The sequence below is a fragment of the Kribbella sp. NPDC051586 genome (genome assembly GCF_044453965.1).
Lineage (GTDB): Bacteria > Actinomycetota > Actinomycetes > Propionibacteriales > Kribbellaceae > Kribbella.
The window spans coordinates 1,154,654-1,209,881 of the sequence record NZ_JBITDF010000004.1 but is presented as its reverse complement, the minus strand read 5'-3'; the positions used below and the strand labels follow the sequence as shown (position 1 = coordinate 1,209,881).

At 68.5% G+C, this 55,228-nt stretch carries 56 protein-coding genes and 2 pseudogenes (1 of these 58 only partly in view); 29 read left to right on the top strand and 29 right to left on the bottom strand.

Going from position 1 to position 55,228, the window contains the following annotated elements:
- The 3 genes from ACIA58_RS32660 to ACIA58_RS32650 form a co-directional block, all read right to left on the bottom strand.
- Positions 1-418: the 5' portion of a bifunctional nuclease family protein gene (locus ACIA58_RS32660; protein ID WP_166679510.1), read on the bottom strand. The gene continues 47 nt to the left of window position 1, outside the view; only the first 418 of its 465 coding nucleotides appear in the window; its start codon is at positions 416-418; its stop codon lies beyond the left edge, outside the window.
- 162 nt (positions 419-580) lie between these two features.
- Positions 581-1,459: an NUDIX domain-containing protein gene (locus tag ACIA58_RS32655; protein ID WP_396407657.1), complete on the bottom strand. Its 879-nt coding sequence runs from the start codon at positions 1,457-1,459 to the stop codon at positions 581-583.
- A gap of 17 nt (positions 1,460-1,476) precedes the next feature.
- Positions 1,477-3,636, bottom strand: a complete 2,160-nt coding sequence (locus tag ACIA58_RS32650; RefSeq protein ID WP_396407656.1) for an RNA degradosome polyphosphate kinase — start codon at positions 3,634-3,636, stop codon at positions 1,477-1,479.
- Between the two features lie 107 nt (positions 3,637-3,743).
- On the opposite strand from ACIA58_RS32650, the gene ACIA58_RS32645 reads away from it, so the two are divergent.
- A complete protein-coding gene (locus ACIA58_RS32645) occupies positions 3,744-4,889 on the top strand; it encodes an alpha/beta hydrolase (RefSeq protein WP_396407655.1) in 1,146 nt (381 codons plus the stop codon).
- 271 nt (positions 4,890-5,160) lie between these two features.
- Here the strand turns inward: ACIA58_RS32645 and ACIA58_RS32640 are convergent, their stop codons facing one another.
- From ACIA58_RS32640 to mshD, 3 genes are all read right to left on the bottom strand, one after another.
- Positions 5,161-5,568, bottom strand: a complete 408-nt coding sequence (locus ACIA58_RS32640) for a PKD domain-containing protein (RefSeq protein ID WP_396407654.1) — start codon at positions 5,566-5,568, stop codon at positions 5,161-5,163.
- Positions 5,569-6,053: 485 nt separating this feature from the next.
- Entirely contained in the window at positions 6,054-6,695 is a 642-nt protein-coding gene (locus tag ACIA58_RS32635) for a DUF6318 family protein (protein WP_396407653.1), read from the bottom strand.
- 232 nt (positions 6,696-6,927) lie between these two features.
- On the bottom strand, positions 6,928-7,836 hold the full coding sequence (mshD, locus tag ACIA58_RS32630) for a mycothiol synthase (protein WP_396407652.1): 909 nt from the start codon (positions 7,834-7,836) through the stop codon (positions 6,928-6,930).
- 107 nt (positions 7,837-7,943) lie between these two features.
- On the opposite strand from mshD, the gene ACIA58_RS32625 reads away from it, so the two are divergent.
- Positions 7,944-9,758 (top strand): bifunctional metallophosphatase/5'-nucleotidase, encoded by a 1,815-nt coding sequence (locus ACIA58_RS32625; RefSeq protein ID WP_396407651.1) that lies wholly within the window; start codon positions 7,944-7,946, stop codon positions 9,756-9,758.
- Positions 9,759-9,879: 121 nt separating this feature from the next.
- On the top strand, positions 9,880-10,188 hold the full coding sequence (locus ACIA58_RS32620; RefSeq protein ID WP_396407650.1) for a hypothetical protein: 309 nt from the start codon (positions 9,880-9,882) through the stop codon (positions 10,186-10,188).
- Between the two features lie 7 nt (positions 10,189-10,195).
- Here the strand turns inward: ACIA58_RS32620 and ACIA58_RS32615 are convergent, their stop codons facing one another.
- On the bottom strand, positions 10,196-10,909 hold the full coding sequence (locus ACIA58_RS32615; protein WP_396407649.1) for a winged helix-turn-helix domain-containing protein: 714 nt from the start codon (positions 10,907-10,909) through the stop codon (positions 10,196-10,198).
- Between the two features lie 161 nt (positions 10,910-11,070).
- Here ACIA58_RS32615 and ACIA58_RS32610 point away from each other — a divergent pair, with 161 nt between their 5' ends.
- Together ACIA58_RS32610 and ACIA58_RS32605 are read left to right on the top strand one after the other, a co-directional pair.
- Entirely contained in the window at positions 11,071-11,310 is a 240-nt protein-coding gene (locus ACIA58_RS32610; RefSeq protein WP_396407648.1) for a MoaD/ThiS family protein, read from the top strand.
- Between the two features lie 135 nt (positions 11,311-11,445).
- Positions 11,446-12,810: a hypothetical protein gene (locus tag ACIA58_RS32605; RefSeq protein ID WP_396407843.1), complete on the top strand. Its 1,365-nt coding sequence runs from the start codon at positions 11,446-11,448 to the stop codon at positions 12,808-12,810.
- On the opposite strand, the gene ACIA58_RS32600 is transcribed toward ACIA58_RS32605, so the two are convergent.
- From ACIA58_RS32600 to arfB, 4 genes are read right to left on the bottom strand one after another with little or no spacing between them, the layout of a single operon-like run.
- Positions 12,773-13,384, bottom strand: coding sequence for a hypothetical protein (locus ACIA58_RS32600; protein ID WP_396407647.1), 612 nt, complete (start codon positions 13,382-13,384; stop codon positions 12,773-12,775). The two genes, ACIA58_RS32605 and ACIA58_RS32600, sit on opposite strands and share 38 nt — an antisense overlap.
- On the bottom strand, positions 13,381-13,941 hold the full coding sequence (locus ACIA58_RS32595) for a hypothetical protein (RefSeq protein ID WP_396407646.1): 561 nt from the start codon (positions 13,939-13,941) through the stop codon (positions 13,381-13,383). The genes ACIA58_RS32600 and ACIA58_RS32595 overlap by 4 nt, the downstream gene beginning before the upstream one ends.
- On the bottom strand, positions 13,938-14,597 hold the full coding sequence (locus tag ACIA58_RS32590; protein WP_396407645.1) for a hypothetical protein: 660 nt from the start codon (positions 14,595-14,597) through the stop codon (positions 13,938-13,940). Before ACIA58_RS32590 ends, ACIA58_RS32595 begins: the two co-directional genes overlap by 4 nt.
- A gap of 31 nt (positions 14,598-14,628) precedes the next feature.
- Complete coding sequence (arfB, locus tag ACIA58_RS32585) at positions 14,629-15,054, bottom strand: alternative ribosome rescue aminoacyl-tRNA hydrolase ArfB (protein WP_396407644.1); 426 nt, start codon at positions 15,052-15,054, stop codon at positions 14,629-14,631.
- Between the two features lie 148 nt (positions 15,055-15,202).
- Between arfB and ACIA58_RS32580 the strand changes: the two genes are divergently transcribed.
- From ACIA58_RS32580 to ACIA58_RS32555, 6 genes are all read left to right on the top strand, one after another.
- Positions 15,203-15,634, top strand: a complete 432-nt coding sequence (locus ACIA58_RS32580) for a TlpA family protein disulfide reductase (protein ID WP_396407643.1) — start codon at positions 15,203-15,205, stop codon at positions 15,632-15,634.
- Between the two features lie 61 nt (positions 15,635-15,695).
- Entirely contained in the window at positions 15,696-16,619 is a 924-nt protein-coding gene (locus ACIA58_RS32575; protein WP_396407642.1) for an RDD family protein, read from the top strand.
- 273 nt (positions 16,620-16,892) lie between these two features.
- Positions 16,893-17,339 (top strand): DUF4395 domain-containing protein, encoded by a 447-nt coding sequence (locus tag ACIA58_RS32570; protein ID WP_396407641.1) that lies wholly within the window; start codon positions 16,893-16,895, stop codon positions 17,337-17,339.
- A 12-nt stretch (positions 17,340-17,351) separates the two neighbouring features.
- Positions 17,352-18,200 carry a sulfurtransferase gene (locus ACIA58_RS32565; protein ID WP_396407640.1) on the top strand — a complete coding sequence of 283 codons (849 nt, stop codon included), beginning with the start codon at positions 17,352-17,354 and terminating at the stop codon, positions 18,198-18,200.
- A 3-nt stretch (positions 18,201-18,203) separates the two neighbouring features.
- Positions 18,204-18,500 carry a DUF1416 domain-containing protein gene (locus ACIA58_RS32560; protein ID WP_396407639.1) on the top strand — a complete coding sequence of 99 codons (297 nt, stop codon included), beginning with the start codon at positions 18,204-18,206 and terminating at the stop codon, positions 18,498-18,500.
- A gap of 303 nt (positions 18,501-18,803) precedes the next feature.
- Positions 18,804-20,030, top strand: a complete 1,227-nt coding sequence (locus ACIA58_RS32555; protein WP_396407638.1) for a choice-of-anchor P family protein — start codon at positions 18,804-18,806, stop codon at positions 20,028-20,030.
- An 87-nt stretch (positions 20,031-20,117) separates the two neighbouring features.
- On the opposite strand, the gene dtd is transcribed toward ACIA58_RS32555, so the two are convergent.
- The gene (gene dtd / locus ACIA58_RS32550) at positions 20,118-20,543 is read right to left on the bottom strand and encodes a D-aminoacyl-tRNA deacylase (RefSeq protein ID WP_396407637.1); all 426 of its coding nucleotides are present in this window, start codon (positions 20,541-20,543) and stop codon (positions 20,118-20,120) included.
- Positions 20,544-20,635: 92 nt separating this feature from the next.
- Here dtd and ACIA58_RS32545 point away from each other — a divergent pair, with 92 nt between their 5' ends.
- On the top strand, positions 20,636-21,460 hold the full coding sequence (locus ACIA58_RS32545) for a 3-keto-5-aminohexanoate cleavage protein (RefSeq protein ID WP_396407636.1): 825 nt from the start codon (positions 20,636-20,638) through the stop codon (positions 21,458-21,460).
- Positions 21,461-21,844: 384 nt separating this feature from the next.
- Here ACIA58_RS32545 and ACIA58_RS32540 read toward each other — a convergent pair whose 3' ends face one another.
- Positions 21,845-22,996, bottom strand: a complete 1,152-nt coding sequence (locus ACIA58_RS32540; RefSeq protein ID WP_396407635.1) for a molybdopterin-dependent oxidoreductase — start codon at positions 22,994-22,996, stop codon at positions 21,845-21,847.
- Positions 22,997-23,237: 241 nt separating this feature from the next.
- On the opposite strand from ACIA58_RS32540, the gene ACIA58_RS32535 reads away from it, so the two are divergent.
- Entirely contained in the window at positions 23,238-23,795 is a 558-nt protein-coding gene (locus ACIA58_RS32535; protein WP_396407634.1) for a hypothetical protein, read from the top strand.
- Positions 23,795-25,606, top strand: a complete 1,812-nt coding sequence (locus ACIA58_RS32530) for a hypothetical protein (RefSeq protein WP_396407633.1) — start codon at positions 23,795-23,797, stop codon at positions 25,604-25,606. Before ACIA58_RS32535 ends, ACIA58_RS32530 begins: the two co-directional genes overlap by 1 nt.
- Before the next feature lie 1,104 nt (positions 25,607-26,710).
- On the opposite strand, the gene ACIA58_RS32525 is transcribed toward ACIA58_RS32530, so the two are convergent.
- The gene (locus tag ACIA58_RS32525; RefSeq protein ID WP_396407632.1) at positions 26,711-27,073 is read right to left on the bottom strand and encodes a DsrE family protein; all 363 of its coding nucleotides are present in this window, start codon (positions 27,071-27,073) and stop codon (positions 26,711-26,713) included.
- Positions 27,074-27,841: 768 nt separating this feature from the next.
- Here ACIA58_RS32525 and ACIA58_RS32520 point away from each other — a divergent pair.
- Positions 27,842-28,336 carry an FABP family protein gene (locus tag ACIA58_RS32520; protein ID WP_396407631.1) on the top strand — a complete coding sequence of 165 codons (495 nt, stop codon included), beginning with the start codon at positions 27,842-27,844 and terminating at the stop codon, positions 28,334-28,336.
- Between the two features lie 81 nt (positions 28,337-28,417).
- On the opposite strand, the gene ACIA58_RS32515 is transcribed toward ACIA58_RS32520, so the two are convergent.
- The 4 genes from ACIA58_RS32515 to ACIA58_RS32500 all read right to left on the bottom strand — a co-directional run bounded on the left by ACIA58_RS32515 (position 28,418) and on the right by ACIA58_RS32500 (position 32,156).
- Positions 28,418-29,506, bottom strand: a complete 1,089-nt coding sequence (locus ACIA58_RS32515) for a CU044_5270 family protein (RefSeq protein WP_396407630.1) — start codon at positions 29,504-29,506, stop codon at positions 28,418-28,420.
- Positions 29,503-30,009, bottom strand: a complete 507-nt coding sequence (locus tag ACIA58_RS32510; protein WP_396407629.1) for an RNA polymerase sigma factor — start codon at positions 30,007-30,009, stop codon at positions 29,503-29,505. Before ACIA58_RS32510 ends, ACIA58_RS32515 begins: the two co-directional genes overlap by 4 nt.
- Before the next feature lie 220 nt (positions 30,010-30,229).
- A complete protein-coding gene (locus tag ACIA58_RS32505) occupies positions 30,230-30,907 on the bottom strand; it encodes a response regulator (protein WP_396407628.1) in 678 nt (225 codons plus the stop codon).
- On the bottom strand, positions 30,900-32,156 hold the full coding sequence (locus ACIA58_RS32500; RefSeq protein ID WP_396407627.1) for a sensor histidine kinase: 1,257 nt from the start codon (positions 32,154-32,156) through the stop codon (positions 30,900-30,902). Before ACIA58_RS32500 ends, ACIA58_RS32505 begins: the two co-directional genes overlap by 8 nt.
- 130 nt (positions 32,157-32,286) lie before the next feature.
- Here ACIA58_RS32500 and ACIA58_RS32495 point away from each other — a divergent pair, with 130 nt between their 5' ends.
- Entirely contained in the window at positions 32,287-33,711 is a 1,425-nt protein-coding gene (locus tag ACIA58_RS32495) for a cation:dicarboxylate symporter family transporter (RefSeq protein WP_396407626.1), read from the top strand.
- Positions 33,712-33,866: 155 nt separating this feature from the next.
- Here ACIA58_RS32495 and ACIA58_RS32490 read toward each other — a convergent pair whose 3' ends face one another.
- Positions 33,867-34,688 (bottom strand): LLM class flavin-dependent oxidoreductase, encoded by an 822-nt coding sequence (locus ACIA58_RS32490; RefSeq protein WP_396407625.1) that lies wholly within the window; start codon positions 34,686-34,688, stop codon positions 33,867-33,869.
- A 109-nt stretch (positions 34,689-34,797) separates the two neighbouring features.
- On the opposite strand from ACIA58_RS32490, the gene ACIA58_RS32485 reads away from it, so the two are divergent.
- Entirely contained in the window at positions 34,798-35,790 is a 993-nt protein-coding gene (locus ACIA58_RS32485) for a YgfZ/GcvT domain-containing protein (protein WP_396407624.1), read from the top strand.
- A 46-nt stretch (positions 35,791-35,836) separates the two neighbouring features.
- Positions 35,837-36,793, top strand: coding sequence for an asparaginase (locus ACIA58_RS32480; RefSeq protein ID WP_396407623.1), 957 nt, complete (start codon positions 35,837-35,839; stop codon positions 36,791-36,793).
- Here ACIA58_RS32480 and ACIA58_RS32475 read toward each other — a convergent pair.
- Positions 36,786-38,039 (bottom strand): erythromycin esterase family protein, encoded by a 1,254-nt coding sequence (locus tag ACIA58_RS32475; protein ID WP_396407622.1) that lies wholly within the window; start codon positions 38,037-38,039, stop codon positions 36,786-36,788. The two genes, ACIA58_RS32480 and ACIA58_RS32475, sit on opposite strands and share 8 nt — an antisense overlap.
- A gap of 111 nt (positions 38,040-38,150) precedes the next feature.
- Between ACIA58_RS32475 and ACIA58_RS32470 the strand changes: the two are divergent.
- The 3 genes and pseudogenes from ACIA58_RS32470 to ACIA58_RS32460 form a co-directional block, all read left to right on the top strand.
- A pseudogene (locus tag ACIA58_RS32470) lies at positions 38,151-38,759 on the top strand (FAD-dependent monooxygenase); the annotation flags it as partial.
- 230 nt (positions 38,760-38,989) lie between these two features.
- Positions 38,990-39,079: pseudogene (locus ACIA58_RS32465) on the top strand (hypothetical protein); the annotation flags it as partial.
- Positions 39,080-39,130: 51 nt separating this feature from the next.
- Positions 39,131-39,289, top strand: coding sequence for a hypothetical protein (locus ACIA58_RS32460; protein WP_396407847.1), 159 nt, complete (start codon positions 39,131-39,133; stop codon positions 39,287-39,289).
- On the opposite strand, the gene ACIA58_RS32455 is transcribed toward ACIA58_RS32460, so the two are convergent.
- Positions 39,275-39,910: a TetR/AcrR family transcriptional regulator gene (locus ACIA58_RS32455; RefSeq protein WP_396407621.1), complete on the bottom strand. Its 636-nt coding sequence runs from the start codon at positions 39,908-39,910 to the stop codon at positions 39,275-39,277. The genes ACIA58_RS32460 and ACIA58_RS32455 overlap by 15 nt on opposite strands.
- Before the next feature lie 266 nt (positions 39,911-40,176).
- Between ACIA58_RS32455 and typA the strand changes: the two genes are divergently transcribed.
- From typA to ACIA58_RS32440, 3 genes are all read left to right on the top strand, one after another.
- Entirely contained in the window at positions 40,177-42,039 is a 1,863-nt protein-coding gene (gene typA, locus ACIA58_RS32450) for a translational GTPase TypA (protein WP_396407620.1), read from the top strand.
- On the top strand, positions 42,039-43,691 hold the full coding sequence (locus tag ACIA58_RS32445; protein WP_396407619.1) for a glutamate--tRNA ligase: 1,653 nt from the start codon (positions 42,039-42,041) through the stop codon (positions 43,689-43,691). Before typA ends, ACIA58_RS32445 begins: the two co-directional genes overlap by 1 nt.
- A 216-nt stretch (positions 43,692-43,907) precedes the next feature.
- Positions 43,908-44,495 carry a L,D-transpeptidase family protein gene (locus tag ACIA58_RS32440; RefSeq protein WP_396407618.1) on the top strand — a complete coding sequence of 196 codons (588 nt, stop codon included), beginning with the start codon at positions 43,908-43,910 and terminating at the stop codon, positions 44,493-44,495.
- 27 nt (positions 44,496-44,522) lie between these two features.
- Here the strand turns inward: ACIA58_RS32440 and ACIA58_RS32435 are convergent, their stop codons facing one another.
- Both ACIA58_RS32435 and ACIA58_RS32430 read right to left on the bottom strand, forming a co-directional pair.
- Entirely contained in the window at positions 44,523-45,026 is a 504-nt protein-coding gene (locus ACIA58_RS32435; protein ID WP_396407617.1) for an O-acetyl-ADP-ribose deacetylase, read from the bottom strand.
- A gap of 14 nt (positions 45,027-45,040) precedes the next feature.
- On the bottom strand, positions 45,041-45,898 hold the full coding sequence (locus ACIA58_RS32430) for a haloalkane dehalogenase (protein WP_396407616.1): 858 nt from the start codon (positions 45,896-45,898) through the stop codon (positions 45,041-45,043).
- A 93-nt stretch (positions 45,899-45,991) separates the two neighbouring features.
- On the opposite strand from ACIA58_RS32430, the gene ACIA58_RS32425 reads away from it, so the two are divergent.
- Positions 45,992-46,783 carry a L,D-transpeptidase family protein gene (locus ACIA58_RS32425; protein ID WP_396407615.1) on the top strand — a complete coding sequence of 264 codons (792 nt, stop codon included), beginning with the start codon at positions 45,992-45,994 and terminating at the stop codon, positions 46,781-46,783.
- A 194-nt stretch (positions 46,784-46,977) separates the two neighbouring features.
- Here ACIA58_RS32425 and ACIA58_RS32420 read toward each other — a convergent pair whose 3' ends face one another.
- The 6 genes from ACIA58_RS32420 to ACIA58_RS32395 all read right to left on the bottom strand — a co-directional run bounded on the left by ACIA58_RS32420 (position 46,978) and on the right by ACIA58_RS32395 (position 51,161).
- On the bottom strand, positions 46,978-47,322 hold the full coding sequence (locus ACIA58_RS32420; RefSeq protein ID WP_329005576.1) for a DUF2516 family protein: 345 nt from the start codon (positions 47,320-47,322) through the stop codon (positions 46,978-46,980).
- 114 nt (positions 47,323-47,436) lie between these two features.
- Positions 47,437-47,970 carry a hypothetical protein gene (locus tag ACIA58_RS32415; RefSeq protein WP_396407614.1) on the bottom strand — a complete coding sequence of 178 codons (534 nt, stop codon included), beginning with the start codon at positions 47,968-47,970 and terminating at the stop codon, positions 47,437-47,439.
- Positions 47,971-48,002: 32 nt separating this feature from the next.
- Positions 48,003-48,440: a helix-turn-helix domain-containing protein gene (locus tag ACIA58_RS32410; protein ID WP_396407613.1), complete on the bottom strand. Its 438-nt coding sequence runs from the start codon at positions 48,438-48,440 to the stop codon at positions 48,003-48,005.
- Between the two features lie 81 nt (positions 48,441-48,521).
- Positions 48,522-49,268 (bottom strand): SDR family oxidoreductase, encoded by a 747-nt coding sequence (locus ACIA58_RS32405; protein ID WP_396407612.1) that lies wholly within the window; start codon positions 49,266-49,268, stop codon positions 48,522-48,524.
- Between the two features lie 43 nt (positions 49,269-49,311).
- Positions 49,312-50,310: a hypothetical protein gene (locus tag ACIA58_RS32400; protein WP_396407611.1), complete on the bottom strand. Its 999-nt coding sequence runs from the start codon at positions 50,308-50,310 to the stop codon at positions 49,312-49,314.
- A 107-nt stretch (positions 50,311-50,417) separates the two neighbouring features.
- On the bottom strand, positions 50,418-51,161 hold the full coding sequence (locus tag ACIA58_RS32395; RefSeq protein WP_396407610.1) for an SDR family oxidoreductase: 744 nt from the start codon (positions 51,159-51,161) through the stop codon (positions 50,418-50,420).
- Between the two features lie 126 nt (positions 51,162-51,287).
- Between ACIA58_RS32395 and ACIA58_RS32390 the strand changes: the two genes are divergently transcribed.
- From ACIA58_RS32390 to ACIA58_RS32375, 4 genes are all read left to right on the top strand, one after another.
- Entirely contained in the window at positions 51,288-52,166 is an 879-nt protein-coding gene (locus ACIA58_RS32390; RefSeq protein ID WP_396407609.1) for a helix-turn-helix transcriptional regulator, read from the top strand.
- 123 nt (positions 52,167-52,289) lie between these two features.
- Positions 52,290-53,567: a D-inositol-3-phosphate glycosyltransferase gene (gene mshA, locus ACIA58_RS32385; RefSeq protein WP_396407608.1), complete on the top strand. Its 1,278-nt coding sequence runs from the start codon at positions 52,290-52,292 to the stop codon at positions 53,565-53,567.
- On the top strand, positions 53,564-54,052 hold the full coding sequence (locus ACIA58_RS32380) for a YbjN domain-containing protein (protein WP_396407607.1): 489 nt from the start codon (positions 53,564-53,566) through the stop codon (positions 54,050-54,052). The genes mshA and ACIA58_RS32380 overlap by 4 nt, the downstream gene beginning before the upstream one ends.
- Before the next feature lie 10 nt (positions 54,053-54,062).
- Positions 54,063-54,809, top strand: coding sequence for a phosphoglyceromutase (locus tag ACIA58_RS32375; RefSeq protein WP_396407606.1), 747 nt, complete (start codon positions 54,063-54,065; stop codon positions 54,807-54,809).
- Positions 54,810-55,228 lie beyond the last annotated feature (419 nt).

Genomic DNA, 55,228 nt, shown 5'->3' with positions numbered 1-55,228 from the left:
AGCGTTCGAGCTCGGCCTGTTCTTCCTCGGGGGTGGCGATGCCGGCTTCGCGAAGCACCTGTTCCGTGCAGCGGATCGGCGTACCAAGGCGGACGGCGAGCGCGACCGAGTCGCTCGGTCTGGCCGACACCCGGGCTCCGTTGGCCAGGACGAGTTCGGCGTAGAAGACCGCGTCGCGCAGTTCGACGATCTCGACGGCCTCGATGTGCACGCCGAACGCCTCGATCAGGTCGCGCATCAGGTCATGGGTGAGCGGCCGCGACGGACGCAGGCCCTGCTCCTCGTAGGCGATGGCGGTCGCCTCGACCGAGCCGATCGAGATCGGCAGGTAGCGGTAGCCCTCGGTCTCGCGCAGCATCATCACCGGGGCCCGGTTGGGCGATTCCATCCGGATCCCGATCAGTGTCAGTTCTCGCATCATCGTCATGGTGCGCCCCGAACCTCTCCTCAGACCGGCACCCGGTGGGGCGCCGGTTCCTCGGGTAGGAACATACCCGTCAGCTCCAGTGTCACCCGGGCGCCCCGTCGGCTGTGCCTGGATCGTCACCGAGCCGTGTCGCAGAGTGCCCAGAATGCATTCTCAGGGAGCGCCGAAGCGCTCGTGGACGAGGCGGCCGTCGGCCAGCCGGTGCGCGACCAGGAACGCCCCGGTGGAGAACTTGCCCACCTTCAGGCCCAGCTCCCGCGACAGAGCCGGCAGCACCGGCCGGTGCGAGCAGACGACGGTCACCTTGCCCGACCGCCACACCCGCTCCGCCAGACCGCGCAGTCCGTCCGGATCAGCGTCGTACCCCCGCTCGGAGATCTCCGGCCAGAGGTGGATATGCCGCTCGATGGAGGCGGCGTACGGCGTGACTGTCGCAGCACACCGCTCCGCGTCGCTGCTGATGAGGCGATTCGCGCCCAGAGCAGCCAGTACGTCGACCAGCCGCTCGGCAACCGCCGTACCTGTGCCGGTGAGCGGGCGGACCGTGTCCTTGCCGTCCCAGTCCTTCCGTTTCACCGCCTCCGCATGCCGGACCACCACCACAGTGGCCACCACTGGCACGGCGTGCTCCAGCGCATCGAGGATGTCCACGTCGCGGGGGTAGCTGAGCTGGTTGCGGGCCTTGTCCACCGGGAGCCAGCTGATCTCGTCCACTTCGTCGTTCGGCTCGAAGACGCCTTCGTTGACCGGTACGGCGGACCAGTAGTGCACCAGCTTCTCCGCGGTCCCGCCGTTCTTGCGGATCGAGTACCGCTGCACACCGAGCGGCGGGCCGAGGACGACCTGAAGCCCGGTCTCCTCCTCGATCTCGCGGCGCGCACCGAGCAGCACATGCTCGTGCGCGGTCAGCTTGCCTTTCGGGAGGGACCAGTCGTCGTACCGGGGCCGGTGCACCAACAGCACCTGCCGGGTGCCGCGGCGCTCTCGCCAGACGACACCACCCGCGGCGATGACCGTCGCCGGGTTGCTCATGCACTCACCTTAAAGAACTAGCTGATGGGTTCAACCGTTCGGCGGCGTCCGCGAGTCGCGATCAGACGCTCCTGCATGTCCCGCAGCGGCTCACCGTCCGGTCCGCTCAGCCGCGGCTGCCAGGTGTCGTCAGCCTGCAGCCACCAGGAACCGGTGCCGTCGTCCAACGCCAGGTCGAACATCTCGCCCAGCTCGGTGACGTGGTCCGGCTCCCTCAGCTGGACCAGCACCTCGACCCGCCGGTCCAGGTTGCGGTGCATCAGGTCGGCCGAGCCGATCCACACCTCCGGCTCACCGCCGTTCTCGAACAGGAACACGCGGCTGTGCTCGAGGAACCGGCCCAGGATGCTGCGGACCTGGATGTTCTCCGACAGACCGGGCACCCCGGGCCGCAGCGTGCAGATGCCACGGATCCACAGGTCGACCGGTACGCCGGCCTGTGAGGCCCGGTAGAGCGCGTCGCACAGGGCCTCGTCGACCAGGCTGTTCACCTTGATCCGGATCCGGGCCGGGCGGCCGGCGTGGTGGTGCTGCACCTCGCGGTCGATCCGCTCGACGAGCCCCCGCCGTACCGACTGGGGGGCGACCAGGATCCGCCGGTAGCCGGCGCTGCGGCCGAAGCCCGACAGGTGGTTGAAGAGCAGTGCGACGTCCTCGGTGACCACCTTGTCGCTGGTGAGCAGGCCGAGGTCCTCGTACAGCCGGGCGGTCTTGGGGTGGTAGTTGCCGGTCCCGATGTGAGCGTAGCGACGCAGGCCGTCCGGCTCGTCGCGAACGACCATCGACAGCTTGCAGTGCGTCTTGAGGCCGATCACGCCGTACACGACGTGACAGCCGGCGTGCTCGAGCTGCCGGGCCCACTTGATGTTCGCCTGCTCGTCGAAGCGCGCCTGGATCTCCACCAGCACCAGGACCTGCTTGCCGGCCTCGGCCGCGTCGATGAGCGCGTCGACGATCGGAGAGTCACCACTGGTCCGGTACAGCGTCTGCTTGATCGCCAGCACATGCGGATCGGCGGCCGCCTGCTCGATGAAGCGCTGAACGCTGGTGGAGAACGAGTCGTACGGATGGTGGACCAGTACGTCGCGCTGCTTGAGCGCGTGGAACATGTCGGCCGGGTTGGAGGTCTCCACCTCCGCCAGGTGCGGATGCGTCGACGGCACGAACCCGGGGTACTTCAGCTCGGCCCGGTCCAGGCTGGCGATCGTGAACAGGCCGCGCAGGTCCAGCGGGCCGGGGAGCTCGAACACCTCGGACTCGGTGACACCCAGCTCGGACAGCAGCAGCGCCTTCACCTGCGGGTCGATCGACTCCTCGACCTCGAGCCGGACGGGCGGACCGAACCGGCGGCGCAGCAGCTCCTTCTCGAGCGCTGCCAGCAGGTTCTCCGCGTCGTCCTCCTCGACCTCGAGGTCCTCGTTGCGAGTCACCCGGAACGTGTGGTGCTGGGTGACCTCCATACCCGGGAACAGCTGGCCCAGGTGGGTCGCGATGACGTCCTCGAGCGGGACGAACCGGCCCTCGGCGACCTTCACGAACCGCGGCAGCAGCGGCGGCACCTTGACCCTGGCGAAGTGCTCGCCGCCGGTGTCGGGGTTGCGGACGACGACGGCCAGGTTGAGGCTCAGGCCGGAGATGTACGGGAACGGGTGCGACGGGTCGACCGCCAGCGGCGTCAGCACGGGGAACACCCGGTCCCGGAAGAACCGGGTCATGTCCTCGCGCTCGCTGTGCTCCAACTCGTCCCAGCGAAGGATCTCGATACCCTGCTCGACCAGCGCCGGCTGCACGGACTTGCGCCACGACTCGGCCTGCCGGTCCATCAGCTCCCGGCTCCTGGCCAGGCTGCGGTCGAGGACCTCGCGGGGGAGCAGACCGCTGGCCGCCTTCACCGCGACGCCGGCGGCGATGCGGCGCTTCAGACCGGCGATCCGGACCATGTAGAACTCGTCCAGGTTGCTGGCGAAGATGGCGAGGAACTTGGCCCGCTCGAGCAGCGGGATCCCGTCGTTCTCGGCGAGCTCCAGGACGCGCTGGTTGAACGCGAGCCAGCTCAGCTCCCGATCGGAGAACCGATCCACCGGAAGGTCGCCGGCCGCACTGATGTCGTACGGCGGTTCGACGTCGTACTCCCGGTTGTGGGATGCCAGCAAGTCTCCAGCCACGCCGTCCAGCATCGCATCCTTTGGTGAACAGCGGGTAGCCGTCCGCGCGTTGGCCGATGTGAGCTTTTCGTTGCCTGCGGGGCCGCTTCTACCGGCTCCGGTTGCTAGCGTCACTCCTTGTGAACCCACGACTGGACTCGGTACTGCGTGACACGGTGACCGCCGTACAAGCAAACGCGCTGACCCCGCTGTACGCGCTGCCCGCGGCCGTCCGCCGCCGCCTCGCCGGGACGCCGATCCAGATCGACGGGAACGTCCTCGACCCCGATCTGCAGCTGCTCCTGCGGCTCGACAATCTGTTGCCTCGCACAACCAAAACCGACGCGGCCACCGCCCGCACCCGCTTCCGCAACCTCTGCAAACTCATCCCCGGCACCCCCGCCGAACTACAGCGAGTAACCGACCTAACCGTCCGCGGCGCCGCCGGCCAACTAGGCGCCCGCCTCTACATCCCCCGCAACGGCAGCGCGTCCGGCTCGGGCTTGGGTTCGGACTCGGGTTCTGGCTCTGGCTCCGGCTCGGGATCGCGCTCCGGTTCTGGTTTCGGTGGGGTGGGGCGCGGTCTGCTGGTCTTCCTTCACGGCGGTGGGTGGGTCGTCGGCGACCTCGACACCCACGACGGTCTGTGCCGGGCGATCGCGGCCGACGCCGGGATCCGGGTCCTGTCCGTCGACTATCGCCTGGCCCCCGAGGCGCCCGCGCCCACCGCCGCCGAGGATGCGATCGCCGCCTTCACCTGGGCCGTCGAACACGCCGACGACCTAGGCGTCGACCCAACCCTCGTCGCCATCGGCGGCGACAGCGCCGGCGGCAACCTGGCCGCCGTCGTCGCCCAGCAGACGGTACGCCGCGGACTCCCGCACCCCGCCCTCCAGGTGCTCCTCTACCCGTCCGTCGACCTGGTAGCCCGCCGCCCCAGCCGAGACCTGTTCTCCGAGGGCTTCATCCTCAGCGAGAACGACATCATCTGGTACCGCGACCACTACACCCCCGACCCCACCATCCGCCCCGACCCGATCGTCTCCCCCCTCCGCGCCAAGGACCTCACCGGCCTCCCACCCACCTACCTGACCACCGCCGGCTTCGACCCCCTCCGCGACGAAGGCCTCGACTACGCCACCGCCCTAACCGCCGCCGGCAACCCCCTGACCCACATCACCCACCCCTCCCTATGCCACGGCTACGCCAACCTCCTAACCGTCCCCGGCAAAGTCCGCGAAGCCCACACCCACCTGACCAACCACCTGAGGTCCGTCCTCTACTAGCTAGCAACCGGACCGCCGCCGCCGCCGCCACCGCCACCGCCGCCACCGCCGCCACCGCCCCGGCCAGCCCGCGTCATCAGCGGCCATCTGAGGGGTCAACCTCTGAGTTGGACGGTTGGCCCCCGGCATGCCAGGGGCCAACCCGCAACGTCAGGGGCCAACCCCTCCCGCGGACTCGCCCAACGGCTGTCTGTTCCCGGCCGGGTACGCCGACGGCACCTGCCGGCACCACTGCGCGACCCGGGAACAGGTACCGACGAGCGCGCCCGCCTCAGCGCCCGGGATCGACGAGAACGGGCACAGCCTCACGGACCAGAAGCGCGGTGGCCGGCCCGGTGATCGGGACGGTGCCGTCGACGTACTGCCAGCCGGTGCCGGCGACGTTGAAGCGGGCGGCGTAGTTGGTCGTCAGCGTGAGACTGACGCTGCCGCGCTTCATGTACTTGTGCGTGATCTCCTTCGACGGGTACGCCTTCCCCGGCGTACTCGTCGTCAGCGCCGGACTCCCATCCCCGAAGTGCCAGGTGTAACTGATCGGCGTCGCCTCAACCACCACCGGGAAACCAAGCAACGTGACGGCCGTCGTCGAAACCTTGCTGTCCTCGGTGTAAACGATCGTATCCAGATTCACCAACGTCCGCCCGTCAGGCTGCACCTTCACCGAAAGCCCCGGAAACATCACGTCCTTCGCCTCGGACCGAATCTGTTCCCAGGTGACATCCTGAGGCCGCGGGGTCACCACCCGCGGCACACGCCGCCGCGAAATCTTCAGATCATCAGGAGTCATGATTCCGCACCGGGAAGGGCCCGGCACAGTTCCGTCGGGCTGCCGACGACCGCATACGCCGATGTTGAGCTTGATGTCATCCCGGTCCGAGATCGCCGTCGTCAGCTCGTCCTTGGATCGGCGAGGCCCGGAGGGCGTGCTGGTCCCGGCGCCAGGCGGTTTGGACTTCGAACTCGTCTTCTTCCCAGGTTTGCCTTCGGTCAGTCGGCCGTCGGTTCGCTTCGTGGCCCCCGTCGTTATGCCGTCCTTGTTCTTATGGACCTTCACCGGTCCTGGCTTGGCGGGGTCTTGCTCAGACAGCTCGGTGGATGCCCAGGCGATCCCAGATGTGGCTATCGAGGCGAACAGGAGTCCTGCTGCGATGCCCGTTGTCACCTTCATTGCTTCGTCTGCTTCATCTCGTACATCACCCAATTTCCACTCTGGGTAGACAGAGCGAATTCACGAGTGTATTTCGAAGGTTTGCTGACCAATGGAGCGTCGGTCTTGGTCTCTTTGCTTGTGTATGCGCCGACACTCAGGGTGGCAGATCCGCCTGCAAATCCGGGCTTGCCCCGATTCAACTCCGGTACGTCGGTGATGTGCTCGTGGTAATCGCCGGACAGCAGGCCATTTGCCGCATTGGATTTCGCGATGAAGTCCGCGTAGGCCTTGCAGTTCCCGCAGCCCCGGTCGCTGGCGCTCAGCAGAGCGGCCGTGTCGCCGGTGTCAGCGGCGTAGTTCATCAGGTCGCTGTAGTAGCGAACGAATTGCTCTGCCGCCGCGAGCGTGACGCCTTGGGCGGTGCTCGGCCGATCCGGTGCGGCAGTCGCGGTCGGGAATGGAGATTCCTGACCGGTCGTGTTGAAAGAGGTGGGCTGCGCACTCGGGGATGGTTCGTGGCTCGTTCCGCCAGACGACGGCGGCGGGGCCGTGTTGGGGCGGCCGGCTTCTGGGCTGCCCTGGGTGCAGGCGGTTAGGAGTGTGGTGGTGGCTAGGCAGGCCAGGAGTGTGCGGATTGGCCTGTTGCGGTGTGTCACGAGTGTCAGCCCTCCGTAGTCGGACTGATCGTAACGGGGGTGTGGGGCTGGGTTCGATGTCAAAAGGTGCAGTTGTGGATAAGTGGGTGGGGCCCAGGAGCCGCCCGGCTGGGGGGTTAGAGGCTCGGACGGCTCCTGGTTGGTGGTGGGACGGGTGGGGTGGGGGATTATGACGCGAAGTGAGCGGGTGACTTCGGTGTGAGGTCGTTCACAGGAGGGTGCAGACGTCGACTCAGGCGGGGGCGTACTGGACGTCGAGGGCGGCTGTGGTGAAGCCGAGGGAGGTGTAGAGGGCTCGGGCTGCCGTGTTGGTGCCGTCTACGTAGAGGACGATCGTGTCCAGGTTGCGGTCGGTCTGGAGGTACTGCAGGCCTTGGAGGGTCAGGGCCTTGCCCAGGCCGCTGCCTTGGTGGCTGGGGGAGACGCCTACGACATAGACCTCGCCGACGCCGTCCTCGACCTTCGTCCAGTGGAAGCCCGCGACTGCATCAGTGGCGGAATCGACGGCCAGGAAGAAGCCATCGGGATAGAACCACGGCTGCTGCAAGCGCTCGGCAAGGTCCGCGGCGGTCCAGCTGCCCTGCTCGGGGTGGTCGGCAAAGGCCGCCGCATTGACCGCTAGCCAGGCCGCATCGTCCTGTCCGGGGACGAACGTGCGTACTGCGATCCCGTCCGGCCAGACCGGGTCCGGGAGTGAAGCCCTGGTACGCCGGAGGAAGTAGAGCTCCCGTGTGACCTCCAGGCCGAGTCGCTGGGCCAGCTCGTCGGAGCCGGGTAGACGTCCGTGGGCCCAGACCCGCGTACGGGTCCCGCCGTGGTCGAGCAGCATGCGGAGGAGCGCCGTACCGAAGCCCTGCCGGCGGAAGTCCGGACCGACGAAGAGTTCGGCAGAGCCGTCGGGCGACAGGGCGCCGTACCCGACGAGGTTGCGGGCGCTCTGCAGGCCGGTGACCTCGATCGTGCCGGGATCGCCTTCGTACGCGAGCACGTGCACGTCGTCGGGGTGCTCGCCGTCCAGGTGCAGCAGCGTGCGTTCGGACAGCGGATTGACGCGGTCGCTGTGTGCAGCCGCGCGGGCGAGTTCGGTGACGGCGGCGGCGGTGGCCGAGGGCAACGGTGAGGGAACGGCTTCGAGGGTCACCGGAACACAGTAAAAGAGTTCAGCTGAGTTCATTCTCAGGTTCTGGAAAGAGGGTTTGCTGCTCAGGTAGCTTCAGCGCACCCACCAACCAAGACAACGGAGTAGACATGGCCCTGACAGGACGAGACAAAGCGCGGCTGGGGGGACGGCGCGCGGTCGGACTGCTCGCCGCCGGGACGGCCGCTGTGCTCGCCTTGGCCGCGGGGGGATCCGTGAGCCAGGCCGCCGGTACGACGGGGCAGGAGTCGCAGGCCGCCGTACAGGCGAAGAAGCCCAAGCCGACGCACACCCAGATCCAGTTGCTCGCGATCAACGACTTCCACGGCAACCTGGAGCCGGCCACCGGGTCGGGCGGCAACATCAACGGCATCCCGGCGGGCGGCGCGGCGTACCTCGCGACGTATCTCAAGGACCTGCGAGCCGCCGCCAAGGCGAAGGGCCAGGACTCGGTCACGGTCGCCGCCGGTGACCTGATCGGCGCTTCGCCGCTGCTGTCGGCCGCGTTCCACGACGAGCCGACGATCGAAGCGATGAACGGGATGGGACTCGAGGTTGCATCGGTGGGCAACCACGAGTTCGACGAGGGCTGGCACGAGCTGCTCCGGATGCAGACCGGCGGCTGCCTGCCGGACGGCGACGGGCAGAACAACCAGAACTCCTGCCCGGACGCGAAGCACCCGTTCACCGGCGCCAAGTTCAAGTACCTCTCGGCGAACGTTTTCTTCACCAACACCCAGAAGACCTTGTTCGCGCCGTACACGATCAAGACCTTCGCGGACGGCCAGAAGGTCGGCTTCATCGGCATGACGCTGGAGAACACGCCGAACATCGTGACCAAGTCCGGCGTCGACGGGCTGACCTTCAAGGACGAGGTCGAGACCGCGAACGCGCTGGTCCCGGTGCTGGAGAAGAAGGGCGTGAAGTCGATCGTCGTGCTGCTGCACGAGGGCGGGTTCCCGGCCGACCCGAAGGCGTACAACAGCTGCCCGGGCATCTCCGGCCCGATCATGGACATCAACGCCAACCTGGACCCCCGGATCGACGCGATCATCTCCGGCCACACCCACCAGGCGTACAACTGCTCCCTGGCGGACAAGGCCGGCAAGCCGCGGCTCGTCACCAGCGCGTCGTCCTTCGGCCGGCTCGTCACCGACGTCCGGCTGAGCATCGACAACGCGACCGGCGACGTCGACCGGGTGAACACGCTGGCGAACAACCAGATCGTCACCCAGGACGTGGTGCAGGACCGCAAGACGGCTGAGCTGATCACGAAGTACAAGACGCTGGTCGCCCCGATCGAGAGCAAGGTCATCGGCCACATCACCACCCCGTCGGTGGTGCGGACGAACGACGACTCGCTCGAATCCCCACTGGGCAACCTGATCGCCGACGCACAGCTGGCCGACCCGTCCGCGGTGTCGGGCGGGAAGCCACCGGTCGCCGCGTTCATGAACCCTGGCGGCATCCGCGCGGATCTCGCGTCGAACAACGGTGAGGTCACCTTCGGGCAGGCGTTCACCGTGCAGCCGTTCAACAACTTCCTGGTCTCGATGGACATGACCGGGGCGCAGATCAAGACGCTCCTCGAGCAGCAGTTCTCCGGTGTGAACGGTCCGGACGCGCCGAAGTACAAGGTGCTCCAGGTCGCGGGCATCACCTACACCTGGAACCCGGCCGCCGCGGCGGGCTCGAAGATCGTCGCCGGCTCGATCAAGATCGGCGGCCAGCCGCTGGTGGACGGTACGTCGTACCGCATCGTCACGAACAACTTCCTCTCCGACGGCGGTGATGGCTTCCCGGCCTTCACCACCGCGACGAACAAGGTGTTCGGCGGTCTCGACATCGACGCGTTCGCCAACTACCTGACCGCCCACGACCCGTACACCCCGGTCGCCACCGACCGCATCTCGATCGGCTCCTGAAGCCGGCCGTTCGACCCGGGAGGGGTCCCGGCGCACCGAAGTACGCCGGGACCCCGACGGTTTTTCGTTCCGCGAAAGCTTTTGATACCTTGCGTACTCAGGCTTTTACGGAAGGTGAGCGATGGCGCACGTTGCTCCGACCTCGCATCGGCGGGCCAGTCGCTCGCCGCATCGCGGGCATCGCAGCGGTGATGGGCCGGTCCAGACCACCAGCTGGCTCGGGTTGACGTTTGCATTCGTGGTGGGGCTCGTGCTCACGGCCCAGTCGCACGTCGGCGTTCACGCCGCCGGGATCACCCTGCTGGTGATGCTGGTCCCGATCACGATCGGGACGTTCGTGGCGGCGTTCCGGCAGGGCGTCGGGTCCTGGATGGCGGCCCTGCTCACGGCGGCCGCGCTCGCGGTGACCTTGCTGAAGTTCTTCTTCTGAGCCGGGCTCAGGACTTCGCTTCGGCCGGCTCGCGGGTCGCGGGTGCCGGCGGTACGACGAAGCGGTAGCCGACGTTGCGGACGGTGCCGATGAGCGACTCGTGCTCGGGGCCGAGCTTCGCGCGCAGGCGTCGTACGTGCACGTCGACCGTCCGGGTGCCGCCGAAGTAGTCGTAGCCCCAGACCTCTTGCAGCAGCTGCTCGCGGGTGAAGACGCGGCCGGGGTGCTGGGCGAGGAACTTGAACAGCTCGAATTCCTTGTACGTCAGGTCGAGCGCCCGGCCGTTGAGCTTCGCCGTGTACGACGCCTCGTCGATCACGACGTCGCCGCTGCGGATCAGCGTGGACTCGGGCTCGACATTGCGGGTCGCGGCCAGGCGGCCGATGACGAGTCGCAGCCGGGCCTCGATCTCGGCCGGGCCGGCGGTGTCGAGCAGCACGTCGTCCGCGCCCCAGTCGGCGTTGACCGCGGTCAGGCCGCCCTCGGTGACGACCAGGATCAGCGGGACCTCGATGCCGGTCGTCCGGATCAGCCGGGAGGCGCTCCGGACGGCGACCAGGTCGCGGCGGGCGTCGAGCAGGACCGCGTCCGCGTCCGGCGCGTCGACAAGCGCGGCGACCTCAGGCGGCAGGATCCGGATCTGGTGCGGGAGCAAAGCGAGCGAGGGCAGGACCTCGGTGGAGGCCTGCAGCGCGTTCGTCAGCAGAAGCAACGTGCTCACGCCGTCTCCTTGTGCTGATTATCGGATCCGGCGGATGCGATCCGGTCCTCGTGCACGTCAGGCCCCGACGGCGTCGTTGCCGGGGGCCTGAGACACACTGGGCATAACAGCAAGCTGACATAATAGCGGAAGACTTAACCGATTAGTGAGGCGCCGACCAGATGCCGGAAGTCACCATCAGGTACTTCGCCGCCGCGCGTTCAGCGGCGGGCGAGTCGTCGGCGACCGCCGAGGCCGGGTCGATCCGTGACCTGGTCCGCACCGTCTCCACCGATCGCCCGGAGCTCGCGCGGGTGCTGTCGATCTGCACCTTCCTCCTGGACGGCGAGCGCGCCGAGCCGGGGACGCCGCTGAGCCAGGGCGCCCTGGTCGACGCGCTCCCACCTTTCGCCGGCGGCTGAGTCAGGCAGCTGTACCGCGCGGCTCAGAACCCCGACTGAGCACCCCGTCTGAGCACCCCGACTGAGGACCAATCTCGGGACCCATCTGAGGACCCGGCCGGGGAGCTTCCGGCGGGGTAGATTCGTCGCGTGGCGATGGAGTCGGGGACGCTACTCACTACGGTGGGGCGGGCGGGGGTCCTGTTCGGGAAGGCCTGGCCACGCCTGTTCGCGGTCTTCCTGGTGGCGCAGTTGGCGCACCGAGGTCTGCAGTGGGTCGCTGTGCAAGCAGGCGCCAAAGCCGAGGCTGCCGGCATCGCAGTACTGGCTCTCCTCGTCGTCGTGTCGCTCGCCATGTACGTCACCATGTTCCTGGTACTGCGTGGTGAGCTGCCCTTCCATCGGCGGGCAGTTGCCGAAGGCATGCTTGCTCCGGACGGCATGGAGCCCGGCAACGAGCACAAGCCGCTCGACGCGCTCGCGGCGGCACTGCTCCCGTTCCTGGCGTTCTACGCGGCGTACAAGTTCCTGCAGAACGAGGCGCTCGACTACGAGTACCAACTCGCCGTCCACAAGGTCAACGAGACCGCCGCGACCGTTCTGAACGGCGGTGCGGTGCCGCAGCCGTCGGAGGGCCTGCAGTCGCTGTCCACCTGGTTGTTCATCGGCCTCGGCCTGACGGCGTACCTGCTCCGCTTCGTGTTCAAGAAGTGGAAGAAGGAGAACGAGGGGCCGGTCCGCAAGCTGTTCGTCACCTACCTCGAAGCCCTGTGGATCTTCGTGGTCGTTTACCAGGCGACGTCGGTCATCCCGCCACCTATGACCTGGCTCAAGGAGCGCGTCGTCTGGCAATGGCTGCACGACGGCTACAGCTGGGTGCTGGATCACGTCCTCGGCGTCAATCAGGTTCGCGAGGTGTGGGACGCGGTCACCAGCTTCGTCGCCGCCGGCATCGGCGACCTGTGGGACGCCGCCGTACTTCCGCTGATGTGGATCACGATGACCGCGGTCATCTACGGCCGGGTCGTGCAGAAGTTGGACGCCCCACGCTGGCGGTTCGACCGGATCACACACCGCTGGCAGCAGACGCCGCGGATCGTCCGCATCGCCGGGAACTCGGTGGTCTCCGACTGGAAGGACCGCTGGATCCCGGTCGCCAATGCGTTCCGGCTGGTCGTCCGCTCCGGGCTCCGGCCGATGCTCGGGTACTTCCTGGCCTGGGCGGTCGTCACGTTCGCCGCCAGCGCTGTGTGGATCGCCCTCAAGCTGTGGGTGCTCGGTCCGCACACGCTGCAGTTCTGGCAGGTCATCGACGAGCCGCTGAACCTGGTCACCGACGGTCTGAAGATCGCGCTGCAGGTCAGCTTGCTCGCCGCGGCGTACGACCGCATGATCGGCGGACTGGCCGGCTACCTGACGCCGCGGACCCGTGCGGTCCACGAGCAGCCGGCCGGCGACCACGGCGTCACCGACCTGAGTGCGGCTACCTCCGGAATGCCAGGTACTGAGGGAGCTTCGTAGCAAAGGTGATCGTCGGCTGCACGCTGCCGGCGACAGAGGACGGTACGACGAACACGGCGACCGTCTCGAACGGCTTCCCGGCCACCGGCTTCACGTAGTACTGCGCCAACTGTCCGCGCCAACTCTCCGGCTTGTCGTCGTACCCACCGGTGCAGCCGGTCGGACGGTCCTGGTAGTCGTCCGCGATCACGGTGTCGTCCCAGGTCCGGCCGTCCGGTGCACGCAGGTGGAACTGGCAGCCGCCGAGCCCCTCGAGCGCGGACACCTTGTCCACCTGGATCCGGAAGTACACGCGGATCCGCGTGGTCCCGTCCGGCAGCGCGTCCTGACTGGAGGCACCGGCCCGTACCGGCCGCGGGTCCTGCTCAACGCTGGCGCCGTACCAGATCGCGCCGTTGTACGACGTCCCGCCGGCCGACACCGCGACGGGATCGCGAGGCTCAGCGTCGTACCAGGACTTGTAGTCGCTGCGGGTGGTCCACCAACCGGCCAGCGGGATCGCCACCACGAGCGTCGCGAGCCCAACCGCGTTCTTGCCGAACCAGCCACGACGGACCAGACGCCCACCGGTCATGTGTCGCTCGCCACGGTCAGCGCTACGACGTCCTGAACCGCGGGGGTGTCCGGGCCGAGCGGGACGGTGACCTGGGGCTCGAGATCGTTGAGGAACGACTTCTCCATCACCTGCAAAGTTGCCTCGGGCACCTTGTTGGCCGGCATCTCGACCACGAACGAGCCGCGGACCGGGATGTCCGGCGCGAGTTCGGTGCCGGTCAGGTCGACCTGGTCGAGACCGTTGCGGTTGGCACCTAGGTACGTGACGCCGTCGGCGGACCTGATCCTGACGTTGAAGACGTGGATCGGTTCGCGAGTAGCGGTGACCGTCGCGTCGATCACCACGAAGTCGGTCAGCGAGTCGCGGTCCGGCGTCGAGTGCGGGATGCGGAGCTTCTTGCCGACCCGTACGTCGTTCACGGTCAGATCGAACCGCGGAGTCTTCACCGTCCGGCCGACGATGCCCTTCACCGGCGTTGGGTCCTGGATGTCCTTCTGCGTCGGCGTGAGGCGGTAGAGGCCGACGATCGCGACCAGGACGGCGAGGGTGAGACCGATGTTGAGCAGCCTCCTCATCTGGTGGTGTCCTTCACCGTGACCGTGCTGTCCGCGACGACCTTGTCCGGCAGCCACTTCTCGTGGTGGTCGAGGATCGACTCGTCTTCGTGCTCGTAGCCCTGCACGGTCAGGCTGACCTGGGTCGGGAGATCGGTGGCCTTGGGCAACTTCCAGACGTAGGCGACGTCCTCGCCGGCGTCGGGCGTCAGGACCGGGCTCATGGTCTGGTCGCGGAGGTTGGTGGTGCCGAGCGGCGGGTCGGTGTCCTTCACCCCGGGTACGCCGATCAGCCGGATCAGGTCTGACGGCGGGGTCGTACCGGTGTCGTCGGTGACCTTCAGCTTGGTCACGACCGCGATCAGCGCGCCGCCGTCGTCCGGAGTGAACAGCGGCTTCAGGTCCTTCACGGTGACGACGCGCTGGATGGTGACTTCGAACTGGCCGGCGTCGACGGCGGTGCCGGCGTCCACCTGCGGAGTCTCCGCGCCGGCCTTCTTCAGCCCGCCGAAAGCCGCGGAGATCGCCAGCAGTACAGCGACGGCGCTGATCGACCAGTTCCGGACCGAACGGCCACGCACCTTGAGATCCTGGAACTCGGGGAGCTCTTCCGGCTCGTCCGGCCCCGACTCCTGCTCCGACTCCTGCCCCGACCCCCCGGTCCCCGTTTCCTGCACGCGGGCAAGCGTAACCAGCCAGAGGGCCGCCTCAGTCGTCCGGCCGCCCGCGCAGGCGCTTGGTCTGACCGCGCCGCTTCTTGTCGTCCAAGCGCCGGCGTACGGACGCCTTGCTCGGCTTGGTGGGGCGCCGCTTCCGGGGCGGCGGTGCGATCGCCTCACGCATCAGCACCACGAGCCGCTCCCGGGCGGCCTCCCGGTTGCGCCACTGCGATTTGTACTCCGAGGCGGCGATCGTCACGACTCCGTCGACCAGCCGCGACTGCAGCCGCTCGAGCGCGCGCGCCTTCAGTACGTCGCTCAGCGCCGACGTGCCCGCCACGTCGAAGCTGAGCTCGACCCGGCTGTCGGTGGTGTTCACCGACTGCCCACCCGGTCCACCCGACCGCGAGAACCGCCACGCCAGCTCGCCCTCAGGAATCACCACCCCGGTCCGCACCGTCAACCCAGTCTCCACGTGGCCAATTAAGACAGAATCCGCAGATGGATGCCTGTGTGTTTTGCGACCTCACCTCCTCCGACCCGCCAAACCTGATCCGCGTGCGGTTCTCAGTCTGTGAAACGGGTGGTTGAAACGTGGACGGCGGGTCGTACCGTGGGTAACTGTGAGTCTTGGAGTGTGGGTGCTGGTCGGGGCTGTGGCCGCCGGCGTGGTGCTCAGTGTGCTCAAGGCTTGGGTTGATGGACGCTTTCGCGGGAAGAGCGAGGACGACGTGGAGCGGGTGACGGCCGCGGAGCTGGGCGGGGAGCTGGGAGAGCGTGCGACGCTCCTGCAGTTCTCGTCGGCGTTCTGCGCACCGTGCCGGGTGACCCGGCGGACGCTGGCCGAGGTCGAGGGCATGGTCGACGGGGTGCGTCACGTCGAGCTGGACGCGGAGTCGCACCTGGAGCTCGTACGGCGCCTGGACATCCTCCGTACGCCGACCACGCTGGTCCTGGACAGCACCGGAGCCGTCGTGAAGCGCGCCAGCGGAGCACCGCGCAAGCCCGACGTGATCGCCGCACTCGCGGTCGCGCTTGACCGCCAGGCAAGCTGACCACCGTCCGGTACGTGCCATCGAATGGCGCTTGCACCTGCGCGTAAGCAAGACTCTCCAGGTGAGCTCTCCAGCCGGTTGGTACGACGACCCCGAGGACCCGACCCAGCAGCGGTACTGGGACGGCAGCACCTGGACGGATCAGCGCCGCGCGCAGCAGGGCCCACCGCCGTACCAGGGACAGTTCGGGAGCGCACCGCAGTACGGTCAGGCCGCCCAGCACGGGCAGGTGTACGGCGGCGGGGCACAGCCGGGCCAGCCGACCCGTCCGGAGCCGAAGTACGGCCAGTACGCCGCCCAGCCCCAGCAGCAGCCCCAGCAGCCGCAGTACGGGCAGTACGCCGGACCGCAGCAGCAACCGCAGTACGGCCAGTACGGGCAGTACGGCCAAGGCCCCGGTGGTCACCCACAGCAGCAGGGCTACGGCTACCCCGGCAAGCGCCCGCACACCACTCCGGACGGTCAGCTGCTCTCCGGCTGGTGGCGGCGGGTGTTCGCGCGGATCATCGACTCGATCATCGTCGGCATCGTCGGACTGCCGCTGACCGGCTACTTCTACTACAAGTACTCGCAGATCCTCTGGGACTACTTCAAGACCGTCATGGACCAGGCGGAGGCAGGCACTCCGACGACCACGACCACGCTGCCGCCCGAGGTCTACAAGTGGATGATCCCGGCGGTGCTGATCGGTTTCGTGGTCTCGTTCGCCTACGAGTACCTGTTCCTGACCAAGAAGGGCGCTACCCCGGGCAAGATGCTGCTCGGCATCGCGGTCCGGCTCCGGGACGTCCCCGGCAACCCGCCCGGCGCGGCGGTCGCCAAGCGGTACGGCTTCGAGATCGCGCTCAGCGTGCTCGGCATCATCCCGCTGGTCGGCACGCTGGCCGGCTTCATCGCGCTGATCAACTACCTGTGGCCGCTCTGGGACGACAAGAAGCAGGCGCTGCACGACAAGGTGGCAGCGACCAACGTGGTCCGTACCTGATACCACCATGTGATCAGTTGTCTCGGATAGCGGGACAACGGTCGGCAGGTCCGGCCGGGTTCCGTACGCTCGATCCGTGGTTTACACGACATGGCTGACCAAGCGCAGGGCAGTGGACAACTGCCGAGTGCGCTCGTCGCTGTGTCGACGCCGCTGACCAGGCGGCGTCCCGAGCGCTGCGAAACCGGTCGCTGAGCACGGTTTCGCGTACGTCGTCTTCCCGCAGACCCGGGCGGGTCCGGCTCGACATTCCTCCTCCCTCCGGGAGTCGTCATGTCCGAAGCACAGACGGCGCAGAAGGTCGATCCCCGCGGACTCCGGTTCGCGGCCGGGGTGACCATGGTCGTCCTGGCGTTGACGCTCGTACTGAACAACCCGTGGCCGCTGGCGGTGCAAGCCGTGGTGTTCGCGATCTCGGTCGCGTTCGGCGTCCAGGCCTCGCCGTACGGGCAGTTGTTCAAGCGGCTGGTCCGGCCCCGGATCGGTCCGCCGCAGGAGCTGGAGGACGCGGCCCCGCCGCGGTTCGCCCAGCTGGTCGGCCTCGTCTTCGCGGTCGCCGGTCTGATCGGGTACCTGACCGGTGTCACCGTGCTGGGCGTGGTCGCGACCGGATTCGCCCTGGTCGCCGCGTTCGTGAACGCGGCCGTCGGGCTCTGCCTCGGTTGCGAGGCCTATCTGCTGATCCACCGCATTCGTACGCCAACCACCGCTACCAACTGAGAGGCAGCACACATGAGCAGGGAATCCGCGCTCGTCTCGGCCGACTGGGTCGAGGAGCACAAGAACGACGCCGGTGTCGTCCTGATCGAGGTCGACGAAGACGTCTCGGCGTACGACGCCGGCCACATCGCCGGTGCGATCAAGCTGGACTGGAAGGACGACCTGCAGGACGCGGTCCGTCGTGACTTCGTCAACCAGGAGCAGTTCAGCGCGCTGCTGTCCGAGCGTGGCGTCAAGAACGACGACACGGTCGTGCTGTACGGCGGCAACAACAACTGGTTCGCCTCCTACGCGTACTGGTACTTCAAGCTGTACGGCCACAGCGACGTCCGGCTGCTCGACGGCGGCCGCAAGCGCTGGGAGCTGGACAGCCGCGAGCTGACCGACGAGGTCGTCAAGCGCGACGCGACCGAGTACGCGGCGAAGGCGCCCAATCTGGACATCCGCGCCTTCCGCGACGAGGTCGGCGACGCCATCGGTGTGAAGAACCTGGTCGACGTCCGCAGCCCCGACGAGTACGCCGGCCGGCTGCTCGCCCCGGCCCACCTCCCGCAGGAGCAGGCGCAGCGTGCGGGTCACATCCCGACCGCGGCGAACATCCCGTGGAGCAAGGCGGCCAACGACGACGGCACGTTCCGCTCCGACGACGAGCTGAAGACGCTGTACGCCGACGCAGGCGTGGACTTCGGCAAGGACACGATCGCGTACTGCCGGATCGGTGAGCGCTCGGCGCACACCTGGTTCGTGCTGCACGAGATCCTCGGCCAGGAGAACGTGAAGAACTACGACGGATCCTGGACCGAGTGGGGCTCGCTGGTCGGCGTACCCGTTGCCCTCGGCGACGAACCCGGAAAGGCCTGACACATGTGCGGAGCAACGAAGGGCGGCCTCGACCTCAAGGGTGTCGACGTCGACAAGGAAGCCGTTATCCAGGGCCAGGTGCTGCGCGGCGAGGAGCCGGTCGGCGGCGCGTACGTGCGGCTGCTGGACGCAGGAGGTGAGTTCACCGCCGAGGTACCGACGTCGGCCACCGGACACTTCCGGTTCTTCGCGGCGCCGGGCAGTTGGACGCTGCGCACGCTGGCCCCGAAGGCCGACCCGGTCGACCGTCAGGTCGTCGCGCAGTACGGCGAGGTCGCGGAAGTGGCCGTCACCGTCTGAGCAGTCGCTCGTTACTGAAGGTGCCACCACTACCCGCTGGTGGCCCACCCTGAAGTGAGCACCGAGGGGCCCGGACCTTGCGCGTCCGGGCCCTTCGGCATGCCCGGGATCGCTTACCCGGCAGGGATTCGGGGGCATCGCAGCCGAGTTACGGGTCGGCCGGGCAAATCTCGTGGATCGAGCAGCAATGTAACGGTTGGGTCTCAGAGCGCGGTCGGCTCGTCACCTACCGCAATCGACTGAGTTGTGTCTGTGTCCTGACCCGCACTTCGGGTCACGTCATCACTCAGGGAGGAGGGGTCAATGCGACCCCGCATCGGATACAAGAAGCTCGCCGCCGTCGGAGTTGCGGCGGTTGTCGGCGTGGCTTCTACGATCGCGCTGACCTCGGGTTCGGCTTCCGCCTCGCCGGTTTTCGGATACAGCGGTTACTCGTACGGCACCGACGTCGAATCCGGCCTGGCGAACAGCGGTCCGCAGGTCATCAGCAAGTTCGGTTGCACCACGGACGCCCACAAGGCTGACAAGAACGACCTCGCCACGGCGAACGTGAACAACCAGGCGATCGCACGCTCGGTGAAGACCGACACGCACGCCTTCGACAACAAGAGCGGGACGGGCGTCACCAGCACCGCGACGGCCGCCGACATCCGCGTCGGCACCCTGCTCACGCTGACCGGCGTGCGGACCACCACGACGGCCAAGTACTCGAAGGGCCAGCTGTCGTACACCGGCAACACCACCTTCGCGGGCGTGAAGATCGGCGCGATCTCGGTGCCGTCGCTGCTCAAGCCGAAGTGGAACACCAAGATCGCGGTTCCGGGTCTCGGTTACATCGTGCTGAACCGTGTCGGCGGCGTGAAGACCAGCTCCGGCATCTACTCGTACGCGCAGGCGGTCGTGCTGCACGCCACGGTGAAGAACCAGTACATCCCGCAGGGCGTCGACGTCGCGGTGCTGAAGACCCGCGCGGAGATCTCCAAGCCGGCGACCGCACTGGTGATCGGCGACGCGTACGGCACCAAGGCCACGGCCGACAAGCTGGTCGTCTCCGACGCGACGTCCCTTCAGACCACCTGCCAGGGCACTGAGGGCAAGACGGTCCGGGTCGCGGTCGGCGAGCTGAACATCCCGAGGGTCGCCTACGTCGGCGGTGTCTACACCACCAAGAACGGCGCCATCGGTGCGAACAAGTCCTACATCAACTTCACCTCGCACGTCGCGGGCGTGAAGGTGGGCAGCCTGTCCATCGGCGCGATCGAGTCCTCGGCCTCGGCGTGGAAGACCAAGGACAACAAGGCCGGCGTCAGCTCGTCCTCGACGATCGCCTCGATCCGGGTCGGCGGCAAGTCCTACGCGGTTCCGACCGGCGAGAACAAGACGCTGAACATCCCGGGTATCGCGCGGCTGACCTTCAACCAGGTCCTGCGGCAGAAGCGGTACATCGCGGTGAACGCGCTGGTGATCGACGTCTACAGCCTGAACACCAAGGTTGTCGTCGGCCACTCGGCCGCGGGCGTCGTCAGCTGATGTCGGCAGGCGCCATCTGAGTCGAACCTCACCGACCCAGAAGCACACCGGCCCCCGGATCCCGCACGGATCCGGGGGCCGGTTCTTTTATGCGTCGAGGATCAAGGTGACCGGGCCGTCGTTGGTGAGCGCGACCTTCATGTCGGCGCCGAACCGGCCTCGCTCCACCTTGGCGCCCAGGTCTTCCAGAGCGGCGCAGAACGCGTCGTACAGCGGCTCGGACACGGGGCCGGGCGCGGCCGCGCTCCACGACGGGCGGCGGCCCTTGCGCGTATCGGCGTACAGCGTGAACTGGCTGATCGTGAGGATCGGCGCCTGCTCGTCCGCGGCGGAGCGCTCGTTGTGCAGGATACGGAGGGTCCAGATCTTCGCGGCCAGTGCGGAGGCCTTCTCGACGGTGTCGTCGTGGGTGACCCCGAGCAGGACGACCAGCCCGGGCCCGTCGATCGCTCCGATCACCTCGCCGTCGACGGTGACCGATGCCTGGCTGACTCGCTGTACTACGGCTCTCATGGTCACATCCTCTCCTGCCGCAGATCGTCCGGTGATCGGACCTGTCTACCGGCAAATATCCGTTCCCGATCGCGATCTGGCAGGATTCCTCCATGGCGTCGACTCTGATCACTGTTGCTCCCACCGGTGCCGAGACCGCGAAGGTGGACTGCCCGGCCCTGCCGACCACGCTCGACGAGCTGGTCGAGACCGCGAAGCGGTGCGAGGCCGCGGGGGCGGCGATGATCCACATCCACATCCGCGACGGGGAGCACAAGCCGACCCTCGACCTCGGCCGGCTGACCGAGACCGTCGCCGCGGTCCGCGAGAACACCGCGCTGATCGTCCAGCTCTCCACCGGCGGAGCGGTCACCGATCCGTACGACCACCGGCTGCGGGTCCTCGACGCCGTACCTGACTCCTGCTCGCTGACCATGGGGACGGTGAACTTCGGCGACGACGTGTTCATGAACCCGTGGCCGTTCGTCACCCAGCTCTACCAGCTCACCCAGGAGCGCGAGGTCGTGCCGGAGTTCGAGCTGTTCGACCTAGGCCATGTCGCCGCGCTGCACCGGCTGCTCGGCAAGTACGGCCTTCCGTACGGCGGACGCGTGCACTGCGACCTGGTGATGGGCGTCCCCGGCGGCATGCCCGGTACGGCGGATGCGCTCGTTGCCGCCGTCAACGCCTTGCCGGACGCGGTCACGTCCTGGTCCGCCACGGGCATCGGCCGTACGGCGCTGACGGTCGCGCTGGCCGCCTTGTCGAAGGGCGGCAACCTCCGCGTCGGGATGGAGGACACGCTCACGCTGGCGAAGGGACAGCCGGTCACTCACAACGCGGAGCTCGTCGAACGCGCCGCCGCCCTCGCAACGCTCGCACAGCGACCGCCGATGTCGCCGGACGAAGCCCGCGAGCTCCTGAACGTGAAGCGATGAAGTAGCCGGCGATCCCGCCCGCGATGATCGTTGCCTCCAGCAATAACCAGTCGTGGAGGTAGTCGCGGGGGAGGACCGTCGGGTTCACACCTTCGCCCTGGCGCAGCAGCAACGGCACCGCGATCAGGGTGGTGATTCCGACGTACAGCAAGGTCGTCCTGACCACGTTGATGGTCCGATGCGCGCCCGGCCGCATCGACCACCGCGCCACGAGCCATCCGATGCCGACGGTGAGGGGCACGAGGAAGAAGTCATCTGTCGCCACCGCCCCAGCTAGCCACAGCGGCAGTCGGATCAATCCGTTCACGTCCACGGTGGTGGCCAACTTCCAGACTCCCCAGAGGCCGACGAGCACGCCGGCGACTGCCAGTCCGATTCGCGCCCTCATGCGATGACCTCCAGCCGGTGCACCCATTTGGTCTGCAACACTCCGGGCCGGTTGGGCGCGATGATCCGCGCCGGGAACCCATGGTCCAGCGCCAGCTCCTCGCCGTTCAGCCGAAGCGCAAGCAGTGTGAGCGGGTCGGACGCGAATTGCTCCGGCAGCTCACTGGTCGCGTAGAACCCGCCCTTCTCCATCGACACCACGCGGACCCGCGAATGCGCCGGAGCGCCGCACAGTTCGAGCAGGTCCCGGATCCGTACGCCCTCCCACCGGCCGCCCTGGCTCCAGCCCTCTACGCAGGCGATGGGCAACGCTGATCGACTCTGCGGAAGCTGCTGCAACTGCTCCAGGGTGTACGAGAGCTGCTGTGGGCCCGTGACTGTGAAGCGCCAGTTGTCGTCGATGCCGGTGACCCCGGCCGCTTCCGCCGTACGGTTGATGGGGAGTCCTTGCGGGCCGATGTTCGGCTTCCGCGGCGCGAGTACGGCGACCGGGCCGAGCGCTGGTACCGATTGCCCGATCGACGTGATGCCTACCAGGGCGGCGGCGCCGGTGACTGTCTTGAACAGGCTGCGGCGGGTGAGGCCGGAGATTGCCGGCGGCAAGGAGTCGGGCACGATCTCGGCGAGGCGGCGCCAGTTCGCGCGGATCAAGGGGAGTTTGACGGCGATGTGCACGAGGAGCGCGCCGACGATGATCCAGGCCAGCGCGTAGTGCGTCTGCCGGAACGGGAACGGCCACGGGTACCACTGCAGCGTGTTGACGAAGCCGATGAACAACTCGAGCGCCATCGCCGACACGAGCACCAGGATCGAGGCGCGTTCGAGCATCGTCTCGAGGGCCTTCCGGCTGGGCGGCCACGGCAGCTTCGCGAACAGCTTCGGGTAGACCGTCCACAACTTTGCCAGCAGCAACGGGACGGCGACGGTTCCGCTCAGCACATGCAGTCCCTGCGTCACGCGGTACAGGCCGGCCGGGCGGCTCGGGATGGGCAGCCAGCTCGGGGTGTCCTGCGCGAAGTGGCTGTACAGCCCGGTGAGGAAGCAGATGATGACCACCAGGCCGAGCCAGCGGCCGAGCACCGTCGCCACCCGCGGGTGGTGCAGCGCGGATGGGAACGACTTCTCGGTCGGCGGCGCCGGGAGCTTCATGTTTCCACTACAACCCCGGCGGGGAGGTCCGTACGGCGTACACCGGTTACTGCTCGCGAACGGCGTATTACTGGTCGCGAACGGATTGCCGGCGGAGCCGTTATCCACAGGTCTGCGTCTGTACGGCGGATGGTGGTACCGATCGGGGCATACTCTGAGCCGAAATGATCTCTGGCCGGACTGTTTCCGGACTGTTTTCTGGACTTTTCTGGGCGGACCGGGGCGAAAGGAGTGAGGCGGAGTGAAGACGCAGGAGCGGTCGTCCGAGGATGACGAGCGGGCGATGGCGGATCTGGCCGAGGTCGCGGACTGGCGATCGATCTGGGGCCCGCCGGCCACCGGCATGGACGCGATCCGCGCCCTGGTGAACCGCGTGACCGCCGCCACCGGCTGGCGTCCGTGGGCCCCGGGCAACATCGACCCCGACCGCTACACCTGGGGCCTGGTCACCCAGCGCGAGACGGTGATGCTGGTGCTGCCCGACGCCGTGCTGCCCGAAAGCCCCCGCAGCGGCTGGTCGGCGTACGAGATCGCCCCGGGCGAGCTGCCGCTGGTCGAGGAAGGCCTGGACGACCACTGGCCGGATCAGCTCGAGCTCGCGCGCCGCTACTGGGGACCGCCGGTCTTCGTCGGGTCGGGCGACGATCTCCGCGTCCCGCCCGAGTGGCGCGGTCGCCGCCGTCACCTGGCGGTCTGGCTGCGGCCGGGCGCCGAGATGCACCTGTACGCGTCCCAGCCGGGTCCGGAGGAAACCGCAGCCGGCTTCGGATACTCCGTCTACGCCAGCGAGGTGGCCTGATGGCTGAGGAAGAAAGCGCAGAACATTACCTCCAGGTGCTCGCCGGCCACGCCCGCCAGCTCTACCAGTGGATGCGAAGCGTCGAGCAGCGCGTCCGGCAGCAGTTCACCAATCAGCAGCAGCGCCGAGCGCTGATCGAGGACGGCAACTCCCGCCGCAGCTGGGACCGCAACCTCGACGTCGCGACGCGGGACATGGATCCGCGTGACCGCACTCGGGGCTACGAGCAGACCGCCTCCGACGTCCGGGCAGCCGAGGAGCTGCAGGCGGGCAACCGCGGCCTCGAGCAGCAGCGGCAGGCGCTTCAGGCGGAGGTCGACGGCGCCCAGCAGCAGCTTGATCAGCAGGCTGCCCAGCTGAACAACGACCGCGACCGCGACGGCATCCCTGACGACATCGAGAACCGGACCGACTTCGACCGGGACCACCGCAACGACGCGACCCAGCGTCGTGACGAGATCGACGAGCAGAACGACCGGGCCCATGACCAGGACGGTGATGGCGTCGACGATGGGGTCGAGGATCGCGAGGCGCAGCAGGCCCGCGACGACGAGGATCGGCGGAAGCAGCAGGAGGAAGAACGCCGTCGCAACCAGGAGAGCGAGGAAGGCGTCGACGTCGTGGACGCCGCGCCTGCCGCCGTCGGTGCAGCAGCCACCGCCGAGGCCCTGGACGACGAGCTGGACCAGGAGCGCGCCGACGACCTCGAAACCCAGGACCCGTCCGCCGAAGCCGACAACCTGCGGCAAGCCGAAACCGACGCCGCCGAGCAGGACGGCGTCGACCCGTCCGCCGCCGAACAAACCGGCCTCGACGCCAACGACCGCCTCCAACAGGACAACCTCGACCAGCAACCCGAGGTCGACGCCCAGCAGGACGGCCTCAACCCGGACGCAACCGAGCAGGCCGGCCTCGACAACGACCTGCAACAAGACAACAGCACCACCCCGCAGACAGCCGAGGACAACGCCCTCGACTCATCCACCCTCGACGCCGAGCAACAGACCGACCTAACCCAAGACCAACAAGCACCCGCCCAAGACCAGCAGGTGGACGGCCAGGACCAGCAGCTGTCAGGCCGGGACCAGCAGGTGCCTGCGCAAGATCAGCAGCTGGATGGACAGGACCAGCAGCTCGATGGGCGGGACCAGCCGGAGCCCGCAGCCGACGAACAGTTGTCCGGCCAGGACCAGGAGGTCTCCGAGCAAGACCCGCAGGTTGATGGCCAGGATCAGCACTTGTCGGGCGAGGGCCAGCAGGTGCCTGCGCAGGACCAACAGCTGTCGGGGCAAGAGCAGCAGGTGCCAGAGCAGCAGCCGCCGCAGGTCGAGGCGCCTGAGCAAGGGCAGCAGCAGGCGCAGGCTTCCGAGCAAGGGATGGGCGAGCAGCCCAACCAAACCGGCCAGCGCCCGACCGGTCCGAACACTCAGCAGATCGCCAACGCCTCCCAGTCCGCAGTCGACGAGACCGCCGGCCTCGGCTCCGATGACCAGGGCCAGGGCCAAGGCCAAGGCGGTCAGGAGAGCCAGGGCCAACGCACCCAGCGGCCCCCCGCCGAAGAGCCGATCCTCGACGAACACCGACAGGACCGCGCCAACGGCCAGTCCCAGACTCAACCCGGCAACGAGATCCCACCCAACGAACGCGCCACCCTGGACCGCAGCCAAGAAGGCTACGCCCCCGCCGCCCTCGCCACCCGCGATAGTGGCGGCGTAGCCACCAGCGCACGCCCCGGCACCGCAGCCCAGCAACGCTCCCAAGACCGAAGCCGCAACGACCGACCCCAAGGCGCCGGCCCCCGCGAACCCTAACCACCCACGGTCCCCCGCCACCCACCACCCGGCGGGGGACCGCTCCCTTCCCCAACCACCACCCACAGATTCCCACCCGTGAACCAGCACCGGTTGGGATCAGCCCCCTCGCCCGCCGCCAGCCACACCCGAGCGCCGCCTCCCCGTAGGACGCAGTACGCAGATTCCCACCCGTGAACCAGTAGCGGGCGGGATTTAGCCAGTTCGTACGCCCAGCCGCACCCAGAGCGCGACCTCTCCGCGAGCCACCACGTCATAGCCAGACGTCGCCGTAAGCCCGCCCGCCGCGGCCTGGCCCTCCTCATCGCCTCATCCAGGCGGAGCCCCCGCCACCCACCCTCGCCACTCACCTCCGCGGGCCTCTCCGCTCCAATCACCCCGTCCCTCCCACCGCGCCATTCACCCGTCGAGTCGTGGGATTAGGCAGCCCGAAAGCACTTCAATCCACGACTCGCGATTCGGCGAACCAGCCAACCGCCACGACTCGGTGGCCAGTGCTCTGGCGGGAGCGGTCGAACGTCGGTCCGGCGGCGTTCGCCGGCGCCGCGCCGTAGTACCTGGTGAGGGCTCCGCCGACATCAGTGGCTTTCTCGCTGCCGGCCGGTACGTCCGTCGAGTCGTGGGATTCGGCGCCCGAGAAACGCCTGGACCCACGACTCGCGATTCGCAGAGCCAGCCAAACGCCACGACTCGGTGGCCAGTGCTCTGGGGGGAGCGGTTGAATGTCGGCCCGGCGGCGTTCGCTGGTTCGGCGAAGCAGCACCTGGTCAGACTCCGTCGGCGGCGGTCGCTTTCTCGCCGCCGGCCGGTACGTCCGTCGAGTCGTGGGATTCGGCGTCCGAGAAGCGCCTGAATCCACGACTCGCGGTTCGGCGAGCCAGCCAATCGCCACGACTCCCGTGCGAGTGGTGGGTGGGCACGCTCGATCGTCTGCCCGGTGGGGTTCGGCGCTCCGCGACGCTGTACTTGGTGAGAGTCCGCTGGTGTCGCGACGCAGTACCGGCGAGAGTCGGCTGGTGTCGCGACGTGGTAGCGGCGGGAGTCGGCCGGTGTCGTGACGCGGTGCCTAGGGTCCGGTGGCGGCGGTCGGGCTTGGTGGCGGGGTTAATAGACGATGGCTTGGGTGTTTTCGGTGAGGATTTCTTCGGTGAAGGTGGGCGCGCCGGCGATGCGGGTGCCGGGGCGGAGGTCGGGTTCGGTGAGGTCGCGGCGTTTGGCGCACTGGGTGCAGACGGTTAGCTGACCGCCTTCGAGGACTACGGTGAGGAGGTCGGCCAGGGGCGCGGCGTGGGGGAGGTCGAACGCTTCTGCGCGGCCCGGTACGGCGAACCAGACGGCCTCGCCGGTCAACCAGAGCGAGACCGTGGCACCGGCCGCGACGGCTGAGGCAGCGACGGTGAAGGCTTGGTTGGCGCGCTCCGGTTCCTCGGCACCTGCGGTCAGCTTGATCACCAGCATGCGGGGCATCCCGCCACGCTAACCGAACCCAGAACCCTCGGCCCCGCCTGGCCGCAGCATCTCATCGCAGCCGGACGTGACCGGGCTGGCCCGACACCGGCGGACCACCTGACGCAGTCCGACGCGGTCGTTGGCCTCAATGCCCAACCGGACGGCCTCGTCGGGCGCGGGCAGAGCGTCGGTTGGGTACTAGGGGCGTGCGTCGACGGTGGATCGGGCGTCGTCGCGCGGGGTCGCGTGGGCCGAAGGTATGTCGGGCGTGGGGCGGGCTGGTCTGACGTCGGCCGGGGGTGTGTGTTGGGCGTCGGGCGGGCTGGTCTGACGTGCGTAGGCGTGGGCCGGGGGCGTGTTGGGCGTCGGCCGGGCTGGTCTGACGTGGGCAGGGGGTGTTGGTCGCGGGACGGGCTGGTCTGACGTGGGCAGGGGGTGTGTGTTGGGTGTGGGGTGGGCTGGTCTGACGTGGGCCGGGGGTGTGTGTTGGGCGTCGGGCGGGCTGGTCTGACGTGGGCAGACGTGGGCCGACCGTGGGTTGTGGGTGGGGGCGCGTGCGAGTGTGGGCGGTTGGGCGGTTGGTTGGACGGGCCGGGTGTGGGGGCGGTGGTGCGGGAGGTCACGTTGGGGGAGGCGGGGGGTGGGGGTGGGATCCTTTAGAGTGGGGGGCGTGTTGCATGTTGTGTTCACCTCGTTGTTGGTGCTGGTCTGTGTGTTCATGGGCTGGTTCTCGGCGTTTGTCGTCTATCGGCTGTATCGCGGCCACAACGCGGGCTGAGTGATTCGATGGCGTTCGAGATTCCGCAGGACTTGCACCCGGACCTGATGCCGCTGGCTTGGTTGCTCGGGCGCTGGGAAGGGCGCGGGCACGGCGACTACCCGACGATCGAGAAGTTCGAGTTCGGGCAGCAGATCGACTTCAGCCACAACGGCAAGCCGTATCTGCACTACGTCAGCCAGACGTTCGTCGTCGGCGAGGACGGTACGAAGGAGCGCCCGCTCGCGGTCGAGACCGGGTTCTGGCGGCCGCGGCCGGACAACAAGGTCGAGGTGATCCTGGCGCATCCGACCGGTTTCGCCGAGATCTGGTACGGCGACATCGACGGCGCCAAGATCGAGCTGCAGACGGACGTCATCGCGCGCACCGTCAGCGCGAAAGAGGTCACCGCCGGCCACCGCCTGTACGGCCTGGTCAACGGCGAACTGCTCTGGGCGTACGACATGGCCGCCGAGGGCCAGGCACTCCAGCCCCACCTCTGGGCCACCCTCGTACGTTCGTAGCCCGTCCAGAGCTACGCCGGCCTCGGTTCAGCAGGAACCCAGGCCAGGGCGCCGGCCTGGGCTCCTGCTCTCGTCATGTCCTCAGACCTTGGGGTGGCTCGGAGTGATGCGTGTCGCGAGCGAGGTCCAGCTGATGATGTCGCCGGTCTTGTACGGCATCGGGTCACCGTCGCCGTTGAGCGGTGCCGTCACCGTAGCGACCTCACGCAGACCGATGAACTGGCCGGTCTTCGAGTCGATGATCAGCTCCTTGCGGACACCCCACAGCTCCACCAGACCGATCGCCCGGCCGGCCTTCCCGTCCAGATTGACCGTGTCCGGGAGGAGCTGGATGCCGTGGATGCCGCGCAGTGCCTTGTACAGCGTGGCTCGCTGCTCCGCCGTCGCGAACCCGGACACCAGGATGCTCCCGGCGCGCTCGAAGGCCCTGTAGTCGCCCTGTGCCGGAGCATCACCCAGACCCGGCCAGGAGTGGTCGTTCTTTCGCAGTGCCGCGAGCAGAGCGGCCGGGTCCCGGGGCAGCCCGGCGACGAAGGAGCTCGAGGGGCTCAGCCAGCTGCCCTTACAGCTGTTCGTCGTACCTTTCGGCTGCATCAGAATGCCACCGCCGGTCATGACGGCGCAGGCGTCCGCGGTCTTGATCTTCTGCGGCTTGACGTTCAGCGGATCGGTCCTGTGCCAGAGCTGCTCGGCAGCTTTGCTGGAGAACTTCTGCTCGGCGCCGAGCACCGAGATCGCGGTGAACGGCGGCGTCTGGGTGGACGGAACCCACCAGTCGCTGACCGAGAGGCGAGTGCCGTGGTAGGCGTTTCGCGGACCGAAGTTCCATCCTTCCAGGCTCCGCTGGGTGACCCGCCGGTACTGGCCGGCCGGGATCGGAGCGTCCGGGGTACCGGTCGACTGGTCGGCGGCGGTCGCCAGGAACGTGCCGGCGTCGGCCACCGCGCCGGGCGCCACCGTCCCATCGGTTTTGCTGACGACGTCGTTGACGAGGAAGCCGACGGCCAGCGTTCCGGCGAGGGCACCGGCAAGCACCATCCGGCGGCGCCCGGTGGGGCGGCGTTCGGCGGGCCGCGGGGTCAGCGCCCGCTGACGGGCCTTGGCGAGCGCCAGCGGGGTGGCCGGCGGTACGTCGTCGTTCAGGCGCTTGAGCGCATCGATCTCGGTCATGAGCGGTTCTCCTGGAAGTCGGAGCCGAGCGCGGCGCGCAGGACTCGACGGGCACGGTGCAGGCGGGACGCGACCGTCCCGGCGGGGATTTTCAGGGCAGCGGCGATCTCGGGGTAGCTGAGGTCTTCCCACGCGTAGAGCAGGAGGACGTCCCGGTCGGTCTGCCGGAGGCCGGCAAGGACACCGGCCAAAGCGCGGGAGGTCGTCTCCGCGTCGACCCGATCGACGACCTCGGCGGAGAGCGTGTCCGCGCCGGCTGACGCTGTGCCCGGGTCGGAGCGCGAGTACGCCCGGTACTGGCGGATCTCGTCACGTCGTCGGCGGCGGATCAGATTGGTCGCGATGCCGTACAGCCACGGCAGCGCCCCGGACGATGGCCCACGGAAGCGGTCTCGGCCCTCGAAGGCGGTGAGGAAGGTCTGACCGACGAGGTCGTCCGCCTCGCCGGTACCTAGCCGGCGAGCGATGTACCGATGGATCGCCGGGGCGTGCAGGTCGAACACCAGCGCGAAGTCGTCTGGGGTCTGAAGGCTCGTGAGCCCGGGATCCGTGTCCGCGGACCGAGTCGTGACATCAGCCGCAGTGGCTGGTATCGGGGCTGGTATCGGAGCTGGTATTGGAGGCGGGCCATAGATCTCAGGTATGCGTTCGCGACCGAGCGACGCTGTCCGCGGTTGGTTCATATCTGCTGTTGCCCGATCCCCTGGCTGCGCTTCTCCGACGTCAGCTCTCCGCGACCCAGGAGTACTCGACCTTGGGGCGGCCGCTGCGGCCGTCGTAGCGTTGGGTCCGCAACGCCTGCCCCTGGTCGGCCAGGTGCTCCAGGTAGCGGCGGGCAGTGATCCGGGACGTGCCCAAAGAGGTGGCGACCTCCTCGGCCGTCCACCCCTCGCGATCCGCGAGCAGTTGCACGACCCGGTCCAGAACCGAGCCCGCCAGACCCTTCGGCACCGAAGAGACGGTTGCTGGATGCAACAAGCGGTCGACCTCGTCCTGATCCGCGACGACCTGTCCGGCCTCCGCGGCCCGACGCTGGCGGGCGTACGCCGACAGGCGGTCCCGCAGCGTCTCGAAGGCGAACGGCTTCAGCACGTACTGCACCACGCCGATCCGCGCCGCCGCCTGCACCGCCGCGACCTCCCGCGCCGACGTCACCGCGACCACGTCAGTCTGGTTGCCAAGAGCACGCATTCGCCGTACGACGTCCAGCCCGTGCCCGTCCGGCAGGTGCATGTCGAGCAGTACGACGTCCACCCCGCCGTGGGACAGCACCTGCAGCGCACGTCCCGCAGTACCGGCGATCCCGACGCAGGTGAACCCGGCCAGCCGCTCGACATAGGTACGATGCGCCTCCGCCGCGACCGGATCGTCCTCCACGACGAGCACGCGCAACTCAGACACTCGCACCCACCGCCCGCGGCAGCCGCACCCGCACGGTCAGCGCCGGTACTTCGTCCAGCTCGGAATCCGGATCGACCATCAGAGAACCCTGCCACCGCTCGACCGTGCTCCGCACCAGCACGAGCCCCAATCCGTGTCCGGGCTCGGCCTTCGTCGTCCAGCCGCGTTCGAACATGTGCGCCAACTCCACCGATCCCAGCTCGGCCCCGGTGTTCGTCACGATCAGGTCGATCGCGTCCGCCAGCGTCGCCGCGCGGAACTCCACCTTCCGCGGCGCCGGCCCGCCGCGCGCGGCCTCGATCGCGTTGTCCAGCAGGTTTCCCACCACTGTCACCACGTCCTGCGCCGGCAGCCTCGTGTTCAGCTGCTCCTGCCCGAGATCGAGCGAAAGAACCACACCACGCTCCTGCGCCTGCGCCAACTTTGCCAGCAGCAACGATGCCAGCACCGGGTCCCCGACCGTACCGACGACCCGATCCGTCATCGCCTGCGCGAACTGCAGCTCCGACACCGCGAACTCCCGCGCCCGCTCCGGCTTCCCGATCTCGATCAGGCTGACGACCGTGTGCAGCCGGTTCGACGCCTCGTGGTTCTGTGCCTGCAGCGAATCCGCCAGACTCCGTACGGCGTCCAGCTCGCCGAGCAGCCGCTGCAACTCGGTGTGGTCCCGCAGCGTGACGATCCGTCCGCGGCCGGACGGCTGCTGGTTCACGACGACGACTCCTTGGGCGCCGAGGTGGAGCTCGTCGTACGCCGTACGCCCGGTGCCGAGCAACTCCGCGAGCGCAGAACCGAGGTTGAGCTCCTCCAGCGGCGTACCCGGCGCGACCGACCGCAACCCGAGCAAACGAAGCGCCTCGTCGTTCGCGAGCTGGACCCGCCCGTCGAGATCGAGCAGGATCAGCCCTTCGCGGGCCGCGTGCAGCACCCCTTCGTAGAAGTCGAGCATCCGCGCCAGCGACTGCGTGCCCATGCCGCGGGTCGCACGACGTACCCGCCAGGTGACGAGCGCGTTGCCGGCGATCGCGACCCCGAGCATCAGGCTCGCGATCCCGAGCATCGAGCGCAGGTCCAGCCGGGCCAGCTCCCACCAGCCCGGCGCGGCCAGGCCGCTGGCCGCCGCGTCCCGCAGGGCCTGGGCCCGGGACCGGCTGACCATCACGATCCACACCATCGCGATCAGGACGAGGACCGTGACGGTCTGCAGCCAGAGAACCTGGCGGCGCAGCTCCCACGGACGGTGTCGCATGCGGACAGTTTGCCCCTAATGCGTACTGCGAACGATATGAACGAAATGAGCACTTCTCCTGTGCGTCACGTCACAGTTACTCACCAGGCCCCAACCACCCCTCCGCCAGGCCGATACAGGGAGTCCCACCATGTCGAGCCCGACCGAACCCCGCCCGACTCCGGTCCGTAACGACCGGACCCATTTCCTCTACATCGCCGTCATCGTCGCCGTCCTGCTCGGCATCGGTGTCGGGTTCCTGTTCCCGGACTTCGCGGTCGAGCTGAAGGCGCTCGGCACCGGGTTCGTGAACCTGATCAAGATGCTGATCAGCCCGGTCATCTTCTGCACGCTGGTGCTCGGCATCGGCTCGGTCCGGCAGGCCGCCAGCGTCGGCAAGGTCGGCGGTCTCGCGCTCGGCTACTTCCTGGTGATGTCGACGGTCGCGCTCGCGATCGGCCTGGTGGTCGGCAACATCGTCCAGCCGGGCGCCGGGCTCGACCTGACCGACAAGCTCCGCAAGACCGGTCAGGCACAGGCAGCCGGCGCTCACACCAGTACGACGGACTTCATCCTCGGCATCATCCCGAAGACGCTGCTCTCCTCGCTGACCGAGGGGCAGGTCCTGCAGACCGTGCTGGTCGCGTTGCTCGTCGGGTTCGCCCTGCAGGCGATGGGCTCGAAGGGGCAGCCGATCCTGATCGGCATCGGTCACATCCAGCGACTGGTGTTCAAGATCCTGTCGATGATCATGTGGACGGCGCCGATCGGTGCGTTCGGCGCGATCGCGGCGGTCGTCGGCGCCACTGGGTGGGATGCGCTGGTCAGCCTCGGCAAGATCATGCTGGCCTTCTACATCACGTGTCTGCTGTTCGTGGTCGTCGTACTCGGGGCGATCCTCAGGCTCGTCACCGGCCTGTCGATCTTCCAGTTGTTGCGGTACCTCGGTCGTGAGTTCCTGCTGATCGTGTCCAGCTCGTCGTCGGAGACCGCCCTGCCCCGACTGATCGGAAAGATGGAACACCTCGGCGTCGACCGGTCCGTGGTCGGTATCACGGTCCCGACCGGGTACTCGTTCAACCTGGACGGGACGGCGATCTATCTGACGATGGCGTCGTTGTACATCGCGGAGGCGATGGACACGCCGTTCTCGCTCGGCCAGCAGATCTCGCTGCTGCTGTTCATGATCGTCGCGTCGAAGGGCGCGGCCGGCGTCACCGGTGCGGGACTGGCGACGCTGGCGGGCGGTCTGCAGTCGCACCGGCCGGAGCTGCTGGACGGCGTCGGGCTGATCGTCGGCATCGACCGGTTCATGTCCGAGGCCCGCGCGCTGACGAACTTCGCCGGTAACGCGGTTGCAACGGTGCTGGTCGGGCACTGGGTGGGTGAGTTCGACAAGGAACAGGCCCAGCAGGTGTTCGCCGGCAACGACCCGTTCGACGAGGTCGCCTTCGCCGCCGGGGACACCCACGCCGGCGACGTTCCCGCAGAAGTCGGCACCGGAGCAGTCGGCACCGCAGGAATCGGCACCGCAGGAGTCGGCACCGGCCCGTCGGAGACACGGCAAGACACCTAGACCAACTTCCACCCCTCCACACGCTGCCCGCCGGGCCACAGACCGGCGGGCAGCGCTGTGCGTGGCGGATCCCCAAGCCATCACAATCGCCGCGCCGGCGGCACCCCCCGCGGCGCGACCGCGCCGGCCACGGATTGTGATGGCCTGGGGATCCGCTACTTCCCGTCGAGCAGCTCGATCACCGGGGCGAAGTCCTCCAGGTAGCCCGAGTTGACGCTGATGTAGCTGGCGCCGATCTGGTCGCGACGGCGCTCGAGTTCGTCGGCCATCTCCTGTGGGGTACCGCGGAGCAGCATCAGCGAGTCCATCGCCTCGAGCTCGTCGGGTTCGACGCCGGAGGCGCGCTTGGTCCAGGGCGGCAGCGGGCGGGTGCCGGCCGCGAGGAGGTTCATCGCGAGCTCGATGTCGTCGGCACGGGACCCGGCCAGCTCACGCAACTCCCGCGCGACGGCCGCAACCTCCGAGCGAGGGGTCGTGGCGTCCTTGGCGATCGACACGATGTCTGCCCGCGAGGCCGCCAGCGCAAGCGCCTTGGGCCCGCCGGCAGCCAGCATGATCGGCGTACGACGCTCACCATCGAGCTCACGCAGTAGATCGAGCGTCTCGACGACCTGCTCGCGCCGCTCCCGGGCGGTACCCCACCGCAGACCGACCTCAGCCGTCTGCTGCTCCGCGACCGGGCGTCCCGTGCCGATGCCGAACTCGAACCGCCCGTCGGTGAGCACGGTCAGCGTGTGCGCCTCCCAGGCCGCCTGCCGCGGTGTGCGCAGCGGCGCCGCCGCGACGAAGGTGCCGACGCGGATGTCGGCCACCGCGGCCGCCATCGCCAGCGACGAGAACGGCGCAGGGAGCTGTAGCCCGTCCGGCATCAGCACGGTCGAGTACCCGAGGTCCGCCGCCTGCCGGACCGTCTTCATCCACTCCTCACCGGTCGTGGGACTCCCCGCCACGCCGAACCGGAATCGCCTGTCGCTCATCGCCTTCTCCCTCCGTCGTTTGATACCTCCACCCTCGCGGCAGAGGGGGTGTGTCCACATCCCACGACGGGAGGCGTTCGCCGTACGCCGCTCGACGTACTCTGGTGACATGTCACGCAAGCGCAGCCCCCTGCTGGACCGGCCCGGCGCGGTCGAGGCCGACGGAATCGACGCCGGCGTCGCGGCCCACTACGGCTCGGACCTCCGCGAACAGCGGGCCCTCGTCGCGGGCGAGGCGTTCGTCGACCTGTCGCACCGCGATGTGGTCACCATCACCGGCCCGGACCGGCTGACCTGGCTGCACGCGCTGACCACGCAGTACTTCGAGGGCCTCAAGCCTGGTACGTCGACCACTGCGCTCCTGCTTTCGCCGACCGGGCACGTCGAGCACGTGATGTACGGCGTGGACGACGGGGAGACGTTCTGGCTGCACACCGAGCCCGGGGCGGTCGAGGCGCTGGTCGACTGGCTGCAGAAGATGGTGTTCATGTCTCGCGTCGAGATCGCGGACGTGACCGACGACTACGCGATCATCTGGCGCCCCGGTACGGCGGAAGGCGAGCACCTGACCCGGACCGGCGAGGACTCGCTCGGTGGGCACGAGGTCTTCCTGCCGCGCGCGGAGCTGGCCGGCCTGGAGGGCCAGGCCGCTGGCGTGTGGGCGTACGAGGCGCTCCGGATCGAGGCGGGAGCGCCGCGGTTCGGGCTGGACACCGACGAGCGCGCGATCCCGAACGAGCTCGGCTGGCTGGGCGTCGGCGTACATCTGAACAAGGGCTGTTACCGCGGGCAGGAGACGGTCGCACGGGTGCACAACCTCGGCCGGCCGCCGCGGCGGCTCGTGCGCTTGCACCTGGACGGCTCGGTGGATCGCCTCCCGGCTCACGGGGACGCCGTACTCGCGGGGGAGAAGCAGGTCGGGGCCATCGGGTCGGCGGCACGCCACCACGAGCTCGGCCCGATCGCGCTGGCCATCGTGAAGCGCAACGTCGATCCGGAGGCCGTGCTGGACGTCGTCGCTGAGGACCAGCCGACGGTCAAGGCGAGCCAGGAGCTTCTGGTCGACCCCGAGGTCGGGCTGCACGTGCGCTCGCGGTTGTGAGGGGAATCATTCGCAACCCGGCATTTTGCACCTGTACAGTTCAGCCGTGACCGATCCTGTGATCCTGGCCGACGTCGTCCGCAGCGACTTCGTCGAAGGCCACCACCGCGGCTCCGTCGTGGTGACGAATCCCGACGGCAGCGTGGACTGGGCCGTCGGCATCGTGGACGAGCCGATGTTCCCGCGCTCGTCCAACAAGCCCATGCAGGCCCTCGGCATGCTCCGCAACGGCCTGCCGCTCACCGATGAGCTCCTGGCTCTCGCGGGCGCGTCCCACTCCGGCGAGCAGTTCCACGTGGACGGCGTACGGGCGATCCTGGCGAAGGCCGGTCTCGACGAGACCGCGCTGCAGACGCCGGTCGCGTACCCGCTGGACGACGAGACCCGGGACGCTTGGGTCAAGGCCGGTCACGGCAAGGAGCGGGTGGTGATGAACTGCTCCGGCAAGCACGCCGCGATGCTCCTGACCAGCACGCTCAACGACTGGGACCTCGAGACCTACCGCTCGCCGGATCACCCGCTGCAGAAGGAGATCCGGACGGCGATCGAGGACACCGCCGGCGAGAAGGTCTCGTACGTCGCGGTCGACGGCTGCGGCGCCCCGATCTTCGCGCTCACGCTCTCCGGCCTGGCCCGCTCGTTCGGCCTCTTCGCGTCCGCGGCCGCGGACACGAACGAGGGCCGGATCGCCGACGCGTTCCGTGCGCATCCCGAGTACGCCAGCGGGAGTACGCGTGACGAGGCCGAGCTGATGCGGGCCGTCAACGGCCTGTTCTGCAAGGCCGGTGCCGAGGGTGTGTACGCCGTCGGGCTCGCGGACGGCACCGGGATCGCACTGAAGCTCGAGGACGGTACGGCGCGAGCCCGCAAGGTCGTGATGGCGGCAACTCTCCAGCGCCTCGGCATCACCAACGAGACGATCGAGAAGCACCTGCACTTCGACCTCACGGGCGGGGACAACGTGGTCGGTGCGGTCCGGCCGCACGCGCCGGCGTTCAGCTGACCAATGGGTGGGTCGGCGTGACCTCGCGGGTGTGGAGTACGACGTCGAACCAGTCGGCGAGGCTGTCGCCGGTCAGGTAGGACGACGGTCCGGCGTCTGGGAAACCGCGGGTCTTGGCGGTGCGGTGCAGCCAGGCGCGGACGGCTGCGGGTTGCGGTTCGGTGCGTAGGTCGAGCAGGAAGTCGTCCAGGCCCGTCGCCGTCAGTTGGTGCTCGAACCAGTCCGTTGGTGCGGGCGGCATCGTGAGCGGACCGAGCGACGTACCGTGGTCGAGCGTGCAGCCGATCGAGCGGTAGCGGTCGCCGTACCAGGCACGGAGGTACGAGCCGGCGCTCCGGAAGGCGACGGGCGGTTCGCTGACCTGCAGGTGCGGTGCGTTGGCGGTGTGGGCGCTGGCTGCCCAGTAGATGACCTTGTTGCGCGTGAAGCTGTGCCACCAGTGGACGTTCTCCGCGGCGCGGGCGTCGCGGTACAACCAGTTCTGATCCTCCGGCAGGCTGAATGCCGTGTAGAACGAGCGGATCTGGCGTGCATGGTGCTCGGTGAGCGCGTAGTCGCGGTCGTTCGGCCGGTGCGGTAGGTCACGCACCAGCGAGTACACGGCGCGGGCCTTGGCGACGTACGGCGTCTTGTCCTTGACCTCCTGCCAGTACCACTGGACGTACGCGCCCATGTCGTCAGTGGTCGGGCGGATCGGGTCCAGGCTGCGGTGGAGCTCGGCCAGGCGGTGCGGTGCGCGGCGAGCGACGTACTCCGAGACGGCGTCGTACGAGAGCCGCCGCGTCGAGAAGTACTCCGAACCGGCGAACCGGACCTTGTCGCGATGCGTGGCGTTGTACGCGCGGAGGTACTCGAACAGCTCGGCGTTCTCGTGCGTGCGGGCCTCCGTGCTCAGCTGGCCCATCAGCGCGTACAGGTCGCCCCGGCCGGTGAGGACGTAGTCGTTCAACTGGGTGCCCAGGGACCAGTCGTCCTCGAACGCGATCGCACGGAAGCCGTGGTGCTCGACGAGGTCGCGGATGACGCGGAGCTTGAGATGAGTGATCTCGGCGGTCGCGTGCACTGCTTCACCGAGGCCGACGATCTGCGCGTTGCCGGGCTGCAGTTCGGAGATCGGCTTGGCGTTCTCGGTGATCCACCGGGTGATGGGGTCGCCGGTTGCGTAGCCGGCGGTGCCGCCCAGGCCGGCCGCGGTGACGCCGAGTGCCGAGCCGGCCAGCAACGTTCTGCGAGAGATGGTTTCCATGCCGTCCCACCCTGTCGCTCAGCGCCGTCGCGGGCATCCTCCAGCGGAGGGCTTCGCAGATACGCCGTCCGTCGTACGCGCCTGGACGTTTGCGTTCCTAAGGTGAATGGCATGGACGAGGCGATCGTGATCGGGGCCGGGATCGGCGGACTGGCGGCCGCCGCCGCGTTGGGGCAGAGCGGATGGCGCGTGCGGGTGCTGGAGAGTGCGCCCGCGCTCGGAGAGGTCGGTGCCGGGCTCGTCGTGACCGACAACGGGTACCGGGCGGCCGAGGTGATCGGGGCGGCGGAGGAGATCCGGCGGAACGGGTACGGCGTCTGGGCGGCCGGCACCCGTCGCTGGGACGGGAAATGGTTGCTCAAGGCACCTGATGGTGGAGGCCGGATGACCGGGATCCACCGCCGCCGCTTGCACCAGGTGCTGGCGGACACGCAGGACGCGGACCTCGTGCTCGATGCGCGAGTGTCCGCCGTCGAGCCCGGTACGCCGGGAGGAGAGTGTGCCTGTGTCACCTGGGAATCGGCGGACGGCACGCACACCGCACGGGCGGACCTGGTCGTCGCCGCGGACGGGATCCGCAGCATCACCCGCAGTGCACTCTTCCCGAACACGTTGCGGTACAGCGGTTTCAGTTGCTGGCGGGCGGCCATCGCGGACAGGACCGTGGACGATCGGTTCGCGATGACGTGGGGGCCGAACGCCGAGTTCGGCGCGCTCCGGATCAGCGCCGACGAGGTCTACTGGTACGGGTACGTCGCGATGCCGAGCGGCCACGAGTTCGCCGACGAGGTCCGGGCGGTTCGGGAGTACTTCGCCACGTGGGCTCCCGACGTACGGGCGTTGACCGAGTCGACCCACGAGGTGATCCGGCACGACGTGTGGGTGCTGGATCGGCCGCTGCCGCGGTACACCGTGGGGCGGACCGTGCTGGTCGCGACGCGGCGCATCCGATGTTGCCGACGCTCGGGCAGGGTGCGAACTCCGCGCTCGAGGACGCGGTCACGGTCGGCCTGGTGCTCCCGGTCGGCGGTGATCTCGCGGCCGGGCTGCAGCGGTACGAGTCACAGCGTTATCGGCGTACGCGACGGCTGGTGAGCCGGTCGGCGCAGATGGGCCGGATGGGGGCAGCGGTCGGGCCGCGTGGTCAGTTGCTGCGGAACGCGCTGCTGCGGATCACCCCACCGCGTGCGGCGTTGCGGAACGGCACGCGGATCTTCGACTGGACGCCGCCGCAGTCACTTCGCGCGTAGCCGGTCGACCGGCGGCGACGGGATCGGGAGCGGCGTCGCCGGCGCGGGCAGGTCGTAGCCGGCGTGCAGGCGGCGGCGGATCGCCTCCACCGGGAAGGTCTCGCGGTAGATCGCCAGCTTGACCGTCACACCTTCTAACGTTGCTCTGAGCAACATTTCCTCGAGAGCCGGCTCGGTGGCGCCGCGGGCCGTGAAGATGTCGCGGATCGCGTCCTCGACCAGCGACAGCCGCTCCGACTTCGCCTGCTCGACGCGCGCGAACACGTCGTGTGTCGTGGGCAGCATCATCAGGCTGATCGCGAGCCGCTGGATGTGCAGGGTGGTCGCGGCCGCCATCAGGGCGCCGTCGATGATGCCGGCCAGACGTTCGTCCGGTGTTCCCGGGATGGTCAGGATGCCGGCGATGCCGTCCAGCCAGCGATCCAGGAGCTCGGCGGCGAGCTCCTCCTTGGTGGCGAAGTAGTACGACACCAGGCCGCGGGAGACGCCCGCCTTGGTGGTGATGTCGGAGATCGACGCGGCCTCGTAGCCGTTGGCGGCGAAGACCTCCAGAGCCGCCGCCAGGATGCGTTCGCGGGAGCGTTCGCGCATCTCCTGGTTGACGGTGGCCGATCGCGGCACTGCTTCCTCTCCTGGTCAAACCCTGAAGCGCCGGGCGATCCCCATCCTCATGCCCGGCGCCCCGGGGCTGACCCCCCGTGGTTACGGCCCCTCCCCAGGCGCCGCTTATAGACTGGACGTCCAGTCAACAAATGTCAAAGGTCGTCCCGATTCGTGGGACACGCAGCGCGACGGGTAGGATGAAGATGCTGCGCCCTGTGTCGAGTGGCACGTGAAACCAGCCGTAGCCACCGCCAGAACCCTCTGACTGCTTGGAGCGCTTCCTCATGCCTGTCCGTAACGACCTGCGCAACGTCGCGATCGTGGCCCACGTCGACCACGGGAAGACCACCCTCGTCGACGCGATGCTGTGGCAGTCCGGCGCGTTCGGGGCCCACCAGCACGTCGACGAGCGGGCGATGGACTCCGGCGACCTGGAGCGTGAGAAGGGCATCACGATCCTCGCCAAGAACACCGCCGTGCGGCACAAGATGGCCAACGGCGAGCAGATGACGATCAACATCATCGACACCCCCGGCCACGCCGACTTCGGTGGCGAGGTCGAGCGCGGGCTGTCGATGGTGGATGCGATCGTGCTGCTGGTGGACGCCTCCGAGGGCCCGCTGCCGCAGACCCGGTTCGTACTGCGCAAGGCGCTGGCGCGGAAGATGCCGGTGATCCTCGTGGTGAACAAGGTGGACCGTCCCGACGCCCGGATCTCCGAGGTCGTCGACGAGACCTACGAGCTGTTCCTCGACCTGCTCGACCACGACGCCGACCAGGGTGCGCTCGACTTCCCGGTCGTGTACGCGTCCGCGCGGGCCGGTCGTGCCTCGCTGACCCAGCCGGCCGACGGCGGGATGCCGGACTCCGAGGACCTCGAGCCGCTGTTCGAGACGATCCTGAACAACGTGCCCGCCCCGGAGTACACCGAGGGCGCGCCGCTGCAGGCCCACGTCACCAACCTGGACGCCTCGCCGTTCCTCGGCCGGCTCGCGCTGGTCCGGGTGCACGAGGGCACGCTGAAGAAGGGCGCCCAGGTCGCCTGGTGCCGCCACGACGGCACCATCCAGAAGGTCAAGATCACCGAACTGCTGGTCACCGAGGCGCTCGAGCGCGTCCCCGGCGACTCGGCCGGGCCGGGCGACATCGTCGCGATCGCGGGGATCCCCGAGATCATGATCGGCGACACCCTGACCGACCCGGACAACCCGAAGCCGCTGCCGCTGATCACCGTGGACGAGCCGGCCATCTCGATGACGATCGGCACCAACACGTCGCCGCTGGCCGGGCGGGCCAAGGGCACGAAGGTGACCGCGCGACTGGTCAAGGACCGCCTCGACCGCGAGCTCGTCGGCAACGTGTCGCTGAAGGTGCTGCCGACCGAGCGTCCGGACGCCTGGGAGGTGCAGGGCCGTGGTGAGCTGGCGCTGGCCATCCTGGTCGAGCAGATGCGCCGCGAGGGCTACGAGCTGACCGTCGGCAAGCCGCAGGTGGTCACCCGCGAGATCGACGGCAAGCGGCACGAGCCGGTCGAGCGGCTGACGATCGACTGCCCCGAGGAGTACTTGGGCACGGTCACCCAGCTGCTCGCGGTCCGCAAGGGCCGGATGGAGCAGATGACCAACCACGGCACCGGCTGGGTCCGGATGGAGTTCCTGGTCCCGGCCCGTGGCCTGATCGGCTTCCGCACCGAGTTCCTCACCGACACCCGCGGGACGGGTATCGCCCACCACGTGTTCGAGGGGTACGAGCCGTGGTTCGGCGAGCTGCGCACCCGCCCGTCCGGCTCGCTGGTCTCGGACCGGGCCGGCGCCGCGACGTCGTACGCGATGATCAACCTGCAGGAGCGCGGCACGATGTTCGTCGAGCCGGCCACCGAGGTGTACGAGGGCATGATCGTCGGCGAGAACTCGCGCTCCGACGACATGGACGTCAACATCACCAAGGAAAAGAAGATGACGAACGTCCGCTCGAACGCGGACGAGTTCGAGAAGCTCGTGCCCGCGCGCAAGCTGTCCCTCGAGCAGTCGCTGGAGTTCTGCCGCGAGGACGAGTGCGTCGAGGTCACCCCGGACGCGATCCGGATGCGCAAGGTGGCCCTCACCCAGATCGAGCGCTCCAAACTCGGCCGCAAGAGCAAGAGCTGATGCCGGACCGCGCGGTGGTGGACGGGCTGTTCCCGGCGGATCTTCCTGAGCCGGAGTACTGGGAAGAGCGGTATCCGGCGCGCGAGCTCCCGGAGGGTGCGAAGGTCACGCGGTTCGGGCCTTCGCCTACCGGGTTCGTGCACATCGGCGGGATCTACACGGCGATGATCGACCGGGACGTCGCGACCGACTCCGGTGGTGTGTATCTGCTGCGGGTCGAGGACACCGACCAGGCGCGTGAGGTCGAGGGCGCACTGGAGCAGTTCGACCGTGCCTTCGGGTACTTCCGGATCAGCACCGACGAGGACCGGCGCCAGGGTTCGTACGGGCCGTATGTGCAGTCCGAGCGCGAGCAGATCTACCTCACCTACGTGCGGCACCTGCTCCGGCAGGGCAAGGCGTACCTGTGCTTCGCAACGAAGGACGAGCTTGCCGACATCACCGCCCGCCAGCAGGCCGCCAAGGTGCCGACGGGGTACTACGGCAAGTACGCCCTGTGGCGCAACGCCGATCCGGCCGACGTGCAGGCCAAGCTGGCCGAGGGCGCGCCGTACGTCGTGCGCTTCCGGACGCCTGACGACGCCGACGGGCAGCGGACCAGCTTCGCCGACGCGATCCGCGGCCGGCTCGAGCACGAGGCGAATCGCAACGACGCGGTGATCCTGAAGTCTTCGGACCAGTCGCCGCGGCTGCCGACGTACCACTTCGCGCACGCGGTCGACGACCACCTGATGCGGGTGAACCTGGTGATCCGCGGCGACGAGTGGATCTCGTCCGTTCCGCTGCACCAGCAGCTGTTCGCGGCGCTCGAGTTCGAGCCGATCACGTACGCGCACGTCGCGCCGCTGATGAAGCAGATCCCGGGCGGGAAGCGGAAGCTGTCGAAGCGGAAGGACCCCGAGGCCGGCGTCGACTTCTACATCGGCGCGGGCTACCCCGCGGACGCGGTGCTCTATTACCTGCGTGGCCTGGCCAACGGCCGGCTCGCGGAGCTGCCGTTGGCGGAGGCGCTGTCGACGCCGATCCAGCTGGACCAGTGTGGTGTCGCCGGCCCACTCGTCGATCTGGTGAAGCTCGAGGACATCAGCGCCGACCAGATCGCGACGCTGAGCGGCCAGCAGATCCTCGACGCGGTGCGCGTGTGGGCGACGGAGTACGACGCTGAGCTGGTGCCCGTGCTGGACAACGAGACCGAGCTCGCGCTGCGTGCGCTGGCCGTCGAGCGCGACGGCGTCGAGAACCCGCGCAAGGACCTGCGCAAGTGGTCGGACTTCCGTTCGGCGTACGGCTTCTTCTTCACCGAGCTGTTCGTGCCGGTCGACGGTCCTGGCGACGAGCGGCTGGCTCCGTTGGGAGTGGCGCCGGAGGTCGTCACGGCGTTCGCCCGCGATCTCGTGGCCGGGTACGAGCATCGCGACGACCCGCGGGAGTGGTTCGACCAGATCCGTGGGCTGGCAGCCAAGCACGGGTTCGCGGCGAATGCCAAGGAGTACAAGAAGGATCCGGACGCGTACCCGGGTTCGATCCGCGAGGCCTCGCAGTTGGTGCGCGTCGCGATCACCGGCGCGACCCGCAGTCCCGACCTGCACGCGACCGCTCAGGCGCTCGGCGCACCGGAAGTCCTGCGCCGGCTGCAGGCGCTCGCTCAGTAACCCCTGGGACTGAAGGGACTGCTGGGACTCCGGCCGGAAACGCGTAGGCCACGAAGTGGACACGGTGGCTCACACGGCGCGACCTTGACTACATCGGTGTGATACATAACTTCTCGGTCGCCGGTGGGGGAAGAAGTTTTGATTCGTTACCAACCAGACGCCATGCGGCGACGTCTGTCTTGTGGAAGCACTCTTTGGGGGAAGGACGAGGAAAACATGGGCATTCTGCGTAAGGTCTGCGCAACTCTGACGGCCGTTGCGTTCGTGGGCGTCGGTGCGCTGTCGGCGACCACTTCGGCTGAGGCCGCGCCCCAGGTTGCGGGGTCGGCGCAGAAGTCGGCCACGGCGCCGGCGCCGGCGGGTCTGCCGCCGAAGGCGGCGGCCAAGACCACGTCAACGTCCACCAGCAGGCTCATCGCCAAGTACAAGGTCGACCGGCGGTGCCTGACCAGGGGCCGGGTCCTCTGTATCAACAAGAAGACCCGCAAGCTGGTGTACGTCGTGAACGGCAAGCCGATCCAGGTCATGGACGTCCGGTTCGGCGCGATGAAGACGCCGACCCGCAGCGGCGTCTTCAAGGTCTACCGCAAGTCGAAGAACCACGTCTCTTCGCTGTACCACTCGAAGATGCCGTACGCGATGTTCTTCAGCGGCGGCCAGGCCGTCCACTACTCGTCGGACTTCAAGGCCCGTGGCTACAACGGCGCCTCGCACGGCTGCGTGAACGTCCGCGACAAGAACAAGATCGCCTGGGTGTTCGCCCGGGTGCACGTCGGCGACAAGGTTGTCGTCTACAGCAAGTGAGCTGAGGTTCGAGCGGCGGCCGGGGAGCTACTCCCCGGCCGCTGTCGCGTTCTCGAAGGCCTTGTACAGCCGCGGCTCCACCAGGCAGAAGGTGCCCTTGGCAACGTTCGTCGGCGTACCGCGCATCGTCCGTACGGCGATGTCCGCCGCGGACCGGGCCGGCCACCCGTAGATCCCGGCCGAGACCGCCGGCAGGGCCATCGTCCTGACCCCGAGCTCGTCCGCGATCCGCAACGCGTTGCGGTAGCAGGACTCGAGCAGCGCCGGATCCCGCTGGCCGGCCACGTAGTTCGGCCCGACCACGTGGATCACGTACGACGCCGGCAGCGCGCCGGCCGTGGTCCACACCGCCGACCCGGCGGGGGTGCCGTCCGGGTACCGCTCGATCAACTCCGCGAGGATCTCCGGACCACCCGCCCGATGAATCGCGCCGTCGACGCCGCCACCACCGCGCAACGCGTGATGAGCAGCGTTCACGATCGCGTCCACGGGCACCGTGGTGATGTCCGCGGTACTCAGAACGATCTCCATGGTGGCGGTCTCCTTCAGCAGGTCGGGATCCAGTCGAGGAGTGCGTCCGCGATCGCGGCGGCCGAATCCTCCGGCAGGAAGTGCAGGCCGGCGACGGTGACCTCACGCTGGTTCGGCCAGCGACGGCACAGCTCGCGCAGCGGTCCGGTGAGCAGCGCTCCCGGTTCGCCGTTGACGAACAGCTTCGGTACCCGTGACTCCGCCATCCACGCCGCATTGGCCGCCACGATGTCGTGCACGTCGGCCGGCGATCCGTCGATCGGGATCTCGCGCGCCCAGGTCAGCGTCGGACGGCGGCGCTCCCCAGCTTCGGCGAACGGCGCTCGGTACGTCGCGAACTCGTCGTCAGTGAGCTTGCGCTGGATGCCGCTCGGGAGGACCGTCTCGACGAAGACGTTCTGCGCCAGGACCAGCTCTTCACCTTCCGGACTGCGTAGCCGGCGAAACAGCTCCGGTGCAGGCGCGTTCGGGCTGTCCCAGGTGACCGGCGCGACCAGCGTCTCGAGGTACGCGATCCCCCGGACGGAATCCGGATGCCGGCGGGCCCAGTCCGTTCCGAGTACGCCGCCCCAGTCGTGGCCGACGATGATCACGTCGCTGGTCAGCCCGAGTGCCTCGAAGAACAGGTCGATGTACCGACGATGGTCGACGAACCGGTACCGCTCCGCGTCGCCGGCCGCCGACGGATCCGAACTGCCCATCCCGGCCAGGTCCGGAGCGATGCAGCGAGCGATCGCGGAGACCGGGCCGAGGACGTCTCGCCACAGGTACGACGAAGTGGGGTTGCCGTGCAGGAACACGACCGGTGGTCCGGTGCCGGCCTCGCGATAGGCCATCCGGATGCCGATCTCCACCGAGTTGAGCGCGGTCACCAACTGAGCCTTCCTCCGGTACGCTGAGCCAACCGAATGGCCGGTGAGGACGTCCTACAAGTGTAGGGACGAGGTCGAGACGGAGGGGGCCCGATGCGTGGGCTGATCATTCGCAAGGCACTGAGCACGTTGATCGTGGGCGGTGTGATTGCGACACTCCTGAGTTCCGGAACTACGGCGACGGCGACCGGCTCCGATGTGAAGACGGTGCCGTTCGAGGTCAGCGGCGAGCTGCCGATCTACCCGAAGGCGCTGTGGAAGAACGGCTCCAGCGGGACGAACGTCCGCAAGGTCGAGGCGCGGCTGGTGCAGCTGAAGCTGCTCGAGAAGCGCTACCTGGACAACGACTTCGGGACCATGACCCGGTCCGCGGTGAAGAAGTTCCAGAAGTCCAAGGGCATTCCCCAGCTGGGGTACGTCGACCAGAACACGCTGGACCAGCTGGCCAAGGTCACCCACGTCCCGACCCAGACCGAGCTGTACCCGCCGGCCCCGGTGGTCGAGGGCAAGAAGCTCGACCCGCGGTGCGCAACCGGCGTGGCGCTGTGCATCGACAAGTCCACCCGCAAGCTGCGGTACGTCGTCGACGGCGTGGTGAAGATGCAGATGGACGTCCGGTTCGGCGCCGTGAAGACCGCGACCCGCGAGGGCAGCTTCACCGTCGGCTGGAAGAGCCGGAACCACGTCTCGAAGCTGTACGACTCGAAGATGCCGTACGCGATGTTCTTCAGCGGCGGCCAGGCGGTGCACTACTCGTCGGACTTCGCGGCGCGTGGCTACAACGGCGCGTCCCACGGCTGCGTGAACGTCCGCGACCTGGCCAAGATCAAGGTCCTCTTCGACGAGGTCAACGTCGGCGACAAGGTCATCGTCTACCGCTCGTAACACCCCGCCCGCTGCACCGACCCACCCCGCCGTACTGAACCTCGAACAACCAGGGCTTACACACCTGGTGGTGGGCTTGAACAGGCAATAACTTGTTCAAGCCCACCACTAGGTGTGCCGACCCCGGCAAGTTGGGGTGGGCGGGGTGGGGGACGGTGAGAGCGCGGGAGTGGTGGAGGTGGCGGGGGCCCGTGTCACAGCGGGCGGGGTCCCCGGCGGCGACGCAGGGCGCCCCAGCCGCCGCGGCCGCGACCGGTGGCGGCGCGGAGGGCGGGCCGGGCGTCGACGAGGTAGACCGCCGACGCGACGATGCCGATCAGGCCGAAGAAACTCAGCCAGCCCTGGAAGAACTGGCTCAGGGTGAACACGACCAGGATCAGCACCCAGCCGGGCTTGGTGAGCTTGTCGGCGGCGATGAACACCGCGCGGGGCCGGAAGGCGGCATCGAGCAGCGCGACCAGCTTGAGGACAAGCAGCACCCACCAGATGACCGACAGTGGATCGCCGAACCCGGGGATCAGGCTCTGGAAGGTGATCATGCTACGAGCCTAACCGACAGACCGGGCGGCCCACCTCTGCTGAGTCGCAGCTGTGGACCGCCCGGGGGCAGGTTTCACGCAAAAACAGGTGAATTGTCACCCTCGGTGGCGGTTTCAGTCGCCGATCTTGTCGGCGGCGGCCTCGGCCGCCTTGCCGGCCGCCTTCGCGGTCTTGCGGGCGCTGGTCGTGGTCGCCTTCACGTTGCGGGTCGCCGTCTGGGCGGTCTTCTTGGCGGTGGTCCGGGTGGCCTTGGCCTTGCTCACCGTGGTCTTCGCGGTGGTGACCAGGTCCTCGGTCGCCTTCTGGCTGCGGATCCGCTCGACCAGGTCCTTGCCGCGGCCGGCCAGATCCTCGTAGGTCTCCTCGGCCTGACCGAGCACGACGGTGAAGCCGGCCTGCGCGGTCTTCGGCAGCTCACGCAGCTTGGCCGGGGCGGTCCGGGCGTCGGCGACGATCGCCTCGAAGCGCTTGGCCAGCTCGGTCTGCGCCTTGGTGAGCTCCTTGGTGAGCTCGGTCTGCAGGGTCTTCTGGTCGAGCTTCGCGAACCGGGCGGTCACGTCCTCGCCGACCGCGCGGACCTTCTCGACCGCGAGGTCGCCGGCGCCGGCGATCGCGTAGAACGGGGTAACAGGCGTACGGGTAGCCATCAGGCTTCTCCTCGGGATGTCTTCAGCAGGTTTCAGTCGGTACCGGGATCGGTACTGCGCTTGCGGGCGGAGGGCTTCTTCGCCGGAGCCGCTTCGGTGGCGTTCTCCCGGACGAACGACGTGTACACGTCCAGCAGGACGCGCTTCTGCCGCTCGTTCAGGGCGGGGTCGAGCAGGACGGCGTCGACCACGCCGGTGGCCTGGCGGCCGTCGGAGTCGTCATCCGGATCGAGAATCCCGGCCCGCACGTACAGAGTCTCCGCGGAGATCCGCAACGCCTTCGCGAGCTGCTGCAGCACCTCGGCCGACGGTTTACGCAGACCCCGCTCGATCTGACTCAGGTACGGGTTCGACACGCCGGCCAGGTCCGACAACTGCCGCAACGACAACTGCGCATGCCGCCGCTGCTCGGCGAGATACTCCCCGACGGAGCCCACCGCCCCAGCTGCCTTGTCACTCAACCTGGCCATGTCCCCAGTGTGCTAGCTGAGTGCTTGCAATTGCAAGCAGACCTGCCGTGAGTCGGCTCACGTGAAGGATTTACGCGGGAGCTACTGCTCGCGGAAGACCTTGTGCTGAGCCGCCTGGGCGCGGGGGCGGACCGTGATGCGGTCGAGGTTCACGTGGGCGGGGCGGGTGGCGACGTACGTGACGATGTCGGCAATGTCGTCGGCAGTGAGCGGCTCGCGGACGCCGGCGTACACGGCGTCGGCCTTGGACTGGTCGCCGTCGAAGCGGGTCAGTGCGAAGCCTTCGCTCTGCACCATGCCGGGGGCGATCTCGGTGACGCGGACCGGCTGGTCCCACAGCTCGAGCCGCAGGGTGTCGACGACGGCCTTCGCGCCGTGCTTGGCGGCGACGTACCCGCCGCCGCCCTCGTACGCGACCTGTCCGGCCGTCGAACCCATCACGATGATCGTGCCGCGACCGGAGATAAGGGCCGGGAGCAACGACTTCGTGACGGCCGCGACCGCGATCACGTTCACCTCGTACATCCGCCGCCAGGCGTCCAGGTCGGCCTCGGCGACCGGCTCGAACCCGAACGCGCCGCCGGCGTTGTTCACCAGCACCTGCAACTGGTCCCCGACGGCCGCGGTCAGCGCGGCGACGTCGTCGGCCGACGTCACGTCGCACCGCACGGCGCGGCCGTCGATCTCCTTCGCCAGCGCCTCGATCCGGTCGAGCCGCCGCGCGGCGCAGATCACCTCGAACCCGGCCCGGGCCAGGTACCGCGCCGACGCGGCTCCGATCCCACTGCTAGCTCCGGTCACCACGGCAAGAGGACGCTCGGAAGTCATAGCCCGAGTCTCTCAAACCCACCGGCCGAGCAAGCCAGGAGTCTCAGGACCGACCGGCTCCGACACGCTCGCGCGGCGCCGCCTGCATCGGTGTGGCGGTACGCCGCGCGGACCCGATCGCGGCTGTGAACGCTACGAAGCTGACTGCCAGAACGCCACCGAGCATGCCGAGCGTCGTCCCGTGCGGGTGGATCAGCGCTTGTCCGCGGAACGCCTGGACCGCCACGGTTGCCATCACCCCGGCGTACGCGAAGGCCGCGACGCCGATGAGACGGGCGCGGACGCGCTCCGGGCGGAGCCACGCGATGCGACCGGCGAGCAGGTGCAGGACCAGCAGGGTGATGAGCAGGAAGTGGATCGCGTGCAGGCCGACGAAGTGCGGGATGCGCAGGTCGCCGCCGACGGTGCTCCAGTGCGTGAGCGGCATCCCGGGACCACCCGGCTCGACGCCGATGCCGTGGCTGCCGGCCAGCGTGACCGGGTGGCCGTAGGCGTCGGTGACCTGCTCGTGGCCGGTGTTCGCGCCGACCAGATAGAACGCGATCGCCATCCCCGTGACGGCGAGGCCGAGGCCGATCCGGATGGCGCGGTTCATCGGCGCATCGCCGACGCGCTGGAACAGCAGCATGATCGCGATCACCAGGCTGGCACCGAACAGGCCGAGGACGCCCGACATGAAGACCTTCTGCCCGACCTGGTTGAACGTGTCGGTGTTGTCGTTGAAGTGGCTGAACGTCCCGCGGGCAGCCTGTACGGCGATGAATCCGACGTCGACGATCCCGGTGACCGCGAACACCGTGCCCGTCCACCAGCCGAAACGCCTCGCCTTGCGCAGCTTCGACAGCAGCCAGGCCAGCGTCGCGCCGTACAGGACGAACGAGATGCCGAACTTGAACGGCTTGAGCCACACGGACTCGTTGAGGATCTCCCGGTTGTCGACCAGCAGACCGATCCCGGATGCCACCACGAGACCCGACATGGCGAGCACCATCAACATCAGGGGACGGTGCCAGGACTTGGCTTGTTCAAGGACTGTACGCATGGGTTCCATGCTTTCGGCGCACGGGCCTCAGCGCAGTGGGCCGGATCCGCCTCTCGCGGTGGGGATAGACCTACCCCGAGACGACTCCGGGGCCGACCAGGGCTGCGTCACGCCTGGCGGGTCGGCAGCGCGATGATCTGTCGCAGGTTGACCCCGCGCCGCCGGCTGACGGCGAACGTCACCACGTCCGCGATGTCGTCCGCCGCGAGCGGCCCGATCTGCTCGTTCATCGAGGCGATCAGGTCCTGCCCGGACGTGTCCAGGTGCGTCGCGAGTTCGGTGTCGGTCAGGCCCGGCTCGACGTTCGTGACCCGGACGTCGTACGGCGCGAGGTCCGCGCGGAGCGAGGTCGACAGCTGAGTCAGCGCAGCCTTGGTCGCCCCGTACACGGCGTACCCGGGGAAGACCACGTGTGCGCCGATGGACGAGATGTTCACCAGGTCCGCGGTCCTTCCGTCGCCGCCGGCCGAGATCAGATCCGGCGTGAACGCCTGGACGAGCCGGAGTACGCCGGTCAGGTTGGTGTCGATCATCCGGGTCCAGTCGTCGAGCCGGCCGTCCTCGATCGGCGCGGCCAGCATCACCCCGGCGGCGTTCACGACCAGGTCCGGCCGCCCCAGCCGCTCGTGGATCTGGTTGACCCCGGCATCGACCGAGGCCTGCGACGTGACGTCCATGCTGACGCCGATCACCCGCGGCCCGAGCTTGCCGGCCAGGTCGTCGAGCCGGTCCTGCCGCCGGGCGACCAGTGCGACCGCGGCGCCCGCATCGGCCAGTTGGGTGGCGATCGCAGCTCCGATTCCGCTTGCGGCGCCGGTGACGACAGCGGTACGGCCGGTGAGATCAGTCATTTCGTCCTCCAGGATTCGGTTGATGTCACCGATCCTGGAGCGGTTGCCGAGGCTTACCCAGGTGTCTGTTGAGCCTGGTTCTGGCAGGACCAGGTTGCGATCCGGGCTGCCCTGGATACTGGAGGCATGGATCGTCGAGCGGAGCTGACCGAATTCCTCAAGTCGCGCAGGGCCCGGGTGCAGCCCGAGGACCTCGGACTGAAGGTGTTCAACGGCCGGCGCCGCGTCCCCGGTCTGCGCCGCGAGGAGCTCGCGCAGGCCGCCGGGGTGAGCGCCGACTACTACGTCCGGTTCGAGCAGGGCCGGGCCGACAACGTCTCGCAGGAGATCCTGGACGCGGTCGCCGACGTACTGCGTCTGACCGACGACGAGCGCAAACACCTTGCCCTGTTGGCGAAACCGGCTCGTCGCCGGGCACGCCGCCGTACGACGGAACGGATGCGACCCGGGCTGCAACGGCTGCTGGACTCGATGACCGACGTACCGGCGTTCGTCCTCGGCCGACGGATGGACGTCCTCGGGTGGAACCGGCTGGCCGCGGCCCTGATCGCAGACTTCGACAGCCTGGACCTCAAGGACCGCAACATCCCGCGGATGGTCTTCCTCGACCCGGCCTCGCGCGATTTCTACCCGCAGTGGGAAGCGGTGGCGGACGAGACCGTCGGCTACCTGCGGATGTACGCCGGCCGCTACCCGGACGATCCGGAGCTCACCGAACTGGTAGGTGAGCTGTCCATCCGGAGCCCGGAGTTCCGCGAGCACTGGGCCCGGCACGACGTGAAGGACAAGACCTTCGGGACGAAGACGCAGCACCACCCGCTGGTCGGCGACATCACCGTGCAGTACGAGACGCTGCAGCCGCCAGGCGAGCCGGACCAGCTGCTGGTGACGTACACCGTCGAGCCCGGATCGACCTCCGAGCAGAATCTCCGTCTGCTGGCGAGCTGGACCGCCGCGGATAGGGAGAAGTCCCGATTCCCGGCCGAGGCCCCGGAGTTACCCTGACTCCGTGACTCTATTCATGCCGCGACTCCGTCGCGGCGGGCCATGGGGCTGTTGCTCCCGGCCTTCCCTCGTCGCTCCGGTCGCTTCGCTCCCTCCGCTCCTCAGTCCAGGCCGGGAGGCCCCATGACCGGACCCCTCCGGCGGGTCGCGATGATCAGCCTGCATACGTCGCCGCTCGACCAGCCGGGGACTGGGGATGCCGGCGGGATGAACGTGTACGTGGTCGAGCTGTCCAAGCAGCTGGCCGGCCTGGGGATCGAGGTCGACGTGTTCACCCGCGCGACCGCGTCGGTGCTCCCGGCCCGGGTCGAGCTGCTGCCCGGGGTGGTGGTCCGCAACGTCGCCGCCGGACCGTACGAAGGACTCACGAAGAACGAGCTGCCGTCCCAGCTGTGCACCTTCGCCCGAGCGGTACTGCGGGCCGAGGCGATCCACGAGCCCGGCTGGTACGACGTGATCCACTCGCACTACTGGCTCTCCGGCCAGGTCGGCCTGCTCGCCCGCGACCGGTGGGCGGTCCCGCTGGTGCACACGATGCACACGATGGCCAAGGTGAAGAACGCCAGCCTCGCGGAGGACGACGTACCGGAGCCGCCGGCGCGGCTGCTCGGTGAGGAGCAGGTGGTCGAGTCCGCGGATCGCCTGCTGGCCAACACCTCCGACGAGGCCCAGGAGCTCATCGATCTGTACGGCGCGCAGCCCGCGAAGGTCGGTGTGGTCAACCCTGGTGTCGATCTCGACCTGTTCAGCCCGGGCTCGCAAGCCGCCGCCCGCCAGGAGGTTGGTCTGCCGGCGGATGCCGTCGTACTGGCGTTCGTCGGGCGGATCCAGCCGTTGAAGGCGCCTGACCTGCTGATTCGGGCGGCTGCACGGATGCTCGAGCGGGACCCTTCGCTGCGCTCGAGGCTTGTCGTCGCGATCATCGGCGGGCCGTCCGGGAACGGGATGGAGCACCCCGAGTCGCACGCCGAGTTGGCTCGGGCGCTCGGGATCGGCGACGTGACGCAGTTCGTGAAGCCGATGGAGCGGGCACGGCTGGCCTTGTGGTATCGGGCAGCCTCGGTTGTCTGCGTTCCGTCGTACTCGGAGTCCTTCGGGCTGGTCGCGCTGGAGGCGCAGGCGTGCGGTACACCGGTCGTCGCGGCGGCTGTAGGCGGTCTGAGTACGGCGGTGGTCGACGGGCGGACCGGGTACCTCGTGCGCGGGCACCGGGTCGACGACTTCGCCGACGCGCTGGCCCGGATCGCGACGGATCCGGCCACCCGCGAGAGCATGAGCACCGCGGCGGTCAAGCACGCGCAAGGATTCGGCTGGGAGCTGACCGCCCGCAAGACGCTGGCGGCGTACCGGACCGCAGCGGACACGATGGCGGCCGAGATCGCCGCGGAGGTGGCCGGGTGAGAGTTGCAGCGGCGGACGTGATCCGCCAGGTGCTGACCGAGAACGAGATCGAGTTCACCGAGTCGACGCCGGGTGCGTTCACCGCGGATCTGCCGGGCGAGCGGAAGCTGAAGACGACGGTGACGCTGACCGTCGGGCCGCAGGCGGTCCAGGTGCACGCGTTCGTGGCGCGGCACCCGGACGAGAACCACGAGGCCGTGTACCGCTGGCTGCTGGAGCGGAACCTGAAGATGTACGGCGTCGCGTTCGCTGTCGATCACCTCGGGGACATCCACCTGGACGGCCGCGTCCCGTTGCATGCGATCACGCCCACGGAGGTCGATCGGCTGCTCGGCGCCGTACTGGAATATGCCGATACGTCGTTCAACACGATCCTCGAGCTCGGGTTCGCGTCGTCGATCCGGAAGGAGTACGAGTGGCGGATCTCGCGCGGTGAATCGACTCGGAACCTGGACGCTTTCAAGGGCTGGCTGGAGCCTCGATAGACTCGGCGCCATGACCTATCGCCTGATCCTGCTCCGCCACGGCCACAGCGACTGGAACGCCAAGAACCTCTTCACCGGCTGGGTCGACGTCGACCTGAACGCGCAGGGTGTCGAGGAGGCGCAGCGTGGCGGCGAGCTGCTCCGCGACCGCGATCTGCTCCCCGACGTACTGCACACCTCGGTGCTGCGCCGGGCGATCCGCACCGCGAACATCGCTCTCGAGGTCGCCGATCGCCAGTGGATCGACGTACGGCGCTCCTGGCGGCTGAACGAGCGGCACTACGGCGGCCTGCAGGGCAAGGACAAGAAGCAGACCCTGGAGGAGCTCGGCGAGGAGCAGTTCATGCTGTTCCGCCGCTCGTACGACACCCCGCCGCCGGCGATCGAGCGCGGCTCGGAGTACGACCAGGCCGGCGACGCGCGGTACGCCGGACTCCCGTCCGAGCTGCTGCCCGCGACCGAGTGCCTGAAGGACGTCGTCGAGCGGATGCTGCCGTACTGGTACGACGCGATCGTGCCGGACCTGCGCGCCCAGAAGACCGTGCTCGTCACCGCCCACGGCAACTCGCTCCGCGCCCTCGTCAAGCACCTCGACAACCTCGACGAGAAGACCGTCGTCGGCCTCAACATCCCCACCGGCATCCCCCTGTACTACGAACTCGACGACGACTTCCACCCCCTCACCCCCGGCGGCGAATACCTGGACCCCACCGCCGCCAAGGAAGCCATCGAAGCCGTCAAGAACCAGGGCCGCTAACCAGCCCCCGCAGCCGCGCCGCCCAAAGCACCCGCCTCCGGCGCGGCTGTCCCATTGCCGGCTTCGCCGGGTGCGGGACCGCATCAACAGCGCCTGCCCCGCGCGGGGCAAGTGCAGTTCGCGGGGAAAGGGCGCGCCTGTGTCGTTACCGGCTCGCCAGGGTGCGCGAGCCTGCAGCACAAGCCCTTGCCCCGGCGCAGGCAACTGCAGTCCGCCGCAGGCAGTGTCCACTGCCTGCGGCGCGACTGTTCTGGTGCCGGGTGCCGGGTGCCGGGTGCCGGGTCCAGCCCACGGCTGCTGCCTCGCCGAGGTTTCTGCGGTTGGCGAGCAAAGGACGCGCCTGCGGCGCGACTGTTCTGCTGCCGGCTTCGCCGGGCCGCGGATGGGCCCCGGCTTGGCAACTCCGGCTCGAGGGCAAG

Excerpts from the sequence above, each read along its gene's own strand:
- ACIA58_RS32475 (WP_396407622.1), bottom strand. The coding sequence starts at position 38,039 with ATGGAAACCATCTCTCGCAGAACGTTGCTGGCCGGCTCGGCACTCGGC.
- ACIA58_RS32610 (WP_396407648.1), top strand. The coding sequence starts at position 11,071 with ATGCCGGAAGTCACCATCAGGTACTTCGCCGCCGCGCGTTCAGCGGCG.
- ACIA58_RS32400 (WP_396407611.1), bottom strand. The coding sequence starts at position 50,310 with ATGCGTACAGTCCTTGAACAAGCCAAGTCCTGGCACCGTCCCCTGATG.
- ACIA58_RS32640 (WP_396407654.1), bottom strand. The coding sequence starts at position 5,568 with ATGTTTCCGGGGCTTTCGGTGAAGGTGCAGCCTGACGGGCGGACGTTG.
- ACIA58_RS32435 (WP_396407617.1), bottom strand. The coding sequence starts at position 45,026 with ATGGAGATCGTTCTGAGTACCGCGGACATCACCACGGTGCCCGTGGAC.
- ACIA58_RS32540 (WP_396407635.1), bottom strand. The coding sequence starts at position 22,996 with ATGAAGCTCCCGGCGCCGCCGACCGAGAAGTCGTTCCCATCCGCGCTG.
- ACIA58_RS32600 (WP_396407647.1), bottom strand. The coding sequence starts at position 13,384 with ATGACCGGTGGGCGTCTGGTCCGTCGTGGCTGGTTCGGCAAGAACGCG.
- ACIA58_RS32390 (WP_396407609.1), top strand. The coding sequence starts at position 51,288 with ATGGATCGTCGAGCGGAGCTGACCGAATTCCTCAAGTCGCGCAGGGCC.
- ACIA58_RS32650 (WP_396407656.1), bottom strand. The coding sequence starts at position 3,636 with ATGCTGGACGGCGTGGCTGGAGACTTGCTGGCATCCCACAACCGGGAG.
- ACIA58_RS32445 (WP_396407619.1), top strand. The coding sequence starts at position 42,039 with ATGCCGGACCGCGCGGTGGTGGACGGGCTGTTCCCGGCGGATCTTCCT.
- mshA (WP_396407608.1), top strand. The coding sequence starts at position 52,290 with ATGACCGGACCCCTCCGGCGGGTCGCGATGATCAGCCTGCATACGTCG.
- ACIA58_RS32500 (WP_396407627.1), bottom strand. The coding sequence starts at position 32,156 with ATGCGACACCGTCCGTGGGAGCTGCGCCGCCAGGTTCTCTGGCTGCAG.
- ACIA58_RS32525 (WP_396407632.1), bottom strand. The coding sequence starts at position 27,073 with ATGCCCCGCATGCTGGTGATCAAGCTGACCGCAGGTGCCGAGGAACCG.
- ACIA58_RS32415 (WP_396407614.1), bottom strand. The coding sequence starts at position 47,970 with ATGGCTACCCGTACGCCTGTTACCCCGTTCTACGCGATCGCCGGCGCC.
- ACIA58_RS32375 (WP_396407606.1), top strand. The coding sequence starts at position 54,063 with ATGACCTATCGCCTGATCCTGCTCCGCCACGGCCACAGCGACTGGAAC.
- ACIA58_RS32595 (WP_396407646.1), bottom strand. The coding sequence starts at position 13,941 with ATGAGGAGGCTGCTCAACATCGGTCTCACCCTCGCCGTCCTGGTCGCG.
- ACIA58_RS32410 (WP_396407613.1), bottom strand. The coding sequence starts at position 48,440 with ATGGCCAGGTTGAGTGACAAGGCAGCTGGGGCGGTGGGCTCCGTCGGG.
- ACIA58_RS32555 (WP_396407638.1), top strand. The coding sequence starts at position 18,804 with ATGCGACCCCGCATCGGATACAAGAAGCTCGCCGCCGTCGGAGTTGCG.
- ACIA58_RS32530 (WP_396407633.1), top strand. The coding sequence starts at position 23,795 with ATGGCTGAGGAAGAAAGCGCAGAACATTACCTCCAGGTGCTCGCCGGC.
- ACIA58_RS32605 (WP_396407843.1), top strand. The coding sequence starts at position 11,446 with ATGGAGTCGGGGACGCTACTCACTACGGTGGGGCGGGCGGGGGTCCTG.
- ACIA58_RS32495 (WP_396407626.1), top strand. The coding sequence starts at position 32,287 with ATGTCGAGCCCGACCGAACCCCGCCCGACTCCGGTCCGTAACGACCGG.
- ACIA58_RS32560 (WP_396407639.1), top strand. The coding sequence starts at position 18,204 with ATGTGCGGAGCAACGAAGGGCGGCCTCGACCTCAAGGGTGTCGACGTC.
- ACIA58_RS32565 (WP_396407640.1), top strand. The coding sequence starts at position 17,352 with ATGAGCAGGGAATCCGCGCTCGTCTCGGCCGACTGGGTCGAGGAGCAC.
- ACIA58_RS32620 (WP_396407650.1), top strand. The coding sequence starts at position 9,880 with ATGGCGCACGTTGCTCCGACCTCGCATCGGCGGGCCAGTCGCTCGCCG.
- ACIA58_RS32570 (WP_396407641.1), top strand. The coding sequence starts at position 16,893 with ATGTCCGAAGCACAGACGGCGCAGAAGGTCGATCCCCGCGGACTCCGG.
- ACIA58_RS32545 (WP_396407636.1), top strand. The coding sequence starts at position 20,636 with ATGGCGTCGACTCTGATCACTGTTGCTCCCACCGGTGCCGAGACCGCG.
- ACIA58_RS32420 (WP_329005576.1), bottom strand. The coding sequence starts at position 47,322 with ATGATCACCTTCCAGAGCCTGATCCCCGGGTTCGGCGATCCACTGTCG.
- ACIA58_RS32520 (WP_396407631.1), top strand. The coding sequence starts at position 27,842 with ATGGCGTTCGAGATTCCGCAGGACTTGCACCCGGACCTGATGCCGCTG.
- ACIA58_RS32440 (WP_396407618.1), top strand. The coding sequence starts at position 43,908 with ATGGGCATTCTGCGTAAGGTCTGCGCAACTCTGACGGCCGTTGCGTTC.
- typA (WP_396407620.1), top strand. The coding sequence starts at position 40,177 with ATGCCTGTCCGTAACGACCTGCGCAACGTCGCGATCGTGGCCCACGTC.
- ACIA58_RS32405 (WP_396407612.1), bottom strand. The coding sequence starts at position 49,268 with ATGACTTCCGAGCGTCCTCTTGCCGTGGTGACCGGAGCTAGCAGTGGG.
- dtd (WP_396407637.1), bottom strand. The coding sequence starts at position 20,543 with ATGAGAGCCGTAGTACAGCGAGTCAGCCAGGCATCGGTCACCGTCGAC.
- ACIA58_RS32395 (WP_396407610.1), bottom strand. The coding sequence starts at position 51,161 with ATGACTGATCTCACCGGCCGTACCGCTGTCGTCACCGGCGCCGCAAGC.
- ACIA58_RS32655 (WP_396407657.1), bottom strand. The coding sequence starts at position 1,459 with ATGAGCAACCCGGCGACGGTCATCGCCGCGGGTGGTGTCGTCTGGCGA.
- ACIA58_RS32490 (WP_396407625.1), bottom strand. The coding sequence starts at position 34,688 with ATGAGCGACAGGCGATTCCGGTTCGGCGTGGCGGGGAGTCCCACGACC.
- ACIA58_RS32515 (WP_396407630.1), bottom strand. The coding sequence starts at position 29,506 with ATGACCGAGATCGATGCGCTCAAGCGCCTGAACGACGACGTACCGCCG.
- ACIA58_RS32485 (WP_396407624.1), top strand. The coding sequence starts at position 34,798 with ATGTCACGCAAGCGCAGCCCCCTGCTGGACCGGCCCGGCGCGGTCGAG.
- ACIA58_RS32425 (WP_396407615.1), top strand. The coding sequence starts at position 45,992 with ATGCGTGGGCTGATCATTCGCAAGGCACTGAGCACGTTGATCGTGGGC.
- ACIA58_RS32625 (WP_396407651.1), top strand. The coding sequence starts at position 7,944 with ATGGCCCTGACAGGACGAGACAAAGCGCGGCTGGGGGGACGGCGCGCG.